Source organism: Mesorhizobium sp. WSM4823 (assembly GCF_055811195.1).
On the sequence record NZ_JBVVQL010000018.1, the window covers coordinates 1 to 57671 of the forward strand.

At 59.7% G+C, this 57671-nt stretch carries 42 protein-coding genes and 6 pseudogenes (1 of these 48 running past the window's edge); 23 read left to right on the forward strand and 25 right to left on the reverse strand.

Translation table 11 applies throughout. The features are described from left to right. On the forward strand, nucleotides 1-735 hold a 735-nt coding region (locus AC0L26_RS28575), incomplete at its 5' end, for a LysR substrate-binding domain-containing protein (protein WP_473635589.1). Nucleotides 736-1269: 534 nt separating this feature from the next. Then, a complete protein-coding gene (locus tag AC0L26_RS28580) occupies nucleotides 1270-1458 on the forward strand; it encodes a hypothetical protein (protein WP_473635591.1) in 189 nt (62 codons plus the stop codon). Nucleotides 1459-2438: 980 nt separating this feature from the next. Here the strand turns inward: AC0L26_RS28580 and nodU are convergent. Further along, complete coding sequence (gene nodU / locus AC0L26_RS28585) at nucleotides 2439-4124, reverse strand: nodulation protein NodU (RefSeq protein WP_473635592.1); 1686 nt, start codon at nucleotides 4122-4124, stop codon at nucleotides 2439-2441. A 538-nt stretch (nucleotides 4125-4662) separates the two neighbouring features. On the opposite strand from nodU, the gene AC0L26_RS28590 reads away from it, so the two are divergent. Further along, a complete protein-coding gene (locus AC0L26_RS28590; protein WP_473602971.1) occupies nucleotides 4663-4911 on the forward strand; it encodes a DUF982 domain-containing protein in 249 nt (82 codons plus the stop codon). A 265-nt stretch (nucleotides 4912-5176) separates the two neighbouring features. Here the strand turns inward: AC0L26_RS28590 and AC0L26_RS28595 are convergent, their stop codons facing one another. From AC0L26_RS28595 to AC0L26_RS28605, 3 genes and pseudogenes are all read right to left on the reverse strand, one after another. Continuing rightward, nucleotides 5177-6079: a dihydrodipicolinate synthase family protein gene (locus tag AC0L26_RS28595; RefSeq protein WP_473635593.1), complete on the reverse strand. Its 903-nt coding sequence runs from the start codon at nucleotides 6077-6079 to the stop codon at nucleotides 5177-5179. A gap of 39 nt (nucleotides 6080-6118) precedes the next feature. Further along, nucleotides 6119-7263, reverse strand: a pseudogene (locus AC0L26_RS28600) (trans-sulfuration enzyme family protein). Then, nucleotides 7190-7357 (reverse strand): hypothetical protein, encoded by a 168-nt coding sequence (locus AC0L26_RS28605; RefSeq protein ID WP_473635634.1) that lies wholly within the window; start codon nucleotides 7355-7357, stop codon nucleotides 7190-7192. The pseudogene AC0L26_RS28600 and the gene AC0L26_RS28605 overlap by 74 nt, the downstream one beginning before the upstream one ends. 68 nt (nucleotides 7358-7425) lie before the next feature. On the opposite strand from AC0L26_RS28605, the gene pdxR reads away from it, so the two are divergent. From pdxR to AC0L26_RS28625, 4 genes and pseudogenes are all read left to right on the forward strand, one after another. Continuing rightward, on the forward strand, nucleotides 7426-8964 hold the full coding sequence (gene pdxR / locus AC0L26_RS28610) for a MocR-like pyridoxine biosynthesis transcription factor PdxR (RefSeq protein WP_473635626.1): 1539 nt from the start codon (nucleotides 7426-7428) through the stop codon (nucleotides 8962-8964). A gap of 186 nt (nucleotides 8965-9150) precedes the next feature. Further along, a pseudogene (locus AC0L26_RS28615) lies at nucleotides 9151-9868 on the forward strand (B3/B4 domain-containing protein). 1419 nt (nucleotides 9869-11287) lie between these two features. Further along, nucleotides 11288-11688 (forward strand): annotated as a pseudogene (locus AC0L26_RS28620) (FMN-binding negative transcriptional regulator). A gap of 569 nt (nucleotides 11689-12257) precedes the next feature. Continuing rightward, nucleotides 12258-13100: a TIM barrel protein gene (locus AC0L26_RS28625; protein WP_473635627.1), complete on the forward strand. Its 843-nt coding sequence runs from the start codon at nucleotides 12258-12260 to the stop codon at nucleotides 13098-13100. Nucleotides 13101-13138: 38 nt separating this feature from the next. Here AC0L26_RS28625 and AC0L26_RS28630 read toward each other — a convergent pair whose 3' ends face one another. From AC0L26_RS28630 to AC0L26_RS28640, 3 genes are all read right to left on the reverse strand, one after another. Further along, entirely contained in the window at nucleotides 13139-13792 is a 654-nt protein-coding gene (locus AC0L26_RS28630; protein WP_473635594.1) for a transposase, read from the reverse strand. 853 nt (nucleotides 13793-14645) lie between these two features. After that, nucleotides 14646-15710, reverse strand: a complete 1065-nt coding sequence (locus AC0L26_RS28635; protein ID WP_473635628.1) for a LacI family DNA-binding transcriptional regulator — start codon at nucleotides 15708-15710, stop codon at nucleotides 14646-14648. A gap of 280 nt (nucleotides 15711-15990) precedes the next feature. Beyond that, nucleotides 15991-17286: a dicarboxylate/amino acid:cation symporter gene (locus AC0L26_RS28640; protein WP_473635629.1), complete on the reverse strand. Its 1296-nt coding sequence runs from the start codon at nucleotides 17284-17286 to the stop codon at nucleotides 15991-15993. A 789-nt stretch (nucleotides 17287-18075) separates the two neighbouring features. Here AC0L26_RS28640 and AC0L26_RS28645 point away from each other — a divergent pair. From AC0L26_RS28645 to AC0L26_RS28675, 7 genes and pseudogenes are all read left to right on the forward strand, one after another. After that, entirely contained in the window at nucleotides 18076-18360 is a 285-nt protein-coding gene (locus AC0L26_RS28645; RefSeq protein ID WP_473635595.1) for a hypothetical protein, read from the forward strand. A 73-nt stretch (nucleotides 18361-18433) separates the two neighbouring features. Further along, nucleotides 18434-20218 carry a nif-specific transcriptional activator NifA gene (gene nifA / locus AC0L26_RS28650; protein WP_473606659.1) on the forward strand — a complete coding sequence of 595 codons (1785 nt, stop codon included), beginning with the start codon at nucleotides 18434-18436 and terminating at the stop codon, nucleotides 20216-20218. Nucleotides 20219-20439: 221 nt separating this feature from the next. Next, on the forward strand, nucleotides 20440-21588 hold the full coding sequence (gene hisC / locus AC0L26_RS28655; protein WP_473606658.1) for a histidinol-phosphate transaminase: 1149 nt from the start codon (nucleotides 20440-20442) through the stop codon (nucleotides 21586-21588). Between the two features lie 87 nt (nucleotides 21589-21675). Continuing rightward, a complete protein-coding gene (locus AC0L26_RS28660; RefSeq protein ID WP_473635596.1) occupies nucleotides 21676-22704 on the forward strand; it encodes an LLM class flavin-dependent oxidoreductase in 1029 nt (342 codons plus the stop codon). 98 nt (nucleotides 22705-22802) lie between these two features. Next, nucleotides 22803-23024, forward strand: a pseudogene (locus tag AC0L26_RS28665) (DUF4172 domain-containing protein); the annotation flags it as partial. A 347-nt stretch (nucleotides 23025-23371) separates the two neighbouring features. Beyond that, nucleotides 23372-24409, forward strand: coding sequence for a type III secretion protein (locus AC0L26_RS28670; RefSeq protein WP_473635597.1), 1038 nt, complete (start codon nucleotides 23372-23374; stop codon nucleotides 24407-24409). 23 nt (nucleotides 24410-24432) lie between these two features. Further along, nucleotides 24433-25215 (forward strand): annotated as a pseudogene (locus tag AC0L26_RS28675) (ISNCY family transposase); the annotation flags it as partial. Nucleotides 25216-25370: 155 nt separating this feature from the next. Here the strand turns inward: AC0L26_RS28675 and AC0L26_RS28680 are convergent. The 15 genes from AC0L26_RS28680 to AC0L26_RS28750 form a co-directional block, all read right to left on the reverse strand. Continuing rightward, complete coding sequence (locus AC0L26_RS28680; RefSeq protein ID WP_473635598.1) at nucleotides 25371-27275, reverse strand: ABC transporter ATP-binding protein; 1905 nt, start codon at nucleotides 27273-27275, stop codon at nucleotides 25371-25373. Beyond that, nucleotides 27275-29137, reverse strand: a complete 1863-nt coding sequence (locus tag AC0L26_RS28685) for an ABC transporter ATP-binding protein (protein WP_473635599.1) — start codon at nucleotides 29135-29137, stop codon at nucleotides 27275-27277. The genes AC0L26_RS28680 and AC0L26_RS28685 overlap by 1 nt, the downstream gene beginning before the upstream one ends. Before the next feature lie 92 nt (nucleotides 29138-29229). Next, a complete protein-coding gene (locus tag AC0L26_RS28690; protein WP_473635600.1) occupies nucleotides 29230-30114 on the reverse strand; it encodes an SIR2 family NAD-dependent protein deacylase in 885 nt (294 codons plus the stop codon). A 37-nt stretch (nucleotides 30115-30151) separates the two neighbouring features. After that, nucleotides 30152-30364, reverse strand: coding sequence for a putative nitrogen fixation protein NifT (nifT, locus tag AC0L26_RS28695; RefSeq protein ID WP_473635601.1), 213 nt, complete (start codon nucleotides 30362-30364; stop codon nucleotides 30152-30154). After that, the gene (locus AC0L26_RS28700; protein ID WP_473635602.1) at nucleotides 30361-30663 is read right to left on the reverse strand and encodes a nitrogen fixation protein NifZ; all 303 of its coding nucleotides are present in this window, start codon (nucleotides 30661-30663) and stop codon (nucleotides 30361-30363) included. Before AC0L26_RS28700 ends, nifT begins: the two co-directional genes overlap by 4 nt. Before the next feature lie 88 nt (nucleotides 30664-30751). Then, the gene (locus AC0L26_RS28705) at nucleotides 30752-30946 is read right to left on the reverse strand and encodes a 4Fe-4S dicluster domain-containing protein (protein ID WP_027162783.1); all 195 of its coding nucleotides are present in this window, start codon (nucleotides 30944-30946) and stop codon (nucleotides 30752-30754) included. A 32-nt stretch (nucleotides 30947-30978) separates the two neighbouring features. Next, nucleotides 30979-32460, reverse strand: coding sequence for a nitrogenase cofactor biosynthesis protein NifB (gene nifB / locus AC0L26_RS28710; protein WP_473606509.1), 1482 nt, complete (start codon nucleotides 32458-32460; stop codon nucleotides 30979-30981). Nucleotides 32461-32958: 498 nt separating this feature from the next. Next, nucleotides 32959-34716 carry a nif-specific transcriptional activator NifA gene (nifA, locus tag AC0L26_RS28715; RefSeq protein WP_473635603.1) on the reverse strand — a complete coding sequence of 586 codons (1758 nt, stop codon included), beginning with the start codon at nucleotides 34714-34716 and terminating at the stop codon, nucleotides 32959-32961. A 169-nt stretch (nucleotides 34717-34885) separates the two neighbouring features. Further along, complete coding sequence (locus tag AC0L26_RS28720; protein ID WP_473635604.1) at nucleotides 34886-35185, reverse strand: ferredoxin family protein; 300 nt, start codon at nucleotides 35183-35185, stop codon at nucleotides 34886-34888. Between the two features lie 13 nt (nucleotides 35186-35198). Beyond that, nucleotides 35199-36506, reverse strand: coding sequence for an FAD-binding protein (locus AC0L26_RS28725; RefSeq protein ID WP_473635631.1), 1308 nt, complete (start codon nucleotides 36504-36506; stop codon nucleotides 35199-35201). An 11-nt stretch (nucleotides 36507-36517) separates the two neighbouring features. Beyond that, nucleotides 36518-37627: an electron transfer flavoprotein subunit alpha/FixB family protein gene (locus AC0L26_RS28730; protein WP_473606514.1), complete on the reverse strand. Its 1110-nt coding sequence runs from the start codon at nucleotides 37625-37627 to the stop codon at nucleotides 36518-36520. Nucleotides 37628-37645: 18 nt separating this feature from the next. Further along, nucleotides 37646-38494 carry an electron transfer flavoprotein subunit beta/FixA family protein gene (locus tag AC0L26_RS28735; protein WP_473564606.1) on the reverse strand — a complete coding sequence of 283 codons (849 nt, stop codon included), beginning with the start codon at nucleotides 38492-38494 and terminating at the stop codon, nucleotides 37646-37648. 157 nt (nucleotides 38495-38651) lie between these two features. Then, nucleotides 38652-39029, reverse strand: coding sequence for a nitrogenase stabilizing/protective protein NifW (gene nifW, locus AC0L26_RS28740; RefSeq protein WP_473602954.1), 378 nt, complete (start codon nucleotides 39027-39029; stop codon nucleotides 38652-38654). A 551-nt stretch (nucleotides 39030-39580) separates the two neighbouring features. Continuing rightward, a complete protein-coding gene (gene nifS / locus AC0L26_RS28745) occupies nucleotides 39581-40798 on the reverse strand; it encodes a cysteine desulfurase NifS (protein ID WP_473635605.1) in 1218 nt (405 codons plus the stop codon). Nucleotides 40799-40967: 169 nt separating this feature from the next. Then, nucleotides 40968-41288, reverse strand: a complete 321-nt coding sequence (locus tag AC0L26_RS28750; RefSeq protein WP_473564609.1) for an iron-sulfur cluster assembly accessory protein — start codon at nucleotides 41286-41288, stop codon at nucleotides 40968-40970. Between the two features lie 321 nt (nucleotides 41289-41609). On the opposite strand from AC0L26_RS28750, the gene AC0L26_RS28755 reads away from it, so the two are divergent. The 5 genes and pseudogenes from AC0L26_RS28755 (at nucleotide 41610) to AC0L26_RS28775 (ending at nucleotide 47484) form a co-directional block, all read left to right on the forward strand. Continuing rightward, nucleotides 41610-42671 (forward strand): hemin-degrading factor, encoded by a 1062-nt coding sequence (locus tag AC0L26_RS28755; protein WP_473635606.1) that lies wholly within the window; start codon nucleotides 41610-41612, stop codon nucleotides 42669-42671. 1610 nt (nucleotides 42672-44281) lie between these two features. Then, a complete protein-coding gene (locus AC0L26_RS28760; protein ID WP_473635607.1) occupies nucleotides 44282-45499 on the forward strand; it encodes a cytochrome P450 in 1218 nt (405 codons plus the stop codon). A 46-nt stretch (nucleotides 45500-45545) separates the two neighbouring features. Then, nucleotides 45546-45716, forward strand: a pseudogene (locus tag AC0L26_RS28765) (ferredoxin); the annotation flags it as partial. Nucleotides 45717-45842: 126 nt separating this feature from the next. Next, the gene (locus AC0L26_RS28770; protein WP_473635632.1) at nucleotides 45843-46412 is read left to right on the forward strand and encodes a nuclear transport factor 2 family protein; all 570 of its coding nucleotides are present in this window, start codon (nucleotides 45843-45845) and stop codon (nucleotides 46410-46412) included. Between the two features lie 430 nt (nucleotides 46413-46842). Continuing rightward, the gene (locus AC0L26_RS28775) at nucleotides 46843-47484 is read left to right on the forward strand and encodes a nitrogen fixation protein NifQ (RefSeq protein ID WP_473635608.1); all 642 of its coding nucleotides are present in this window, start codon (nucleotides 46843-46845) and stop codon (nucleotides 47482-47484) included. Here AC0L26_RS28775 and rpoN read toward each other — a convergent pair. Together rpoN and AC0L26_RS28785 are read right to left on the reverse strand one after the other, a co-directional pair. Next, entirely contained in the window at nucleotides 47463-48872 is a 1410-nt protein-coding gene (gene rpoN / locus AC0L26_RS28780; protein WP_473635609.1) for an RNA polymerase factor sigma-54, read from the reverse strand. The genes AC0L26_RS28775 and rpoN overlap by 22 nt on opposite strands. A 183-nt stretch (nucleotides 48873-49055) precedes the next feature. Beyond that, nucleotides 49056-49589, reverse strand: a complete 534-nt coding sequence (locus tag AC0L26_RS28785) for a redoxin family protein (RefSeq protein ID WP_473457759.1) — start codon at nucleotides 49587-49589, stop codon at nucleotides 49056-49058. An 855-nt stretch (nucleotides 49590-50444) separates the two neighbouring features. Between AC0L26_RS28785 and AC0L26_RS28790 the strand changes: the two genes are divergently transcribed. Next, nucleotides 50445-51788, forward strand: coding sequence for an AAA family ATPase (locus AC0L26_RS28790; protein ID WP_473635610.1), 1344 nt, complete (start codon nucleotides 50445-50447; stop codon nucleotides 51786-51788). 706 nt (nucleotides 51789-52494) lie between these two features. Beyond that, nucleotides 52495-53658 (forward strand): DUF418 domain-containing protein, encoded by a 1164-nt coding sequence (locus tag AC0L26_RS28795; RefSeq protein WP_473635611.1) that lies wholly within the window; start codon nucleotides 52495-52497, stop codon nucleotides 53656-53658. 983 nt (nucleotides 53659-54641) lie between these two features. Here AC0L26_RS28795 and AC0L26_RS28800 read toward each other — a convergent pair. Beyond that, nucleotides 54642-55859 carry an MFS transporter gene (locus AC0L26_RS28800; RefSeq protein WP_473635612.1) on the reverse strand — a complete coding sequence of 406 codons (1218 nt, stop codon included), beginning with the start codon at nucleotides 55857-55859 and terminating at the stop codon, nucleotides 54642-54644. Nucleotides 55860-56485: 626 nt separating this feature from the next. On the opposite strand from AC0L26_RS28800, the gene nifH reads away from it, so the two are divergent. Beyond that, complete coding sequence (nifH, locus tag AC0L26_RS28805) at nucleotides 56486-57379, forward strand: nitrogenase iron protein (protein ID WP_404926324.1); 894 nt, start codon at nucleotides 56486-56488, stop codon at nucleotides 57377-57379. 92 nt (nucleotides 57380-57471) lie between these two features. After that, on the forward strand, nucleotides 57472-57671 hold the 5' portion of the coding sequence (gene nifD / locus AC0L26_RS28810) for a nitrogenase molybdenum-iron protein alpha chain (RefSeq protein WP_473635613.1). 1303 nt of this gene lie beyond the right edge of the window; the window shows 200 of its 1503 coding nt (coding positions 1-200); it begins with the start codon at nucleotides 57472-57474; its stop codon lies off the right edge, out of view.

Here is a 57671-nt window from a genome sequence, read left to right on the forward strand (position 1 = left end):
CGCGAACGTGTTCTAACCCCACGTGCGGAAACACTCGCGCCCGCTGTTCGCGGCGCACTCTTGAAAATCCAGAGTTCGATTATTTCTTGGGATCCGTTTAATCCGGCTCAGTCCGATCGCCGTTTCAGGATCACCCTTTCTGATTTCGCCACACTCGTGTTTTTTGAAAAGGTCGTGGAGCGTGTTGCACGCGAAGCACCCGCCGTCAGCTTCGAATTGCTGCCGCTCGACGACGATCTCGATGAGCTTCTCCGGCGCGGTGACGTCGATTTTCTGATTCTTCCGGAATTGTTCATGTCGAGCGCGCATCCTAGAGCGGCGCTGTTCGACGAGACATTCGTGTGCGTAGGCTGCCCGACGAACAAGCAACTGCCACAGCAGCTTACATTCGAGAGGTACGTGTCGATGAAGCACATTGCGTACAGGGTTGGCCGTGCGCAGATGCCATCCATCGAGGAACGGTTTTTGCTTGAAAATGGTCTCAAGAGGCATGTCGAGATCATCGTGCCGGCTTTTAGCATGATCCCGCCCATGGTCTCAGGCACAGCCCGCATAGCGACCATGCCATTCCGGCTGGTTGAGCATTTCAAAAAGACCTTCCCTCTGCGGATCGTCGAACTTCCGCGGCCACTACCCACGTTCACCGAGGCCGTCCAATGGCCCACCCTTCACAACAGTAATCCGGCAAGCATCTGGATGCGGCAGATAATGTTGCAGGAGGCATCCCGCATGTGAAGCCGCGGGCGCTCCGGATCAACGGCACGCAATTCGATGATCTTGCATGACAGTGTGGTGCTGATTTTCCGGCGATGCTGAAGATGCAATCGCATCAGCCGCGCGGTGCGCCGCGTGCTGCACTGGCGTGCGTCAGGCGGTCTAAATTACCAAGCAGCCCAATGTCTTCCCGCTTTGGTAGGGCTGATCAACCCGCATCAGCGACGAACCGATGAGGCTCGCGAAAGGCATGACGGCAATGCCGCGCGACCGGGCACGGGTGGAAAACCATATTTGCGAGTATGCCGGATGTGGGATGCGTGCGCCGTTCGGCTTTGCCAAGCCAAAGGCAAGAGCCGCATCCGTTCTGCTTCGGGCATCGAGCGCACAGTGACCACTATTTGCCGGGGCAAGATGATCACTCCGCCAAAAACGTCAATTTGACTACTCGCATCGCTCGATCGATTGCCAGCAGGCTATGGAGCAGGATCTCTCAATACTTTCTTTACTGCGGCTAGTGCGACATTCCGGCAGGAGCAACGGAGGTCGGAAATTATGGCCCGCAAAGTCGAGTTCCAGGATGATGATGTGCTGGTCACGTCGCACAACCCGCTGAGAGGCACCTTGCTGCTGATCACGGATGACGATGATGAGGTCGAACTGCAACTCGACAAGGAAACCGCCAAGGCATTGCTGAGTGCGCTGGGAGCCTTTCTGATGGAAGGCGCGGTGGGTCCCCTATAGCCGCCCCTGCCAAACCCACAAGCGTGCGTTCCTATCGACCGCGGTCGTACGCCGCCCTTGCCTGTACTCGCCTCGGACTTGCCGGCAGGGCGACTCCGCTCCCCGATGTGTCGAGGTTTCAACGACCCGTGCGGTCCGCTTCTCCTCAAGCAGCGTCGGGAGGTGCCAAACTCTTCGACGTTTGCCTCGTCGTGGGAAACAACGCACCTTCCTTTTTCCCGGCGTCGGCCTCAGATGCTCTTCCGAACCATCGCTGAGGTCCGAGTCGTCGAACCGCACCCGAAGGATCCCGAGGGCCTTCGAAAATAGCCTTCGTCGATACGGATCCGCTTCGAGCGGATCCGGCCGACCGAGCTCGGGCTATCATATCGGTAAAGCGGTCTTCAAAAGTGTGCCGCCTTCCACAACGCCGATGCCGCCGCGCGGGTCGCGGAGCAAGTCTACTCAACCCATTCACAGCGCGACTTGGTGCTGGCCGATCTCAGCCGAAGGACGGCTACCTGGGGACCAGAAAGTGGGGGCCGAGGCCATCCATCCGGAGTGCCCGGCCATTGACGGTCTGTGCTGGGTTTCGCACCGGACCGTGCTCACAATTGTGCTCTTCGGCATCGGGTTGCTGCAATCGATCTCGCACGTGGACCCTGCAAGGAGCATGCTTGAGGATGTGGAACCGCTACTCTGACTTCCTGACCACTGACGAAGCTGTCGGGGTCAACGTGGTCGGCTACATGCCCGGCGCCGTGGCGGATTAGTTCGGCCGAGCAAAATGGCCGTGCAGGTCCTTGAATCCTCCAGCACATGGCTAAGCAAAAGCATGCTTGCCAGCTTAACTGCACAGTCTCTGCGCTCTGTCGGCCATCGGTCAGATTCGTTCTTCAGATCAAGGCAGCTTCAAGGACCCACACACCCGCACCATCCGGCTCCCTCAGCGATGCTGCCGGCGATTGCCGCGGTACCTCAGGTTCGTTACAGCCTGACGCTCAGCTCTCGAATTGACTTGCACCTGTCTTGGTCAACAGCAACCCATCGCACCAAACGTGGTCTACGCATCCCCACTCACAGGCGGCAGCCGCATCCGGAAAAAAACCACGTCCATTAAGATTTGCACTCGTGTTGCAGAGCAGCGAAATGCCCGTGAGCTTCTCATATTCTATCAGAAGTTCTGCAATTGGGTGTTCAGACGTTCTCGAAACTGTCTGTAGTCGCGCAGTCCCGTCGAGATGGACGACCGCCGGGATTTTCTCTTTCCACTCCGAACGGGTTCGGTGATCGAACAGCATGTAAGGATCCTGCGTGCCAGGGTCAAACATGTCAGGTGCACGATCCTCCAAGCATATTGGCGCTACCGGCCGAAAGTGCTCTCGAACTTTGATTTTGTTGAGATGGTCCTTCATTTCCGGCGAAGTTGCGGCCGCCAGGATGCTTCTGCCTCCCAAAGCACGTGGACCAAGCTCTGCGCGGCCTGCAAGGAACACAACAGGCTTGTTGTCGGCGAGCACACCGGCAAGTTCTTTCAGGCTGCAAGCAGCGGATTGCCAACCAGGTGGAACCTTGCCGTGGCTCACATTTGGCCCGCTGTAGACTGACCAGTCGAGATGCACGAAACCTTTGTCGGCGGCCAGCGCGCAGCAAGCGGCACCGATCGCCGATCCGCTGTCGTTTGGAAACGGAGGCACCCAGACTTCGTCGAACAAACCGCTCGCCCGGAGGGCGCTGTTCCATTTGATGTTCAGCCCGCATCCGCCGGCTATGCACAGGTTTCGGGTATTGGGAACCGAGTACGTACGCAGCGCGCTGGTCATCCCCCGGACGAGAAGACGCTCCACGAAGGCATGGAACGAAGCAAGTATGTCCTCGGGCGTTTCGGGGACTAACCGCGACGCGCTTGCATCGAAGAAGTTGTGCACAGCCGTGTGTAACGCGTCTTCGCTGTGGCTGTTTTCCCTGTAACCAACGGCAAGGTCCGTATCCCCGGCGAAATGGTCGTCGTAAAGCTCCTGAAACACCTTCACGATGTGTTCATGGACCACTCCGAGCGCGATATAGGCCATCAACTTGCCGGCGATACCGAGATCCCAGCCAGTCCGCAGTTCTCGCATGTAAGGACCAAAATGTTGGCCCGCAGCGGCATACGCATGGCCTATCATCGGAAACAGGCACCCAACAAATCGGACTCCACTTGGCTCGACGTAGTAAAGCCGCGGAAAGATGCAGCCGTCCCAAACCAGACAAAATGCTGGTTCCTCTAGTTTGGCGAATGAGCTGGTGCAGTATGCGGAAGCAACGTGCCCAAGAACATGCGGGTAGCTTTCATAAGAAAATGCCCCATTGTCGAGCATGAGACCGGAACCTTGATAGGCTGTCAGGGGATTTTCGGCGTCCCGCTCCACATAAGGCGCGCCATTGAGAGTGATAGGGGAGCCGTTACTCAGAACTTGAAATTCCGACTGGATTTCACCGTCCCATCCGTCAATAACGAACCGGTCGATATCGCTCGGAGCAAGCCCGTTTTCCGCCAAAACGGCGGCGACCGTCTCAAGCCGCTCGATATGCTGGTATCGCGGGTTATTGTCGAGCTTTTCCTGCTCGATGCAAAAGGCTAATCTGCCGTCTTCCACGACAGCGATTCCCCCGTCGTGCGTCAGCTTGATACCGCAAATGCGCATAGTAGATCCTAGTCAAAGTGAGAGTGACCGCGGGTTTTGACGTCGCGCTATGCGCGATGATGGGGGGGCGGTAAACTAGATTGTTTGGATGTGAGCATCCGCGCGGTGAATGATAAGATTTGCCGCGTGATCGAGAACAAGATGGCTGACATGCAATTGCGAGGCAGCACTGTGCGGCACAGTGAGAAGGGCTGTCCACCGCAAGCCGCTGGGCAAGGATGTGCACGGTCACACGTCACCGGCGCCACGGGAGGTGCCGCGCTCCCTCGGCACCGAGCGTGCGCGCGCTGAGCACGAAGGTGGTCGCTTAGAAGAGAGCCTTCCTCGATCAAGCCACTTTTTAATCTCTAGTCGAAAGTTTTTTCGACGGCGAGGGCAGCGCCCAAAGGAATATCCCGCCTGCAGCTAAGCGCGTGTCGGGCTAGCGCGGGGTCGGTAGAAAGGGCATTGTCTCGGCTCACAGATCAGTGGTACCGGGTCGGCTCGGTAAAGACGAGCTGGGCTCAATTGACGGATGATCGCCTTGGGGGGCGGAGAGATGACCGGCTTGCAAAGATTTGAGAGGGCGGTCGTTGTTCAGGTTGGCCGCCACAGTTCTGAGCGTATCGTATTCGATGTCAACCAGGCGGCCGCTATCCTGATCCGTGACCTTCATCGTCGGACCGAGAAACGGAAGGTAGCGATGGACGCTTGTCTGCAGGTATTGCGTGGTGAGGCCTATCCACCAGCTGCTCGAAGGGCTTTTGTGGCAGCCGCGCTTGAAGCAAAGATCCTGCGCAGCGATTGAATGCTGTTGGCGCATCAAGGCTTTGATGCTTCGTGTGGAAGTCGGAGAAATGTAGGGGGGCAGGCCCGGAACGCAGCCTTCCTCCCTCGCCGATACGACGTTCTGCCAATCGAACGCTAAGATTGGCGTCGAGACGTGTCGATCCATCGGTGATCAACACGCAGCGCATTGTTCCCGACCAGATGATGGAGAAGATCTCGGCTACTATAGGCCCATCGAAAGATCGGTGCGTACATTTTCTCCCGGCGATATGAAGTCGCGCGGCTTACGATCCGACACCTGATCCTAGACGGTCCAGGACGCCGGCGAGCTGGCACTTCGCGGCAGCGGAAAGTGGCTTGATCGGCCGTGGGGGCTCGGCGGAACAAATTTCGAGGAGCTCGGCGATTGCGTATACGACGCGAAGGCTCGAGAACGTCTTAAAAAGCTCCCACACCGGGGCCAGGGTGGCGTCGATCCGGTGTGCTTCAGCATGGTCGCCGTGCTGAGCGGCTCTGACCATCCTCAGGCACGGGTCGGGCAAGATGCCACCGAGGACGCTGTACCATGTATCGGCTCCGGCGATCAGGGCCTCGGTGGCGTTCCAGTCGCCGCTGTAGCCGATCGAGAATCCTTTCGGCACAATTTTTTTCTGGTGCGCAAGTTGGCCTTCGATGGCATCGCCCCGGTCGGCCGAGTTCTTAATAGCGAGGATCTCAGGCAGCTGTCCCAGACGCTCGATGAGCGCTGGCGTGAAGCGAAAATGCGTGTGTGCGGGATTGTCGTAGATCACGATCGGCAGGCCGCTGTCGCGCGCCACCGTCGAAAAATGCTCGAAAACTTCGTCCTCAGTGAGCGGGGTGTAGGAAACAGCCGCGAGCAACCCCGCGGCTGCGCCGAGGGCCTTCGCATCACTTGCACATTTTACCGCTTCATCGGTGCGCAAAGCGCCCACGCCGATCACGAGCGGGACTCGTCCACCCGTCTCGTCCAGCGCCTCGCAAAGCGCCCGGCGGCGTTCCTCGCGCGACAGATACATATAGGTGCCGGTGCTGCCGAGCAGGCCGATGGAATCCACCTTTGCTGCGCAAAGCCGCGCTATCAGCTTTCGAAGCGCCAGGACATCGACGCCGCCGTCGCTGTCGCTTGGCGTTATTGGGAAGGCCGAAAGGCCGCTCAGGAATCCCATGTTGAAGCTCCCGTTGTTACATTGGTGAAGCGTTGGGCATCAGACCCAGTCCAGCGCCTGCTCTAGATCCGCGATCAAATCGGCGGCGTCTTCGAGCCCTACCGACAGACGCATGAGATCGTCGCCGACTCCGTCAGGCAAATGCGCGTCCTTGCGAATTGACTCGCGCGAGCGGGTCAGGCTTGCTGGATGATAGATGAGACTGTCAGCGTCGCCGAGACTGACCGCCCTGATGATGAGCTTGAGCCGGTCCATCATACGGCGCGCGCCTTCGAACCCCGTCTGGAGGCCGAGTGCCAACATTGCCGAGCCTTTCGACATCTATCTGCGCGCGATCTCATGTTCGGGATGAGAGCCGAGAAACGGATAGCTAACCCAAGCCACAGTCGGGTGCGCCTCCAGCGCCCGGGCGACCGCAAGCCCAGAGGCACTGTGACGCTCCATACGCAACGTGAGTGTCTTCAACCCGCGCAAGATCAGGAACGCCGACATGGGCGAGAACGCTGCCCCGGTGAGATAGCGCAGGCCAGTTTCGCGCAGCAGGTGCAGTGTTTTTACGTCGCCAAGTATCACCCCGCCCAGAGCATCGCCATGGCCATTGATGTACTTGGTCAGCGAATGGATCACGATGTCGGCTCCAAGTTCCAGCGGACGCTGGAGGGCGGGCGAGGCGAAGGTGCTGTCGACGGCGACCTTCACGCCGCGAGAATGGGCGTGTTCGGCAATGGCGGCGATGTCGAGGATACGGCCCAGCGGGTTGATTGGCGTCTCGAAGAACACGAGCCGGGTCCTGTCAGTGATGGCGCCATTGAGATTGCTGGGATTAGACAGATCGACGGCAACGACCTTGATGCCAAACTGCGGCAGCCCCTGTTCCACCATGGCGAGCGTATTCGAATAGAGTGTCTTGTGGACAATGAGTTCGTCACCTTGCGAAGCAGCGAAAGGATCAGCGTACCGAAGGCGGCCATCCCCGAGGCGAGTACCAGCCCAGCTTCGGCTCCTTCGAGATTGGCGAGCCGCTTTTCGAGGATTTCGGTGGTCGGGTTGTATTCGCGTGCGTAGAGCCTTCCCCCAAGCGCTGCGGCGGCTTCGTTTGCCGCCACGCTTTCAAATCCAATAGGTCGATGTAAGAAACACCGGCGTCTGAACGGAATTGGAAAAGCCCGCCGGATCGAAGCCATGATGGATGGCCCGGGTGGCGAATGCGAGACCGACGTCGTTCCGAGACGGCGTTGATGTTGTCTCGGCTTCAAGCTGATCTTCGGCGCTGGTCATCGGCTTTAGCCCTCTTGATTTCGGCGACAATGCCTTCACACTAACCCAGGTGGAACGTCCAGTTGGCGATGAAAGAAATGGTCCAGCCTTCTCCTTCCGCGTCGACAGCTCGCTCGCAAGGTCTGGGCGCGCGCCAGATCTGCGAAGCTCTTCGCGAGCAGATCCTGGGTGGAATCTATGAAACGGGCAGCCAGCTGCCGTCGTCCCGCGGCCTAGCAAATGAACTCGGTGTGTCGCGGACCACGGTCACCGTGGCATATGACCAGCTGGTCGCCGAAGGTTTCATCGAGGTCATTCAAGGCGCAAGACCTCGCGTTGCATCTTCGCTCGTGCGGAGTAAAGAGACCAGCGCGGTGCGCAAACGGACTGGCCCGATCCATCTTTCCCGTTACGGGGAGCGACTGCGCGCCAGTCCACCACGGCGCGATTACCTCCCCAACCGCTTCAAGTTCGATTTCCGTTATGGCGACCTCGCCCCATCTGATTTCCCGGCGCTGACGTGGAAGCGTGCGATGAACGCGGCAATGTCACAAAGTCCCGGAAGGCTAGCCTATCACGATCCACGCGGCTCGCATCGCTTGCGCCAGGCGCTGCAGGGATATTTGTGGCGTGCCCGAACGCTTAGCTGCCAGGTCGAGCAGATCCTCGTCGTAAGCGGATCACAGCAGTGCCTCGACATGTGCGCGCGCCTGCTGCTCGATCCTTCCGACAGCTTCGTGATCGAGGATCCCTGCTATAGCATGGCGCGCCAAGTCTTTGCCAGCACAGGAGCCACGCCCGTCGCTGTCGCCGTCGATAGCGAGGGCATGAAGACCGAGCTGCTGCAGGAGATCCCAGCGCGGCTAGCCTACGTCACCCCGTCGCACCAATTCCCGCTCGGCGGCGTCTTGTCGATTTCGCGGCGGTATCAGCTCCTCGAATGGGCTCGGCGCAATGACGCCTATATTATCGAGGACGATTACGATGGCGAGTACCGGTACGACATTCGACCGGTGCCCCCGCTGCATAAGCTGGAAGACCGCAGTTCCGTAATCTATGTTGGCACGATCTCCAAGACACTGTCGCCGATGCTGCGCATCGGCTACCTGGTGGTTCCGGCCGAGTTGCAAGACGTCTTTGCGATGGCCAAGCAGCTTCTCGACAGGCATTCTCCGGTTGCGGAACAGGAGGCCCTGGCCTCACTTATTGAGAGCGGTGGTTATGAAAGCCACGTGCGCCGCGTCCGCCGTCTTAACGGGGGGCGGCGAGAGGCTCTGCTTGCTGTCCTTCGACGTGCGTTCGCAGACAGCATTGCCATCGAGGGGGCCGATGCAGGGCTGCATGTCGTCGTCTGGTTCAAGGATCTTTCTCGGTCGCTGGAGGAGGTCATGGTTGAAGAGGCGCGGCGGGTCGGGGTTGGCATCCATCCGATTTCATCGCTGTACATCCGAGATGAAGGCCGCGCTGATCGGATTGGATTGGTGATGGGCTATTCCGCCCTGACCATTCGGCAGATCGAGAATGGTGTTCGCCTCCTTGCTGGCGTTGTCCAACGGGTCAGAAGCTTTGCCGAAGATTCGGCAAGACGCTCAATGGCCGCCCTGACAGCGAGCGGGCCTGGCTCGTGACCTCAGAGTCGCGCCGGCATTGATCGCAGACTGGATCAGCAAGACTTGCCAGGACTGGCACTGTCGGCCAGTCCGGGTCCAGGACAGGAGTATGCCCCTGGGAACGGGGAAGGGAATTCTTGTGGAGCTCTCAATTCCGGTCGAAGCAAAGGCGCCCTCGCGACTGGCTTAAAGGAGAAAGCGTTGTTGGGTTTTGCGCTGATCGACGAAGAAATAGCAGAGATCGCACCTGACTTTCGCGCAATCAGCATTCTTGTTGATGCACAGGACAGTGCGAGGCGTCATGGCTCGGGACGTGTTGGGAGAGGCTTGCGATTTCGCCCGAGCGGGGGGACCCGCCTGGGGAGAAGCGCACTTGGCCAATTGGGCGCAGGCATACGTTCGGTTAGGCGCGAAACCAAACCGGACGCCGTGCTCGGCGCACGCGTTGAAAAAACGGGTGGAGAAGGATGGCCGAATCCCGTCAATAAATCCTATCGTTGACCTCTACAATGCCGTGAGCCTGCATTTTGCAATACCGATTGGCGGCGAAAATTTTGATGCATATGTCGGCAAACCGCGGCTGACGATTGCCCTAGGAACGGAGTCTTTCCACACTGTTTTGAAGGGGGAAGCGGTCGTCGAAAGCCCTTCCAAGGGGGAGGTCATCTGGCGCGACGATCTGGGAGCTACATGTCGCCGCTGGAATTGGCGGCAGGGCACGCGCACCCGGTTGGAGACGGTGGGCGGCCGGATGTGGTTTATCTTGGAAAGGTTGGCGGCGATGCCGGAAGAGGCGCTCGAGCAGGCGGCTGACATGCTGGTGAGCGCTCTGAGAGAGCTGGCACCAGGGTGTAAGGTCTACAAGCAGGAAATCGCGCCGCTAAAGCCTTTCGCCGCCAGTCTCGACAGGCGGGTCGGCTGAGGAACGTGCCCGCCCCGGTGTGATCGGTTCGCTTGCAACCAGTGTTAGTTCCTTTGCGGCTGGGTCTCCTGGGGCTGCGATGGGAGGTGACGCCTCTGGCCATTTCGTACTCAGCAGGTCAGCGGAAGGTGCACCGCATTCATGATTCGACCCTGCGCCATGGTAAAGATTGCTCGGGTTGATCAATCTCGACGTCAGACGCCAGTCCTGGCACTCCAAGCCGTCATAACATCTCGTGGCGAAAGCCGGATGGAACTCGGATCGAAGCGGTCTCGAGACATCTGCCATCCTTGGGCAGACTCGTGGCTCCGCCGAGGAGGGGATGCGGATGATGATTCATTCCGCTTGCCTTATCGGGGGGCAACCACGGCAGTTGTACCCGATCCGCCCTCGGGCCGCGGCTGCGTGCGCCAGTGCTCGATCGCCCCATGACCTTGAGCTGCCGAGGCTGAACTGGCCTGCATGCCATGCGCGACCTGATAGGCAGGCCGGGCAGCACGGAGCATATCGGCGATCTCAATCGAGTGGCCGCACGGGCGAGCTTTCCGCCTCCTTGAAAAGGCCAAGTTCTCGCGCGGACTGGCCTGCAGCACATCTACAGGTCGGGCTTGCGTAGAGGCCGTGTGTGTCGAGCTTGCTTCCCCCCAGAAGGACCTCGGTAATTCCGACGTCGGCGCCGGCCTCAAGGCCTGGCGAAGCTTTGATGCAGCGTGTGCCGGCCGGACCCCTTGACGGTGTTGGCGCAGTTGCAGTCTCGGCGACGACCCGATGGATGTGCAGGGTCGGGTAATCGCGTGCTGCGCCGGGAACAGCCAGCCGCGCAACGGCGCCCGAGCTTCCATCTGTAGCGCAGTCGGCCAAGCCGGCCGGCCGACAGCATGGCATCACGGCATCGTGCGCCGTGAGGTGCGCCATCTCCGGCGTAGATGTCTTCAACAGCACCCATCAGGGGGCGCCAGAGAGGCTGCCCCTGATTCTATCCTTATCGCCGGAAACTCGATCGGTAGCACTACGCCGGCGACGGCGGAGCCACTGACGGTTGAGTCAGACATGTCGGGGCGCAGAAGCCGTGGAGGGCCTCTCTGTTGGATCGCCAAATATTAGCCCGATGATCCGGCCCGCCATGCCACTTCACCAACTGGACGGCTTCAAATGCAACTAACTGGCTGTTTCCAGAGGGCCAGATTACAAGTATCTGATCTGTAACGCACACACGGAGTTCCCCCGATGTAGACCTCTCCGGCCTTCCGAGATGATGATGATATCGATTTCCTGCGAGCGAGCATCCGCGCAGCGCCGCTGTCGAACTTAGTCTTTGCCACGGCCCAATGCTCTTCGCCTCGTCACCGCCCTCTTGCTTGATGCGAGCGAGGGCGAGCACGCGTGATCTACGGGCACCTCGCGAAGGCTAATCCGCAGGTGCCGTGTTCCGCCGCTGGGCGACGGCTTGGCCATCTCATGGGGCCGGACACTTATGTGACGCCGGCATGGTATGCGGCCAAGCAGGAAGCGGGAAGGTCGTCCCGACTTGGAATTACATCGCCGTCCACGCCTATGATCGGGTCGAGTTCTTCGAGCGTTCGGGAAGAGTGCTGGACGTCGTGAATGGCCTGACTGACCACCACGAGGGCGAGCGCGCCTCGCCTTGGGCGGTGTCGGACGCCCGCCGGATTTTGCACAGGCGCAACTCTCGCGGAATCGTTGGCTTGCCCATGCCGATCACAAGGCTGGAGAGCAAGCGCAAACTGACTCGGAACCGGAACGCTGCCGATCGCGCTGGCGTGGCTGCGGGCCTAGCTGCCGAGCGAACGGGCATCTGACCGCGAGATCGCCGCTTCCAGAAACTTTGTCGAAATGAACCAATGATGCCAGAACTGACCCCATTCGCCCTGTACCTCGCCGCGGCCTCCGTGCTCGCCATCACGCCCGGTCCGCGGAGACTCTATACTATAGCCCGCAGTCACGCCGGCGGTCACGCCGACTGCGTTCAACACGCTGGCCGACATGTTGCCCTTGTTGCCAGCGGCATTCAGGGCCGCACGGCATCGCGTCCTGGATGGATCCAGAGCCTGAGGGAGGGGCGGAGAGGCGCGCTAGGATCGCGCTGGGCACCTCGCTACGAAGAAAGCAGCCTGCCACATCAGTTTGGCTCCGGATCGGTCCAGCATCCTTTCCGGGCGCCTACTCTGCGGAAACAACTGGATAGCCTCGAGCGATCTTCCGTCATTTCGCAGCAGATCAATGTTCTCAAGAGGCGCGGCAGTATCCGTTGCGTGAAAGTCGGCTCACAATGAATCACGATCGCGTGAATAAAGAGCGGGTCAGTTCGATTGGCTCGCCTCCCTATGCCGATCATTTCGGCCAAACGGCAGAGGCCAGTCAGCCGAGAATGGCGGCCGCCTTCATGAAGGAAAGCCACTCCGTGCGCCAGGCGCCACTTCGGTTTGCACTCGACTACATGGCGGCGCCCGGACTTGACGTCAGGACGTTCTTCGCGCTTGCCCGCGATCTCGGTCTGACCGACGTGCAAATCCGGAATAGTCCCTGCAGCAAGGCTGTTGTGCGCGGCAAGCCGCCGGCGGATGTCCGGTCTGCCGCTGCCGAAGCGGGCGTCACCATTATCTCAGTCAACGCCCTACAGCGGTTCAACGAATGGACTCCCGCCCGCAGGGCCGAGGCCAGCAAGCTCGCCGATTATGCGGCCGCTTGTGGCGCTCAGGCGCTCATGCTGGTGCCGGTCAACGACGGTTCGTGGTCCGCCAATGGCGGCCGCAATGGCAATCTGCGCGCCGCCTTGAAGGCGCTCAAGCCGATACTTCAGTCGCGGGGTCTGATCGGACTCATCGAACCGCTTGGCTTCCAGACCTCCTCGCTTCGGTCAAAGAACGAAGCGGCTAACGCTATTGCCTGGGTCGATGGCCAGTCCGTCTTTCGGCTTGTGCACGATACATTCCACCACACGCTCGCCGGCGAGACGTCTTTCTTCTGCGATCTGACCGGTCTCGTGCACCTTTCAGGCATAAACGATCCAACCTTCTGGGTTCACCCGGATCGCATCCTGGGAGGTTCTGACAATTGCAGCCAGATTGGGGCGCTACTTGATGGCGGCTATACGGGTCCCTTTTCTCTTGAGCTCGTCGAGGAAGTCCATGCGTTGAATGACTCTGCAGGCGCATTTGCCGCCAGCATTGATCTCATCCGAAACGGGCTACTGGCGCGAGTGCCGGTCTAAGGCTATGAGCTCTCGGAGGTCGGACAAGAATTTCAGGGTTATTGCAACCCCAGCTTCCTCTTCAGTTCCGCGTTTTCCTTGCGCAGGCGTTCCGCGAGCAGGCTCTTCAGTCGGTTGTTTTCTTCCTCAAGAGCGACCAGGTCCTTCAGATCGTCACCAACCGATGTAGGCAACGCAGCTTTCTTCCATTGATAGTAGGTCTGTTCCGAGATCCCGGCCTGCTTTACGGCGCCCTTGTGAGTGGCGCCACCACTGATAGACTTCTGGATCAGGGCGAGCATCTGGGCGCGCTCCTTTTCAGAGTAGATCTTACGTCCGGTCCGAACAGCCGCTGCTTCCTCCGCCTGAGACGCCGCATTGGGCACATTCTTCCGAGCAGGCTGCCTGGGCTCGGCCTTCGCTTTCGGCGACCGTTGGGCATTCTTCTTCTGAGGCCTCTCTACTTTGGCTGCCGGTTGCATAGCGGTTGCTATTGGTTCTGCGTCCAGGGAATTTGCCATGTGATACTCCGCTCGCGGTTTGTTAATGTGTTCAGCATCAATTGCAACAACACTTGAGTCAACAGGGCGACCATTTGGCAACTCCATCTCCTCGAGTTCCCTTGTTGTCTCGGCCATTGCTGCGGTAAGATCGACATCGCTCCAGATCGAACCACTCCGCTTTTGAGAGCTGCGCTTCTGTTTGATCTCCACCGTGAAAGCTCGGGGCTGCCGCCTCATAGGTCGTTCCTTGTTGAACACGAATTATGCAGTAAGACGACGAATGAAGGTCTGGCCGCCTCTTCTGTAGCCGAGCTATATGCATCCGACCGCCCGAGCAAGCCCTGCTGGCGACGCACACTCCGGAACAGAGCGGTTCCTATGAGCACCTGGGAGCAAGTAGGCAATGCCATGTCGGACGAGGAGGTGGTGGATTCCCGCAGCATGCAAAAGCTATCTCCCGTGTTTTCAAGGGCAGAGCGACGAGGGCTGACATCGGAACTGAAAGGAGCTGCTCAAGAGCTGTGATCCAATCTGCGTTGGCAGTGCAGGACGGCATACCTCCGAAGGCCGCTGCCACCGACGCTAGCCTGCTGATTAAAAACAGAGAACCGCCATCGGTTGCGCCGAGAAACGGACAGCTGTCGGAATTGGGGCGCGGGGAGAGTGGAGGACATGAGCCGTGTCGAGCTCGCAGGAGCGTCGTCCGGCAGCTGCGTGCATGACAGGCTTCAACGCGCCGCTCCTGTTCGGGACACCGCATAAAGCGAAAGAGCCATTTTGGTGGACCCGTTATGCTTCGTCCAGCAAACGATCGGCGCCTTGACGGACGCGAGCGGCGGAATGCATCCGAATGCAGCGTCCACAATTGACGGAGCTCCTTTGTAAGAGCTGCACGCTCAGCTTCATCTAACTTATTGAGTTGAAGAGATCCCCCAGCACGGCTTTGCCCTCGATCTGAATGAGCAGAGCGTACACTTCATTTGAAATACGCACACCGTCCCCAGCGCAGTGGACTGCGGCGTTTATGAAAGGAATGTCGGCCAGGGCGATAGTTCGCATCATTTCAGATGTTTTCCGGCAGGTAGATGTCAAACGGGAGAAATGTCTGCCCCGGGGCGTCCGCGGTGCTGGTCTTGATGGCGCGATCCATCAGCAACATCAGCTCCTGGCAAAGTCGGCGCAGCGGCGTCGCCACCGCCATCGTAATGATGTCGTCCGCGAGGGCCGCCCGCGACTCCGGCGTGATCTCATTCACGATCGCGACGAGATCCTGGCCTTTGCCCTCTTCCCGGAGCGCGGCGATAGCCCCCTCCATGCCACCGCCGGCCATGTAGAAGCCGACGAGCTCAGGTTCCCGGTGCACAAGATCCAGCAGCGCCTCGTAAGTGATCTGTCGCTTCTCAAGATTGACGAGCGTATCCAGCACCTCGAATGCCGGCTCATTCTCACGGAAATAGGAGCGAAATCCGCTTTCCCGCAGCTCATGACCCTGGAAACGGTGGCTGCCGACGAACACGGCCACCTTGCCGGACCGTTTAGCGACCTTGGAGAACATCCAGGCTGCCGTCCGACCCACGCTGCGATTGTTGAGACCTATGTAACCCTCGCGCACGCCTGCGGCGAAGTCAGAAAGCAGCGAAAAGACCGGGATGCCTTTCGCCTTGAGCTCCTCGACTGCTGCCGTGATCTTCGGGTGGTCTGGCGCCACCATGGCGATGGCGTGGCATCGGCTACCCAGATCCTTAAGCAGTGCCGTCAGATCCCCCGGCAAATGTGACGGCGCGAATTCGATGAGCGGAATGCCGTGGAAGCAGTGGGCCGAACTGACAGACGCCTCGACCTCTCGCGCGAACTCCCGATAGAAATGCTGGGCCGGTTTTCTCAAGATGAAGCCCAGCCGGTAGCGCGGCAGGTCCTGTCGCATGCGCTGTTTGATAAGTCCCGCATTATGATAGCCGATCGCGTGGGCCGCGTGGTGAACGCGCCGCACGGTCTCCTCCCGCACCGGAAGGCGAGCGTTCAGGACCCGATCGACCGTTGCCACGCTCACCCCGGCTTCGCGGGCGAGGTCGGCAATTGTAGGGCGCTTTGCCGTTGCTCCAATTTTGATCGGCTGGCTCTCCGTCATCAGGTGCATCCCGGCGATGAATTGCGGCGGCAACCTGAAGATTTCGGCATCCTCCCCGATCGACGGCCCATACAGTGAACAGCGCTCCATGCGCACCTGGGCGCTTCTCGGTCTACGGTCCGTTTTCTCAGGGCGTCCATGCTTCTTGTCCTCACCGCGTTTGGTGCTTCTGATCTGTGGCCCCGCGAAGCGCTGTGTAGACCAGCGAGCCGATTGTTGGTGCTGATGAGCCCGGCGAGTTGGCTGGTCGCGCTGCAGCTATCTTGCCGGGCGAGGGCGCTTAATCTCTCGGCCAACCCCTGAAGGCGGATTTCATGCGCGTTTCGTCCAGTTCGCCTTCCCAGCGTGCGACAACCAGCGAGGCCACCGCGTTGCCGACCACGTTCGTCAGCGCTCGGCATTCGGACATGAAGCGGTCCACGCCCAGGATCAGAGCCATCCCAGCAACGGGAACGCTTGGTATTACGGAAAGCGTAGCGGCCAAGGTGATGAAGCCGGCGCCTGTTATACCTGCGGCACCCTTCGAGGAAAGCATCGCGACGAGCAATAGCAGCATCTGGTCATAAACCGACAAGTGCGTGTTCGTCGCCTGGGCCAGGAAGAGGGCGGCGAGCGTCATGTAGATATTGGTGCCGTCCAGATTGAAGGAATATCCAGTGGGGATGACGAGACCCACGACGGAACGCTTGGCGCCGGCCTTCTCCATCTTCTCCATCAGCGAGGGCAGCGCGGCCTCCGAGGAGGACGTTGCCAGGACCAGCAGCAGCTCTTCCTTTATGTAGCGCACGAGAGAGAAAATCGAGAAGCCGTTATATCGGCAGACCGCGCCAAGAACCCCGAAGACGAAGAGGAAGGCGGTGAAATAGAACGTCGCGACCAGCACGGCGAGGTTGGCCACCGAACCGATGCCAAATTTGCCGATGGTGAAGGCCATGGCGCCGAAAGCGCCGACAGGCGCAGCCCGCATCAGGATGCCGACCAGCTTGAACACCGGCGCGAGAAGTGCCTGAAGCAACGAAAGCACAGGCTTGCCCTTCTCGCCGACCATCGCGAGAGCGACTCCGAACAGAACCGAGAAGAACAGGACCTGCAGGATGTCGCCGTCCGCGAAGGCACTAACGATCGTTGATGGAATAATGTTCATCAGGAAGCCGGTCACCGACTGGTCATGGACCTTGGCGGCATAGCCCTTCGCGGCCTGGGCATCGAGCAAGGCCGGATCGATGTTCATTCCGGCACCTGGCTGAACGACGTTTGCGACAATGAGACCGACAATCAATGCGAGACTCGAGAAGGTGAGGAAATAGATCATTGCCTTGCCGGCGACCCGGCCGACCTTCTTGAGGTCATTCATGCCGGCAATGCCGGTCGTCACGGTTAGAAAGATCACCGGCGCGATGATCATCTTGACGAGCTTGATGAAGGCATCGCCGAGCGGCTTTAGGCTCTCGCCGACGGCCGGGTAGACATACCCAACTGCGACACCCAGCGCGATGGCGGTAAGCACCTGAACATAGAGCTGCGCGTAGAAGGCCTTGCGGGGCGTTGGACCCGCGCTTCGGATTGGTGAAACCAACAGCTTTTCTCTCCCTGACCGAATCGGGCTGGGCCTCCTCCCTTCCCGCGCTTCTCCCATCGCCGCGCTCCGGTCACGCGCTGCTGGCATGTCGCCGCAAGTCTTGTGCCAAGTTGAGGCGCGCCCAAATACGCGCATTCCTCCGCTCGGTGAGGCAGCCTCAGTAAGGGCGGGTTGTGCGGGTTTTCGCACTTTTGCCGTCATCTCGGGCGAAATCCCGCCCTTGCGCCCAGCTTTGCACCCCTGGCTGTAAGCTTGGCAGCCACAAGTCGGTATCCCGGGATCCGCCGTGCCCGTTCGCATCTTGGTCGCACTTGCGACCCGGCCGGGCGCGGCAGTGGAGGACTCCCTACACGACCGGTTTCTAACTGCTCTTCCGCTGCAGCCACGACCACCCGACGGGTCGTTTATACGACCGAATAGTTCGCCGGACCTGGCGCGCATCGATGCGAGTCACAAGATGCTTCATAGCGCCAACACCTTTGCCGCTCGACGACACTTCTAGCCGTACTGTGTGCCCAAGCCGTCTCAATGCCGACAGCGTCCCGCAAGCTTCGACATCAGCAGGCTTCGCGCGCCGGGCATTGAAAGCCGAGGTAGCTTTGCTGTTCGACGTCCATCTGTCGGCAAGTCTCAGTTGATGGATTTCTATCATGTCCTCCTGCTTTCCTTTCATAAATGCAAGAAAAGCTCGGTTGACTAGCCATCCTCATTCCCGCTCTGTAGGGCAACGTGTGGTTGCGCTCCGGAGCCTGAGCCGCGCCTCCGTTCAGTAAGGATAGCCAAGCCATGCATCAAGCCTTGCCTCCGGCCTCTTTCGTGCTTGCCCCTGGTCAGGGCCTGACGGACGCCCAGAACCATGACCCAATCTTGATCCTATGCAAGGCAGTATGTCACCTGCGGAAATTTGGCGCACTGCCGCCGACACATCACGACTACCCGCATCAACGTCTCAAGCGTTCCGGCAAGCGGCTCCCAGGCGCGAGCAAGTTCGCCAATTATTTGGCGGCTCGTGTGGCGAAGACATTCTTGTTGCTGCCGGCCATCGGTGGCTTGGGTCCTGATGCCATCTGATGCGTCTGCGCCGGGGGACATCGCAGATCCAGGTGGCGCGGCGTTGCTGTCGCGGCCCAAGATCGAGGATGACATGTCAGATCAGAACAATGGTCGCCGAGCTGAAGACAGTGCTGAGGAGACTTCGTCAAGCTGCATATCACTCCAAGACTCCAAAAGGGACGACTGGGAACCCACCATTCTGCCGTCGCGCGCGAGCGCGCTTGCCGGCATCCACGAAATTTCGAAAGCACTCACCGCCTCCTCCGCGCTCGATGTCAGGCTGGCCAAGGTCGTAGATCTGCTGCGATCGTTTCTTCAGATGCGGCACGGCATCATCTCACTTGTCGACGCTGACGGCGAACTGGAAATCATCGCAGGCGCCGACCGGGCCGAGAGCTGCAGTGAGCGCTGCCGGACCTACCTGCCGCGGAATGCAATCGACCAGGTTTTGGCAACGGACAAGCCGCTGGCCACCGAGAACATCGCGGTTCATTCGGCTTTCACCGCCGCCGACAGGGACGTGCTCGGGGGTTGCGACGACATACCAGTATCCTTCATCGGCGTTCCCATTCGCGTCGATGCAAATGTCGTGGGCACGCTGACCATCGACCACGCACCGCGGCATAGTTCCAGAGTTTGGCTCGATTACGGCCTTTGTCTGCTCCCGCTAATCGCCAACTTGGTAGGGCAGACGGTGAAGTCGCATCGCTCTTTGGAGGGCGACCGCGAGCAACCGATGGCAAGGCAGGACTCCCTGCCAAAGCAGAAGCGCCTGGCCCCGCAGCGTAACACTCACGTGGAGGGGATGATTGGCAACAGTTTGGCCTTGCGCGGTTTGCTTGAGAAGGTCGCGCTCGTAGCCAAGGCCAAGATTGCGGTTCTGTTGCGAGGCGAGTCCGGTACCGGCAAGGAGCTGGTCGCCAAGGCTATCCACGAATTGTCCCCGCGCGCCAAGCGGCCCTTCATCAAGCTCAATTGCGCGGCGCTGCCCGAGACTGTGCTGGAATCCGAATTGTTCGGCCATGAGAAGGGTGCATTCACGAGCGCGTTCAACTCGCGCAAGGGGCGCTTTGAGCTCGCCGACAAGGGGACATTGTTCCTGGACGAGATCGGCGAGATTTCGGCCTCGTTCCAGGCAAAGCTGTTGCGCGTGCTGCAGGAGCAGGAGTTTGAGCGCGTTGGGGGCAACCAGACCATTAAAGTCGACGTCCGCATCATCGCCGCCACGAACAAGAACCTGGAAGAGGCAGTTGCCAGAAACGAGTTCCGTGCCGACCTCTACTACCGCATCAGTGTTGTTCCGTTGCTGGTGCCGGCGCTACGCGAAAGGCGCAGCGATATTCCGCTCCTTGCCGCTGAGTTTCTCAAGAATTTCAACCATGAGAATGGCCTTATGCTGACGTTCGATCCGAGCGCAATCGAAGTGCTGATAAACTGCGACTTTCCCGGCAACATTCGCGAACTGGAAAATTGCGTGTATCGGACCGCGGTTCTGGCGGCGGGGCCATCAATCGGGAAAGAGGACTTTGCATGCTGCCAGGGCAAATGCTTCGCCGAGGCGCTGCATAATTGCAAACTTGGCAAAGTCGCGCTGCAACCTTCGCCCATCGGGGCGCTGCCACTGGATCGGGCGGCACCGCCGGCTGCTGGGGTTAGCTCTGCCGCCGTCGCAGCCCCATCAGACACCCTAGGGCAGCCGCCGCTGAACGCAGCTGGGGTCGTCCACTCCGCAAGAATGGCCGATGCCGAACGTGTCATCCAGGCGATGGAGAGATGTGGCTGGGTTCAGGCAAAGGCGGCACGCCTGCTCGGACTGACGCCGCGCCAGATTGGCTACGTGTTGAGGAAATACGGCATCGAGATCAAGCGTCTTTGAACAAATCACCGAGCCGAGCATCTGGGACAATAAAGCATTCGTGCCTTGGCGCCTTGAGACGAGTGATGCGGTGCTCGTCCAATTCCGATCCGATCCCACAGGCCGCGCTGCCCCCACGGTAGTCCCCACGAGCGGTCCGACGGCGACGCTTTCGGTGGTCCAGCCCATGTCTCAATCCCAACTCGTGCCCGACACACGGAACCAGAAACGGAGAAAAATTAATGTCTGATGCAAAACTTCAAGCTGTGCTTTCTTCCCTTTCGCAAGTCGCGAGACAGTTGGATGTTCTGCTGTGCGACAAACCGGCGTCGGATCCTTGTTGCGTCAAGCTAAACACGAACGAGAACCCGTTTCCGTTGCCGGAAGCCATAATGCAAAGTGCGATGGCTGCTCTCGGACAGCAATATCTATATCCAGAAGACGACAACGCCAGCTTGAGGCAAGCAGCGTCGGAAGCCTACGGCGTCTCGAAGGATCAGGTGATCGCCGGAAACGGATCGTCTGAACTGCTCGGGCTTATCTACAGAGCTTTCCTGGTTCCAGGAGACAGAATGGCGATGTTGTCGCCGGGGTTTTCGTTCAACCGCAAACTTGCCCGTTTGCAGGGTGCCCAATTCACCGAAATCGGATGGGGCGCGGATCATTCCTTGCCCGTCGACGACTTGCTTTTGGGACCGGCAAAAGATGCCAAGTTCATTCTGCTGGCTAACCCAAACAATCCCACCGGAACGTTCGTTCCTGTGGCCGATGTCGAACGCCTGGTATCACAATCAGACCGCCTGATTGTGTTGGATGAGGCGTATGTCGATTTTGCACCGGACAATGGTCTGCATCTCCTCAATCGTTATCCAAACCTCCTGATCTTGAGAACATTCTCGAAAAGCTATGCCACCGCCGGCATTCGCGTCGGTTTCGGACTTGGCCACCCTGAAGTCATTGGCAGGCTGCGGGAGCTCCAGAACGTCTTCAACATGAACGTGATCGGCCAGGCTGTTGGCATCAGCGTGCTTGGGCACCGTGGCGCCTACGCCGAGAACCATAAGCACATCAAGCATGAAAGACAGCGAGTGACGGTGGCCCTGTCGAAACTCGGATTTTCCGTAATACCTTCTCACGCAAATTTCCTGCTAGCGCGTGTGCCAGCGGGGCAGGAAGGCTCATGGTGGCAAGCAGCCTTGGAAAGGCAAAAGATACTCGTTGCCTTCTTTGAGGATGCAGGGCTGGAAAATTACATCCGCGTCAGCATCGGTACAAAAGCCGAGATGGATGAATTTCTCGAGGTCGCCACAGAGATAGCTGCAACGGCGAAGGAAACGATCCCGTTGTGCCGGCCCTCGGCGGCCGCTGCTTCTGCCTTAGCCAGTCGGTAGTTCCCCGGCGATTTCAGCGCACCATTAATTTGAACTTGCTTGCACCATAGCGAGCCACGAACTGTTGCTAAGAGTTGGAGAAAATTCGTGAAGAATGCCTTCCCCGGCGGCCTAACCTTCGGCATATTCGACCATCTCGACGAGGACGGCTGCGAGATTGCGCGGCAATACGCCGATCGCCTGAGTTTGGCAGAGGCGTGCGACGAGCTTGGCTTCTACGCATATCATCTGGCAGAGCACCACTGCACTCCGCACGGGATGGGGCCATCGCCGAATCTGTTCTTATCCAGCGTCGTCCAACGCACCCGGCACCTTCGCGTCGGCCCGATGGTAATGCTCCTTGCCCTTTATCATCCGCTGCGTGCCTTCGAGGAGATCTGCATGCTCGATCAATTGAGTGGTGGCAGGGTCGAACTGGGTATAGGGCGCGGCTCTCTCCCGGTCGAACTGGGTTACTTCGGGATTGCTGCGGAGGCGGCGCCAGGTCACTATGCGGAAGCCAGCGAAATCCTCATCAAGGCGATGAAGGGCGACACGCTGTCCTATCGTGGCCGCCATTTTGAGTTGAATGACGTCCCTTTGACGCTGAGATCGCATCAGCGCCCCCATCCACCGACATGGATCGCCAATAATAGACCGGAGTCCGCCACCTGGGCCGCTGTCAGTGGCGCCAACATCGCGTGCTTGGGGCCGGCCTCTTCGGTTCGCAGAATTACGGATGCATTCCGAGCCTGCCTGGAGCGCAGTGCCGAGGCGGACGAGCGACATCCATTTCTTGGGATGCTCCGAATGGTCGTGATCGCGCGATCGGAAACGGATGCACATGCGCTCGCGGCACCCGCTTACGAACGATGGCTCAAGAGCTTCAGGTTCCTCTACGACCTTAATGCGCTCCAGACGCCCCCAAATCTGCCGCTGAGCTTGGATGCAGCAATCGAGAGCGAGTTGTGCGTGGTGGGGACGGCATCTTCCGCGCGACAAGCTCTTCTTGATCAGCTCGAAGAGGCCGGTGCTAATTATCTACTTTGCCAACTTGCATTTGGGAATCTGTCCTTAGACGCTTCGCTATACACCGCCAGGGCGATCCAATCTGAAATCATGGCTCAAGTTACCTGACGGAAATGCGCGTTCCGCGTTCGGAGTCGAATTTCTCGGCGCACCGGTCCCGCGCATGATGCCGACATAGTGCTTGGTGTGTGGGAGGGCGGGCACGCTTGTGGAGGCCGTGGACAGTTGGAGCGACCGGCTCGCCGATTAAGAAATCGCCCCGATTGGAACCGCTGGAAAGCGAATTCCTGCTGCGATCGGGTGAGTTCCTGGGTGTCTTTCCGCACGTCGATTCTAACGACCCCGACCAGATATGCATCGATCTTATCAGCGAAGAGGCCTTGAAGACCTCAGCAATCGAAGGCGAGTACCTCAACCGCGAGAGTCTCGCGATCAGAAACTCCACTACAGGTGAACAGCTATGGGAATTTGCATCTCCAAATCCTCCGGATCGACTCGACATGCCACAGACACGGAAGAGTCGCCGCGAGAATCAACGGCGTCGGGCATTGAGGGCAGCATATCAGCGCTGAGAGTCTCCCTCGGAACGCCTGCCGACAGGTTGCGACGGGGCGGAGATGCTCCGCTGGAGCCACATCAGATCCAGCAGGCCGCCTACCATATGGGAGCATGTGTCGTCGGTGACGAGGTCACCAGCCCGACAAGACTCGCGACAGCGGGGCAAACAGTTCACGACGTTCGCCTGCTGCTCAAGCATGGCCGGGGAAACGTTAAGGTGGACGACATTCCCTCTCAAGGCCACAACGGCATCGGATCGTCGGTTGCAATGATGGGAGCAGACCACAACATTAAGGTTGCCGTGGCCGTAGTCATGGGAGCCGCGTGCTGCAATCAGACCGCTCCCCTTTCCGCTATCGTCCACGCCCCACACATGGCGGCCGACGAGCGGAGTATTACCTCTAGTGCTTCCGTGTCAATGAAGGAGATAACCGACGAAGGTGATGAGATCCCAGTTAAGACGGGCCACATTTGGAACGAACTGCGGCGCGGAAGCCGCGACCCGAGGTCGACCGTGGTCATGGATGCCTGGGCCAACGGTCCCGCTGTTCGGTTGAAAGACAGCGCATGGAGCGGAGTGCCGGCCAGGGAAGGTCATTGGTCGATGGACAAAAGCACCGCCGAATTCCTGAAAAACCGTGTTGAGGGGTTGATTCCGTTCGTGCACCCGGACACAAATGAACAAACTGCCAACGATTTGCGCCGGAAGCAAAACGCACCCGTATCGTGGGAGAAATATGCAGAAGTACAGGTGATCTCACCCGAGTTCGCCGAAAGTGTACGCAACGCATTGTCCCGTATTCCTGAAGACCAACAAAGGGAAATCGCCTCACGGATGATTCAGGAAGCCTACGGAATGGATCCTTCCTTGTGCACGCACCAAGACGCAGTGGAATCAGTTCTGGTGGCCGCCAACCAACTGGACTCGCTGCCCCGGCCTCCTGTCGAGCCGCCGGAATTGGCGGCGTATCACCAGTTCGACGCAAATCAAGAGGCCCAAGCTCACGCAGTTCCCGGCATGCAAGATATCTTGCCGCACATGCCTCCGCCGCAGCATGCAGCAGAGGAACGGAATGCGAATCTGGACGGCCACATAGCAGGTCTTGAGGCTGAAGTCCGTGCGACAGGTACGCAAATCTCCTATGAACAGCTGCGGCGGGGTGGTCTAGTCGGACAGGCCATAAACCGCGACTTCAGTCACGCCCGAGACGACCTGATGGCTGCCTCGAGAAGCAGAGATCGCTCCGGCCGTTGAGGTCTGGGCCATGGTAAGCCAGCATATTCGATCTTTTCGCGACACACGAGATCGGCCACGAGCTGAAAGCGATGTCGTAATGGCTGGATAAACATCGTGATCTGCTCGGATTGGTGGCCCGAGACCTGGGTCGAGACGACGTCAAGGCCACCCGGACGGCAAGGTCTGCCCGCCAAGCCGTCTTGCGTTGCGCGTTGCTCAAGCAGTACCGCCAGCTGAGCTGCCAGGAGCTGGCGTTCCATCTCAAGGACTCCGCGTCGTTCGAGCCTTTGCCTGCCTGCCGCGGTCATGGAGCCCGCAGAAGTCGGTGCTGCAAAAGACGATCAGCGCGATCCGGTCCGAAACCTGGGAAGCGATCAATCGCGTGCTGATGACCAATGCCCGGCGGGCAAAGCCGGAAGACGGCGCTGTCGTGCGGCTGGACAGCACCGTGACTTCAGCACTCACGCACGAACCGAGCGACAGCAGCCTGCTGCGGGACGCAGTCCGGGTCATGGCGCGCCTGTTGAAGGACGCTCATACCTTGATCGGCAGCGCAGGTTTGGCATGGCGCGATCATTGCCGCGCGGCCAAGAAGCGTGCCCGCAAGATCCAGTTCACACGTGGTCGACCCAACCGCGTCGAACTCTACCGTGAGCTGATCGGGATCATCCGCGCCACACTGGCCTATCTGCAGCAGGCAGCGGCGCGGGTTGGCGGTGGCGACCACTCCGTTCGTCGAACTTTGGCAAGCTCAGGTTTGCCACTATCGGCCGCTGATCGAACGCATCATCACACAGAGCGAAAGGCGAGTGTTGGGCGGGAAACCGCGGGCGTCCTGTTGTAGTTGTGCCTGGATCGGTGATGGCCAATCATTCTTCACGATTGCTGCGTGTCACTCGAGATGTTTCCCGTCGGCTGGAGCCACATGCGGAGGGACGAGCGCGCGGGCTAGACGATCAGATACGGCTCGCAAGGAGCATCAGGTACGAGAGGCGGCTTGTCCGTTCGGATCGGCTCCCTCTTCGGGAATATCGTCAAATGACGAGTAGTTCAGGTTATAGAGTTTGGAATAGAGCCCGCCCATAGCCATCAGTTTTTCATGGTTGCCGGTCTCAATAACCCGGCCGTTCTGAAGCACGATGATACGATCGGCACCTCGGATTGTGGCGAGACGGTGAGCGATGACAAGCGCAGTCCGGCCTTCAAGGAGCTTTCTGAGGGCCTTCTGGATCAGCATTTCCGTGTAGCTGTCGATGCTGGCGGTGGCCTCGTCAAGAACGAGGATCTTGGCGTCGGCGACGAGAGCGCGGGCGAAACTGACTAGCTGGCGCTGGCCGAGAGAAAGATTGCCGCCGCGTTCGACGAGTTGAGTTTCATACCTGTCGGGAAGGCTCATGATGAAAGCGTGGGCTCCGACCACCTTGGCGGCCTCGATCACTTTGTCCCGCGTGGCTTCCGTCTTGTGGTAGCGGATGTTCTCGAAGATCGTGCCGGTGAACAGAAACGGCTCCTGCAGCACCATGGCGATCTGGTTGCCTAGCGATTCCTGTGTGAGATCGCGCACATCATGTCCACCGACCATCACTTGGCCTTGCTGAGCATCATAGAAGCGGTGAACGAGGGCCATCGCGCTCGATTTGCCAGAGCCGGTCGGCCCGACTAATGCGACCGTCTCGCCGGGATTGACCCGGAAGGAGACGTTTTTCAGCACCGGATGGTTGGGCTCGTAGCCGAACGTGACGTTCCTGAACTCGACCGAGCAGTCAGTTTCCGGCGAAAGGACCCTCGCATCCCGTTTGTCCTGGACTTCGACCTTGACGTCGAGCACATCGATCAGGCGCTTGCCGGAGGCCATTGCGCGCTGCATGACTGAATACTGCAGGGTAAGGGAGCGAATTGGATCAAAGAAGCGTTGAATATAGAATATGTAGGCCACCAATACGCCTACACCGATGCGGCCATTCATAATCATGGAGCCGCCGACCACAATGACGACGGCCATGGCGAGACCGGTGAGGCCATCGACGATCGGGACCATGACCTGTGCATACCTGGCAGCAGTCAGGTGAGTCCGGAGGTCGGCATGTGCCTTATCGTCATACAATACGAAGTTTACGCACTGGCGGTCCATGGACTGGACGGTGCGCACGCCCTGAATCGCTTCGGCCAATGCGCCGTTGACGACTGAATTGGTCTCTTGCGCAGCCATGAAGGCCTCGCGAGCACGCGGCAGCCACACGATGCGAATAATTAACAGGGCCGGCAAGACCGAGAGCGTCAGAAAGCCGAGGCTGAAGTTGACCGACAGCATTACAAAAATGATGCCGAGGAGAAGCGCGATGTCGCCTACGGAGTAGATCGAGTTTTCGAGAAATTCGTGGATAGAGTTGACGTCGCCCTGAAGGCGAGACATCAGGCGTCCTACCTCGGTCTTGTCCATGAAGGAGAGCGATACCTTCTGCAGATGGGCAAACATGGCGCGGCGAATGTCGAAAAGGACGCTCTCGGCCATTTTCCCTACCACGGTTTCCTGCGCGTAAGCGGCCCCGAAATTAACCAGAATGGCAAGCGCAAACGCGACGGCGGCCTTAAGCAGGGCGGAGGCATCAGCGCCCGCGGGAGTTATGGCGTGGTCGATGGCGTAGCGGATGATCAGCGGGATAAGAAGCTGCGTGCCAGTGAAAATCAACAATGTGGCAAGCGAGACGACTGCCATGGCTCGGTAGGGATGAACGAAGGCCCATATGCGGCGAATGATGTTCTTGTCAAAAGCTCGGCCAAAGATCTCCTCCTCGATGCGATGGGACCCGACGACCGCGCGCGGAGGACGTCTACCGCTATCATTCGGTTCGACTTCGAGTTCGTTGGCGTGCCGCTTGGGCATCAGGGCGCGCCTCCAAACGTGGTCGCAATGTCATCTCCAGGGCGCAACTGAAGATCATAAAGGGCCTTATAGCGTCCTCGCTTGGCCAAAAGCTCTTGATGGGTGCCGCGTTCCACGATCTCGCCGTTGTCGACAAACAGGATCCGGTCGGCGTGCTTGAGGGAACTCAGCCGGTGCGCGATGATGATCGTCACCCTATCTTTGGCGAAACGCCCTATCGCCACGCTGATGCGCTGCTCTGTGGCGGCGTCGATCGCGGCCGTTGAGTCGTCGAAAACGACGATCGATGGGCGCAACATCATCGTGCGAGCTATGGTGAGACGCTGACGCTGGCCACCAGAGAGAGATCCACCACGTTCGGCGACGACCGTCTTGTAGCCCGCGGGCAGGCCAAGGATGTAATTGTGCAACTGGGCGGATTCGCTAGCGCGTTCAATCCGCTGTTGCTTCGCCCAGGGGTCGCCATAAGCGATGTTGTTCTCGATCGTGGTGGTGAACAGGTATGCATCCTGCTGGACGACGGCGACCGCCTTGCGAAGCGTAGCTAGGGTCACCCTGCGGATGTCCTGCCCGTCGAGCATGATGGTGCCGCCAGTCACGTCATAAAAGCGAGGAATTAAGTGAGCGATGGTCGATTTTCCCGAACCCGGCGGACCCACGATCGCGATCGTCTCGCCCCTATGGGCGCTAAACGTGATGTTCTTCAGAATAACGCGGTTTCCGGCGCCGGGATATGCAAACGAGACATTGTCGAAGCGCAGGGTGCCTTCGCTGATCTCGAGCTGTCTTGCACCGGAAGCATCACTGATCGTGATGTCCTGGTCGAGCAGACCGAATACACGCGAACCGCAAGTGTAAGCGCGGGCGAAGCCGTTCACCATTAGCCCGATCTGGCGGACGGGCATTTGCAGTATGGTCATGAACGTCAGAAACATCGTCAGCGTTCCAGCGCTGATCTGGCCGGCGATGACCTTGTTGCAACCGATCCAAAGAACCAACCCCATGGCGAAAAAGAAGGCGAGGGTCATTGCCGAGGTATTGGTCACATAAACGTTAACCTGCTTGTGGGCGAGTTTGAGCGCATTTTTCGAGGCGCGGTCGAACTTTACCATTTCATAGGCTTGTGCCGAAAACGCCCGGACAACGCGGATGCCCGCGAGGTTTTCCTCCATAACGCGGCCTAAGACGGAAAGCCGCTCCTGCAGCTCGAGCCAGATAGCGCGTAGCTTAAGCTGTGTGACCGACGACCGCCAGGCCACGAAAGGCATGAAGCTCAGCGCGATGAGACCGAGCACCGGGTCGGTAGAAATCATCATGCCCGCGCCGATCCCAATCAGCATGATGAGCATAAGCAACCGAACCAGAGCGGTGGAAAAATACATCCGCACGCCGTCGAGATCGAGGATGCCGAGGGTGATCAGGTCGGCTGAATGCACCCGGTCGTGAAAGGAAAAGCTCAGGCGCTGGACCTTCTCATAACAAGCCAGTCGCAGTTCGTACGCGGCGTGGTGCCCGACGGCTTCGGAAAAATAGTTTTGCGCCATCGTGAAGAGGCCGCGCAGCAAACTCGCTGCGAGCAGCAGGAGAGCCAGAGTCCAGAGCGTTTGTTCTGCGGCCTCCCCCGTGAGATCACTCCCGATTGCCACCTGGGTCTGGTCGACAGCCCAGCCGAGAAGCCACGGAATTAGCAACTGCAGGATCACGGCTATGATCGTCGAACCGATAGCTAGCGCGACCTGCCACGGGTGCCTCAAATTGATGCGCGTAATGCGCAGTAGTATGTTCAAGCCCCCGCCCCACGCGGCCGCTTTCACATGCGCGGAAGATTTGAGAAGGGTCGCGCCAACAGCATCACTGCCCACAGAATGTCCCCGACTGAATTTTGTGCCTTCGGAAGCGAGCCGGTCGACTCACACCAAAGATTGCCTCCAAGGTGATCCTGGCCACCATCGGCTCAAGACGCTGAGCCGGCGAGTTGCGCCACGGCTTCGCTCGCTGGCATGTCGATCACCGTGATTCCGCTTGCCGCAAGGAAACGGGCCTCGTTTCTGGTCAGCGTTTCACCATCCATGATCGCGTAACGGGGGCCTTCCGAGCGCTTCATGATCTGCCTGGCGTAGATGCGCAGCATCTGATCATTGAAGCGGCAGCCGACGAAGAAAAACCCTCGGTGGACGCGTCGTTCCTTGACCACGTCAGGAATGGGCGTCTGGATATCGATTTCAGTCAGGGCTTCGACATAATCGGAATCGGCGATGAGGAAATTTCCGGCCGGCCTGATACTGCCGTGAGGCGCATAGAGAACCGTCTCTGTCGCTGCTCCGGCCTCGAGCTCCCTTCCAAACAAGTCATAGGTTCTGGTCCAGATGTCGCGAACTTCGTTCGCCCGCGTGACGCCTTGTATCTCGGCGACGTCGGTTCGCCCGGTCTCAGCCAGCGCCGTCCTCATGGCGCCTTCGTACCAGCTGTCGATGATGAGGGAGAGCGGGAGCTTTGCGAGCCATTTGTGCAGGAGCGTCGGGATCGTCGGCCCGGCGAATATATCTGTCATCCAGGCTTGAAGTGTGCGGCGATGCCGGCGCTGCTCGATGAATTGCGCGACTGACCACATGTTGGTGCGGATCTTCGAGGGGGCCGGCGCCCGCGTGTTGAGTGCGGCGGCGACGGCCTCCGGGGTACACGGTACAGCCGACTCCGCTGAGCTTAGCCGCAGCAGACCCGGACCGAGATATGGGATCACCTGATCCGAGACGAGCGCTTGTCTGGCCAACTCAAGCAGCTTTCGGGCGAAACTGTCCCGCACGACGACGAGGTGGCCCGAGGTCGGGATCGTGTTCATGCTCTTTTCCTCTTGATCCTCTCATCGACGGGCAGCATTACTCCCCGCCCGGAAGCTTCCTTGCCTCGACGGTGATTGGCAGACGCGTATGCGGCGGAAGATCGGGTAGAAGGAGCCGCCACCCGTTCCTGAGCGTTACGATCCCGCCCCAGAGGTCTTGGTTCTCGAACTTGATGATCGGCTCTTCGAGATCCTTTTTGGGAACATACGCCGACAACCCGGAATCGGTCCTGCGGATCATTACTTTCATCCGGCTGTTCCTTGTTTGGCGTTTTCTTCGGGTTTGTCGAGGCTCATCAATTCACGCGATCGCATGCCCACGACCGTCCCACGGTCGATCCATTCGACCGCGTAGATGAAGAACTGCTGGAGAAAAGTGCCGATGTCGCGCACATAACCCTCTTCGCCCTTGCGAACGAGATTTTCGCCGATCTCCCTGCCAGGATAGGTGCCGTCATTCCTAACGTGGCGAGTGGCACGGACCCGCTCTCCCGGCTGAAATTGGGGAGGTCTGCGGATTTCCACCTCCTGTTCGCGTGCGAGCCACATGGCGGATCCTTGGTTCTCTAGGGCTACTGTCATTGATGAGGCGCGCAGGCATTCCCGGGGGCAGCCACTTGTGTGGGTAACCGTGGACTCAGGCAGGAACGCAGGTCTTCGGCACAGGACACACCGAAGCACATTGCTGCGTTTCGAAAGCTCCCTCGCATTCGGTGCACTTCTGCAGCTCGACCACGTAGCTCTCGCCTTTGAACTTGATAGCGCCCGACGGGCATTCGAATTCGCAAGCGCCGCACTGTGTGCATTGGGATGCGATGATCTTGAAAGCCATTTTGACTCCTGATTCGAGTAGATGAGATGGGTTCAGGCCGTCGCCGCGCGTGCCTGGACGCCGAACTCGGCGGCGTAAACCGCGCCGATTGCCGTTTCGATGTAGTCATGGCCGTAAGCGTCGGTTGCTCGGATGCCGGCGGCCGCGAGCTGATCCTTGGGGCAGTCCCCGATTTTGACGCAAAGCACGACGTCCACGCCTTCCAGCGCAGCGATGACCCCGTCGAGAGTGGCCTTCTCGCCCCAACCCCCGAGGCAATACTGCTCAACCTTGCGGTGCCCGACAAAGTTGATCCCGCGCGTCGAGGCTTCATACATCTGGAATTCCTTCGCATGACCGAAGTGTTCGTTGACGCGGCCGCCGCCCTTGGTCGCCACCCCGATGAGAAGGGACTTTCCGGACATCGATGTCTTCACTACTCCGAGCGCTTCGGTTCTGGCCGCCAGGTGATCACGGCGCTCGTCCGCGACCAGCTCCCGGTAGGCTCCGCGTTTGCTGGCATCGTAGGTGAGCTCACCGGGGATGTGGGACATCGTGAATTCCTGGCCACGATCTTCACCCAGCAGGCCGACGGCATCTGCCCGGCACTGCCGGCAGTGCCGCATCAACTTGGCGCCGCCTTCGAGACGATCCTGAAGAGCCTTCATCTCTATTGCATTTGGGCCACGCTGTCCGGTCAACCCGTAGTGGGTACCGTGCGCCGGGTCCGAGATCAGAGGCATGACGTTATGGAGGAACGCGCCGCGCTGCTTGACCCACTTATTCACCTCAATCAGGTGCTGGTCATTCACTCCAGGGATCATCACCGAATTGATTTTGGTGAGGATGCCGCGTGCGCTGAGCATCTCCAACCCCAGCATCTGCCGCTCGTGCAGGATTCTGGCGCCTTCGACGCCGCAATAGCGGCGGTGACCGTAAAAGATCCAGGGATAGATTTTTGCACCGATTTCCGGATCGACCATGTTGATTGTGATCGTCACGTGATCGACATTCATGTCGGCAAGCTGGTCGACATGGTCCGGCAGCGCGAGCCCGTTCGTGGAGACGCAAAGCCTGAGGTCGGGGATTTCCCCGACGACGCGTTCGAACGTGGCCTTCGTCTTCTCCCAGTCGTAGCAGGCATCACCCGGTCCGGCGATGCCAAGCACCGAAAGCTGCGGCACTTCATTGGCGACCGCGATCACCTTGCGTACTGCCTGATCGGGCGTCAGCCTTTCCGAGACAACCCCGGGCCGGCTTTCGTTGGCGCAGTCATATTTGCGATTGCAGTAGTTGCACTGGACATTGCAGGCCGGGGCGACGGCGACGTGCATGCGCGCGAAATAGTGGTGCGCCTCTTCTGAAAAGCACGGGTGGTCCTTGATCTTGTCCCAGATGGTCGGATCTACATCGTCCGGCCCTGTCGACGCTCCGCAGGAGGAAGATGTGCAACCACCCGACTGGGCACTCACCAGCAACCGGTCGGAGACCCTCGCGCCGGTCAGGCTCTCAACTGAAATCGCCGGTGCGGCCATTGAGCGGCTCCATTACGGGTTAACGTCGCCGTTCGAAGCGCAAGAGCAATGCCAACTCAAAACGTGGCGCTAGCTCACGAATTGGGTTTCCGCGTCTGAGATCATGGAGTTGCTCCGACATAGCTTTGTCGGACTTCTAACAGGGGCACGCTCAGAAGGTGAGGAAGACGACTCCGGTCGGACAATCAGTTCAAGAAAGACAACATCCTTGTCGCAAAACCGGGCGGGAATTACGCCGAGGGCGATCACGCGCGCCGACCGCTCAGCCGGCTCTCGGCCACGCGCATTCGTCCGTGGTGAAGTTGCCACTGCTCGACTGAGTCTGCAGGGTTCCGATCCAGGAGGGTGTGGCTCTCCTTTCTGCGATCGGCAAGACGACGGAAAGGGCAGGTGATAAAGGGGGCGTGACCGCATCACACGCTCGCGCTACTTTGGCCTGGGCTCCGACACAGTTCGCGTAGCTGGCGCAGTGTTCTCGTTCTCCACGTCATGAGGATGCTAAAATTTCTTCACCTCGATACCGTGTCGGCGCAAAGCGTACCCGACCTGTCGCGGCGTGACGCCGAGGACACGAGCGGCCTTGGCCTGAACCCAGCCGACCTTCTCCATCGCATCGATCAGCCGGTCGCGTTCCGTCAGGCGCGGGCCTATTGCGGGGAGAGCGGGATCCTCCTTTGCAGGGTCGGCAGTATGGGGTCGCACGTTGTCCTGCGGGGCGCCGAAACGCCCGCCCGGCATCGGCAATCCGGCGGGCATCATATTGCTTCGAAAGCGCTGGTTGCCGGTATTGCCGCTGTGCGAATGATCAGCTCTTTTCCAAAGGAGCCAGGACAGGCATTGGTTATTGTTGCAGGCAAAATCCGATGGAGCGATTGTCCTTGAACGCGCTAGCGTAGCCGTCCTTTGTATGCAGTTCTCCAATTCGCGGACGTTACCGGGGAAGTAGCATTGCGAGATAAACTCGAGCGCCGGCGGCGCGAAGGCGAGTTCGAGATGGTTCGCCTTGTTGAATCGCTCGAGGAAGGCGTTCGCAAGCCGAGGAATATCCCCCGGTCGCTCTCTGAGCGGAGGCAGGATGATTGGCACCACATTGATGCGGTAATAAAGGTCGGCCCTGAAATCCCCGTTTACGACAGCCGATTCGAGATCCCTGTTGGTGGCGCATATAAGTCGCACGTCGACCTGCAGCGTCTTGCTACCACCGACACGCTCCAGTTCGCCTTCCTGCAAGACGCGTAACAGCTTGGCTTGGAAGGCAGGCGAAATCTCGCCGATTTCGTCGAGGAGCAGCGTTCCCCCATTTGCCAGTTCAAAACGGCCGGCGCGCTGGGAAATTGCCCCTGTGAAGGCACCTTTTTCATGTCCGAACAGCTCCGACTCCAGAACGCTTTCGGACAGTGCGGCGCAGTTCAACTTGACGAAAGACTTCGCTCGTCGGCGCGAGAGCCTGTGTATGGCTTGCGCGAAAAACTCCTTGCCGGTGCCGCTCTCGCCCCTCAGAAGCACGGTGGAATTCGTCCTTGCTACAATGGAGACTGTTTCGAGCACCTGCTTGAGTGCGGGGCTTTCCCCGATGATCCCATCAATTTTGACAGGCGCACGCGGGACCGCGTCGGTCCGGGCCTTATCGGACGAAGTCTCCGCTCCCCAGAGCTCATCGACGCGCCGCTCACGATCGCTGGTCAAGCCGCGATGGAGGCGAACGGTGCGGCCGACGAGGTCGGCCACCATCGTCAGGAAGCAGATGTCCTCATCGTAGCGGGACCCGCAGTCGTTGTCTCTTACGATCGACAACGTCCCAAGGATCCTGTCCTCGGCCTTAACCGGGACGCCGATAAAGGCCATCGGGAGGAAATTGACGCCAGGACGTGTCTGAAGGTCGCTCTGAAAAAACTCGGACGTGCTGAGGTCCGCGATGACGAGCCGCGTGCCGGTAGCGACAATTTGATTTATTGCGGCCTTTGGTATGACCGGGCGAGTGCCTGATGGGGCGCCGCTGCCGGCACTCGCGGCGATCTCCGGCTCACCTTCTGACTCCAGGACAAAGATGGCTCCATGACGCATTTGCACAAAGGACGGGAGAGTGTTCACGACGTTGGCCAGCGTAACCTCCAGCCGGGCGGGAGCCATCAGAGCCTTCGAGACCTCGTACATTCCCCTGAGCCAGTCATCCGCTTCGAACATCCCCTCACTGGCGGGTTTGCGGAAGGTGTCTCGACGTCTTTCGTTGACCCGATCCGGGGATATGTGAGCCATGGAAAGACCTCAGCGGTTGTGGTCAGCGGTGCTCCTCCCAAGCGCCTTTTCATCAGTTCAGGGCGTTCACCCGCTCCGCACTTCGGGCGCGATGGTGCCGACAAGATTGCGCTTTGTCGAACTTCGGGGTGCACAGCTGCACACCCACTGAAACGGGTGCCAAGGCCGATCATCCGAACTTGAAGAGGACGCCGAAGCCACCACGCGGATAGTTCCATTCGATCTCGCCGCTGGCCTCGCACAAAACGCGGCAGGTGCCGCACTCCATGCAGCCATCGGCGGTTATTTCGACCTGACCTTTGTCGTTCAGCTCATAGCATTTCGCGGGACAGACGTGGGTCAGCGCGAGCAGACTTGCGCTCGGTTGCTCGTGCGGTCGTACCTTTATATGCGGACGGCCGGGGTCTACCAGATAACGGTTCTGGTAAAGCTTGTCTTCGACACGTGATTTCGTCACCGGGTTCGTCATGTCGTCAGTGCCCTCACCGCCACGCCAACGCCAAGCGAACCGCATCGCTGATCAGCCCGCAGCGCGAGCGCGCCTTGATGAAGGCGGCCGTCGTCGCCTTTTCCTTCTCGATCTTTGGCGTGCCGTCGACACGCATGAAATTCTGCGCGGCTTGCGACATCAACCAAGGGTAGGTCGTGAAGAAATTGGAGGCGTTTGTGTGCAGTAAAGCGGGCATGTCTTTGTATTTCCGCAGGTCTTTGATCACGAAGGATTTGTCCAGTATTGCCTTGTATAGGGCGAGGTTTCGCTTGGTCATAGGATCGTTGCGTCTCTTGACCTGGATGATAGCCTCCGCCGCCATGCGGCCCGAGGTCATGGCAAGATTAGAGCCCTCGCGGTGAACGGCGTTGTTCAATTGCGCGGCATCGCCGACAACCACCCAACCGTCGCCAAAGAGCTGCGGAATAGCTTTGTAGCCACCTTCGGGAATGAGATGCGCGGCATATTCTTTCACCTCCGAACCGGCAATCAGCGGCCGGACCGAAGGATGGTTTTTGAATGCGTCGAGAAGGGCGTACGGGCTCTCCATCTTGGCGGCGAAATCCGAGACGAGGCAGCCGATGCCCAGTGAGATCGATTCCTTGTTGGTGTAGAGGAACCCGAGCCCGGCCATGCCGCGGGAGATCGTGCCGACTGCTTCAATCACACAGCCTTCACCCCCTTTGACGCCGAACCGCTGCTCAATGACCTCTTCGGGCAGGAAATGCATTTCCTTGACTGCGAGCGCAACGGATTGCGGCTTCAGCATCTTGCGCAGGCCGCCCCGTGTGCCAAGCAGTCCGCAGACACCCTCTGCAAGAACAACCACGTCCGCGTAAATCACTCCGCCAGCCCGATCCGTGCGGACGCCGATCACCTTGCCCTTACTATCGCGGACGAGGTCCGTCACCGTGGTCTCGCACAAAACGGTCGCACCGGCCTCCCGCACCCTGCGCGAAAACCATTTATCAAACTGGGCACGGATGATCGTATAGCGATTGGGCTTTACCTCGTTGAAGTCGTCCGAGCGATAGTGAATTCCGGTGTGGGAGGTGTCGTCCATAACCCATAACCGCTGTTCAACCAGATGCCGCTCGAGAGGTGCATCATCGCGGAAATCCGGAATGATCTTCTCCAACATGTTCGCATACATGATGGCACCCTGGACATTCTTAGAACCCGGATATTCACCTCGCTCCAACTGGAGCACATTCAAGCCGTCGCTTGCCAAAGTGTAGGCAGCTGCGTTCCCGGCCATTCCGGCGCCGATGACAATGGCGTCGAACTCTTCCTTGATCATCTGCATCTGCCTTAGCTCGCAAGCTTGTCGCGACTGTGCGGTGACAGCCGCCGGGTGAAGGCCTCGATCAAAGCCGGCAAGAAGCGCACCGCATCGGTGACGATCCCGAGGTGGGCGAAATCGAAAATCGGCGCGTTCGGGTCGGTGTTGATGGCCACGATAAGATCGGCTCCCTCAACTCCAACGCGGTGCTGGATGGCGCCGGAAATGCCGGCCGCTATGTAAAGCTTTGGCCGGATTGTCTTGCCTGTTTGGCCGATCTGCCGATCGGCCGACATCCAGCCCTTTTGAACCAGGGGCCTCGAACAGCCGAATTCGGCGCCTATCACGCGCGCGAGACTCTTTATAAGCTGCAGGTTCTCCGCTCCGCCGAGACCAAGCCCTCCCGCAACAACCACGTCCGCATAGGCGAGATTGGCGATGCCCGACTGGCTATCCGGAAGGAATCCCAGCACCTTGGTGACGATGTCGTCCTCGGCGAGCGACAGCTTGTGCGGGATGACACGCCCGATCGCTCTGTCGGTCCGCTGCGGCATGGGCATGACCCTCGGTCGCACCGTCGCCATCTGCGGCCTGTAGTTGAGCGTGTAGATCGTGCATAGCAAGGAACCGCCAAAAGTCGGGCGGGTCGCGGCGAGCGAACCGTCAGCATCCACGTCGAGTTCGGTGCAGTCGGCGGTTAGCCCTGTCAGCAAGGTGGTTGCGACGGACCCGGCGAGATCCCTGCCGAGCGTGGTTGCGCCCAGAAGCAGGATCTCGGGTTTGTAAGTATCAACCAGATCCGTCATCGCCTTGGTGAAAGGCTCATTGCGATAGGCGGCGAGCAGCGGCGCCTCAACGAGGTAGACGAGATCGGCGCCATAGGCGAAGGCCTCGGCGACTGCGTTGTGGGTGGCATCTCCCGGGGGTCCGAGCACAGCACCCGCGAGCTGGACGCCAAGTTCGTCCGCCAGCTTGCGGCCCTCGCCCAGCAGCTCGAAGGATACCGGGTGGACATGGCCGCGTTCGAGCTCGATGAAAACCCAGACGTGCCGATAGTCCCTGAAACGCTCGGGAAGCTCTTTCTTCATCCCGGCACGGCCGGGGGGCTGCCGAGGGGCGTCTGAGTTCGTGCTCGACATATGGTCTGCTCCTTGCCGTCACGCGCCCTCGAAGGCGAGTTCCGGTTCCAGCGCCGGCTGGCGGGTGAAGATTGCACCGATCAGTTCGTCGGCGACATCGCGCAGTGTCTTCTCCGCGGTCTCAATCTGCGCGGCCTTTTCCGACCGGGCGCTAGGGGCAAAAACGCGTTTGACGACCGTCGGCGAGCCACGCAAGCCGCATTTGGTGAGATCTTCAATGCCGGCCTCGGCCGCGCTCCATTTCACAATCTGGCTACGTGCGGCGCAAAGCGCGTCTTCGATCGAACCCCGGCGCATCTCGTTTGTGCCTTCCAGCATGGTGATGAGGCAAGGCAGCCTGCTCTTCAGCTTCTGGGTGCCGCCCTCGCAACGGCGCTCGACCGTGATCTCGCCTGCAGCAAGATCAATGGAGGCGATTTTCGCGACATAGGTGAGTTGAAGCAGATCGAGACGCTTGGCGATGCCGGGCCCGACTTGGGCGGTGTCGCCGTCGATCGTTTGTTTGCCCGTGAAGACCACGTCCGGCGTGCCGAACGTATCGCCGATCTTCGCGATTGCCTGGGAAAGAGCAAAGGAGGTGGCCAGCGTGTCGGAACCGGCAAAGTAGCGGTCGGTCAAAAGCACCGCGCGATCGGCGCCGTAGCCAAGCGCCTTGCGCAGGGAGTCCTCGGCCATAGGTGGACCCATAGTCAGCACGGTGACCTCCCCACCATAGGCGTCGCGTAGCCTGAGAGCTTCTTCCAGCGCGAACAGATCGTAAGGGTTGATGATGGTCGGCACGCCCTGGCGCATGATGGTGTTCGTCACCGGATGGACCCGTATCTGTGCCGAGTCCGGCACCTGCTTGATGCTGACGACGATATGCATTGGCGTTCTCTGCGTTATCCCGATGCGGGCTGGCGGTGCGCGTTCTTGTTTGCATCATTCGTGCCAGGCATTTGCGGGCGCCCGTGTCCATTGAAGCCCCCGGTTTCGACGTCCGAATTGTCGGCTTGTCGACATTGTCGCGTCGCAACTATGTGGCTTATTCGCCGAACCGCTTCAGGACCGTGTCGAACGGAACGAATGTGCGGCCTGGCGTGTGAGGTTTGTCCGGATCATGATCTTTGAGCACCTTGAAAACCCGGTGCGTGAGCGGCGAGGAAATCGCGAATTCCTCGTAGGCGCGTACCAGCATGGCGCGCATGCGCGCGGCAATCACCTGGTCGGGCAGACCGGAGAAATCTTCCTCGACAAGGTATTGGCCCACACGCTTGAGGATATGCAGCCGCGAGACATTGAGCACCTTCGGATCATACGTGACGCCAAGGACAGCGAAGAACTCCTCGGCGGATGAGAGGCCTTTCAGGCGCGTGAGTATGTTGGTGACGTCGATGGGACTGCTGTCAGCGGAACAATTCATTGCATTCTCCCTTGTCGGAAACGGTGGTTTGTTGCGTTCGTCGCACATTCGACATGCAGCCCCGAAAGCCGCGGTTGATGAACGAATGCCGCTCAGCCAGCGCCGCAATCGCCTCGTCGACACAACTGGGCTCCGTTGCCTGGCGCTCTGCCGCGACCGAGGTCTGGCGCGAGCACCAGGCAGAGGATAGGCCGCAGAGCTGCTGGCGGCCGCGCGCGACCATATGCTCGATGGGCTGTGGCGCTCCTCCCGCTTGGTGACGAGCTAGACATCCGATGGACGACAGATTGAGAGCGCAGACGCCGCTCTCGACCACGCACTGAGATCGTGTGAGGTCATCCGGCACCATGCCGTCAGCCGCACCGGGAAACTCCGTATGACCACGGCGCAAACTGCTTCGATCTCATCAGTTCCCATGCCCGCGTGCCCGATCTCGATCCCAGGCAAGCCGGCTGCCGCAAGCAGGCGGTCGCAAGCTTTCCGCCCTCGAGGCAACGCCGGGAGCCTGCTCGACCTCGCGCAGGGTGGCCTCCTCGAGAAGACCTGGCTGCTCACGAATGGACGCCAGTTCTTCTGCCGCTGAGACCTGGAACGCATTGGAGAGCATCGGCGCTGCGTCCATTCGACCCGGAACTGTGGGCGTGGCGCAGCGTCTCCACGACCGAAGGCAAGACCTCGAGCGCCCGGTCCACGTCTTCTTGTCCGTTGTCACGCGCGAAAGAGAAGCGGACCGCCGCATGTGGCATTTCCATCGCTCTCAGCACATGGCTTGGCTCCGCACAGCCTGATGTGCAGGCGGACCCCGAGGAGCAGACGATACCCTTGCGGTCCAGGAGATGCAGGATCCCATTGCCTTCAATACGTTCGAAGGCGATGTTTGCGGTGTTCGGCAAGCGCACTAGGGGATCGCCATTGACGAAGCTGTTTGGGACACGCTGGATAAGCCCGTTCTCCAGCCGGTCGCGGAGCCACTTTATCCGCTTGGTCTCGTCATCCATGAATTTCAAGGCAAGTTCGGCGGCCATGCCGAGCCCGATTATGCCGGGCGTGTTTTCGGTGCCCGCACGCCGGTCGCTCTCTTGGTGACCGCCCTTGATCATAGCGTGGAACGGCACGCCGCGCTTGACGAAAAGTGCGCCTATCCCTTTTGGCCCATGGAATTTATGGCCGGAGAGCGACAGCATGTCGATAGGGGCTGATTTCAGGTCGATCGGGAGCTTGCCGACGGCCTGCACGGCATCAGTGTGGAAAATGGCGCCGACCTCCTTGGCCAATTCGGCGAGCTTGATGACCGGGAAGATCGTACCAGTCTCGTTGTTGGCCCACATGATCGAGACGACCGCCACGTTTGGGGTAAGCGCGGCCCGGTAAGCATCGACGTTCAGCCGGCCATGGCGGTCCACCGGGATCCTGTGCACCTTAGCGCGGCCCGTCTCCTCAAGATGAGCGCACAGGGTCAGCACAGCAGGATGTTCCACAGCGGACGTCACGATCTCCGTTCGGTCCGGCATCACCTCGAGCGCCGAAAGAATGGCCGCATTGTCGCTTTCCGTTCCACCCGAGGTGAAGGTGATCTCATCGTCGAACTGCGCCCCGATCAGCCCCTGCAACTGACGCCTCGCCTTTGCCAAAGCAGCGCCGGCAAAGGCGCCAAAACGGTGCGCCGACGAAGGGTTGCCGAATTGATCGGTAAGGAACGGCAACATCGCATTAACGACCGCGGGATCGACCCGGGTCGTTGCGTTGTTGTCGAGATAGACAACTGTCATCGGTGGTCTCCAATCGAGCGGAATGCCGTCAAGCGCGGCCTGGTCGCATCGAGCCTGCGCCGTTGAGAGTGCGATCCAGAGCCTGCGCAAGTCTCCACAGATTGAACGCAGGCCCGGGACCAGGGCCACCGCCAAGCTCACCGAAGGCGCCCTCTCCCTTCTTCGACGATCAGCCGAATGACTTGCCGCAGGAGCACTTTTGTCGCGCGTTAGGATTGTCGAAAACAAAGCCGGAGGATTCGAGACCCGTGACGAAGTCGACGGCCATGCCGGCGACATGCGATTGGGAGTCGGCGTCAACAAACACCTTGATCCCATCTGTCTCGACAATGGCGTCGCCCTCGCGCGAGACGCTCTCCAGGCCCAATGAATATTTGAAGCCGGAGCAGCCGCCGGCCTCAACCATGATACGAAAGCCGTCTGCGGGCTCGCTAGCGGCGGACAGAGCGGTCTTGACGGCGGCAACCGCCTTGTCGGTGAGCGTGATCATGGCTCGTTTCTCCTCGATGCGGACGAATTGCGGATTACCGTGCATGGACCGTGCCAATGGAAAAAGCCGTTTTCGAACAGCGTGACATCCTCAACACGCCCAGGATTCCGCTTTCGGAATTGCCGCGTATACGTCGAGCATCGACGCGTATTGTCGGATTTGTCGGTTTCGCCACACCTGCATGGACCCGAGTTCCTCGTCGAACTGCATGCAAGCGAGGTTTCCGGGATGATTCCAGGAATTGGTACGCCTTTTGAGACTCCTCGTGGCGAGGGCTAAGGCTCCCAACACCGACAATATGCGCAACGCAGGGGTTAAAACATGCACCAGCGCGGGGAACTTTCGCCGGAGGCAATCCGGCGTGCACGCGAAGACTGTCCCACCATCCGCGGCCGCGATCTCGCCGCCAAACTGGGCATTTCGGAAGCGGAGCTCTACGCGGCACATTGCGGTTTTGGCGCGCTGCGCATCGAGCCGCGCGTCAATGATGTGCTTACCGGTCTCGAGGCCGTCGGCGAGGTGATGGCGCTGACCCGCAATGACAGTGCCATGCATGAGAAGATAGGCGTCTACGACAAGGTGTTCACTGGCAACCATCGCGCCATGGTGCTCGGCAATGACATTGATTTGCGCATCTTCCCCAAGGTGTGGACGCATGCCTTTGCCGTGGAGACACGCGAAGCCGAGGACATCCGCCGCGGGCTGCTGTTCTTCGACGCGGCAGGCGAGGCAGTGCACAAGGTATATCTGAGACCGTCCTCAAATCTCCATGCCTATCGAAAACTGGTAGACGAGCTCCAATCCTCCAACCAGGAGCAGATCCTCTCGGTTGAAACGAGGTCGGCCGAAAACGACGCAAAGAGTCCGGACCAAGCCGCTACGGTCGATGACCTACGCGAGCACTGGAGTCAGCTGACCGACGTGCACCAATTCTACGGCATGCTGAAGGCGCTCAACCTCAGCCGCCGCCAGGCGGTGCGCATGGTCGGCGAGGACTACGCCTGGCTGCTCGACCATGCTGCGCTGGGCTCTATGTTCCATCGTGCGGCCGAAGACGAGATGCCCATCCTGTGCTTCGTCGGCAATCGTGGCTGCATCCAGATCCATTCCGGCCCAATCAAGACGATCAAGCAGATCGGACCCTGGATCAATGTGCTCGACAAGACCTTCCGCCTGCATCTCAGGACCCACCACATCCGCGAGGTTTGGGTCGTGCGCAAGCCGACCCGGGATGGCCACCTCACGTCACTTGAAGCCTATGGCGCTGACGGCAAGATGATCATCCAGTTCTTCGGGATGCGCGAGGAAGGCGCACCCGAGCGCGACGACTGGCGGTTACTGGCCGAGAACCTCCCGCGCATTCCCCGTTCGACCGCTGCCTGAGGCAACACCGATGCGTCTTGATTTCCGTTCTCGCGCGGTGTGCGGGCCGCTACTTTGAACTTTTCCGACCATCGCTGTGCCGCGAACGCAAACCAGGGCACAGCTGCGATTTGGGGGCCGCCGCGGATCGCCTCCAGGCACAGGCTCCATTCCCACGAGCGTATCCGCGTTTGGCGAGAATGGCCGCCATCGCTGCCGTTGCGGTGAGCCCCAACCCGAACCCCGCGGTAAAGCTGCTCAATGCAGGCACAACGCGTCCGCTGGCCGCCGGCGGGTGTGTGTCAGTCAATTTTTCGGGTGCCCGCCATCTACGGCAGCGGCGGCAGGAATTGGTCCAGGTGAAGTCGATTGGCGGCTGAATCAAATTTCCAGAGCACGGCCTCCACAAAGGCATCCTCGAATTTTCCATCAGCAGCAGGGGGCCTCGGCGTCTGATGCTGAGCTCGAAAAGCTAGCGTCCCGATGCTGATGCGCGGCCCGACATAGGTCTTCTTCCGCCTCTGGCCAAGGAAAATTGGGGCTTGGGCCGGCCCGAGTGCCACACACGGGGTGTTACACATGGTACTTGCTATGAGCGTCTGGGTCGTTCGCATTCCCCCCCGGTTAGATGCGCGTTCGCATCGATATGGAGGGCATGTTCGGAATCGGTGCGCGTTACAGCTGGTGGATGAATTTCAGCGCCAATGCCGTTGAATTGGGTAAACTGTTTTTGTCAGAGACTGGATATCGGAGCTTGCGGGCGCATTTCACGCGGAACTCGTGCCTGACGAGTTCGCGATGGAGATCATCGGCTCCGGCGGGTAGTTGGTTCCTCTTCCAAACTGCGCCCCTCCGCCTAGTATTTCACTGCTGTACGTATTTTCAGCAAATGCTGAAAGCCGGCCTCACAATGAAATTCTGTAGACGGCATTCACCAAATATGGGCTTGTTGGCACACCATGCGTTTGACAAAGATCCCGTCAAAAGCTAGGCGCAATTTCCCTCGAAATCCAGAAAATTAATGCCGGCTTCGGTGCAGATGTCCCGCGTCTGCGGCGTTAGCAACGGGGTGATAAAAATCAGAACGGCTTGCTTTTCTAGCCGCGCGGCTGACCGCTGTAGCTGGGAAATAGCGTCGCGAGCCTGACGGGCTGCCCTATTGATTTGACCTCAGCCAGCAATGTGCGTTTCAGGTCGGTCCTCGAGCCTCCCTCGGATTGGTCTCAGCAATCCGAGTTATCGAGAAAGTGTCGACGACGACGCAAAGCCGCTCGCTCGCTACGGCGCTTGTGGAGGGCGCGCGGCGAGCGGCTTTTCTGCCGCCGAGCTGCGTCCGGAGTGGCAGGTAACCTCGATCGATACTCGGCCTCGGTCCACTAGGCTCCCCGTTCGATCTGCATGCGCCATCCTGTCGTGTCTGGACCGGACAAGAATGTCTGATGCCCGCCAAATGGCAGCCCCATACGGACCGCCGCAACGCAGAATGAGCGGGGTGCCGATGGTGCGCTTGCTCGGCACGCAACTTGCTCGATTTTGTCATCGGAGGCATGTCGGCGGTGCATTGTGCCCAGCGGTGGCGAACAGCCTTGCGATCTCAACCGAGCGTAAACGCCTGAACTCAGGAGAACCAAATGGCGACCCAACCGGTTCCAGATCATGTCCCGCCGGAAATGGTAGGCGACTTCAGCCTCTTTTCGTCGCCAGGCATGGCTCCGGCGCCCAACGGCGACCCGCACGCAGCAATCGCTTGCGTGCATGCCGGACCGCGAATCTTTTATTCGCCCTGGAACACGCGTACCGGGGAGGGTGCTTGGGTCATCACTCGCGCCGCAGATCAGCGCCGGGTGCTGCAGGAGACCGAAAACTTTTCCAGTCATCGCAACGTCTTCGCATCCGCATTGGGCGAAGACTGGCCGACGATCCCGCTCGAACTCGATCCCCCTTCCCATGCAGTCTTTCGCTCATTGCTCAATCCGCTCTTTTCGCCGAAGCGTGTAACGGAACTGGAGCCCGCCATCCGCGAGCGAGCGATAGCGCTTATCACGAGGATCGCCTCGTCGGGCACAAGCTGCGATGTCATGAAGGATTTCGCCTTTCCTTTCGCGGTCAGCATCTTCCTTCGCTTCATCGGACTGCCGGAGCACCGTCTTGAGACGTTTGTTGCCTGGGCGAGAGATCTGCTCCACGGCGATGATGTGAGAAGGCCGGCGGCGGCTCGGACGATTGTAGCGTTCATAGACGAGCTGGCGGCGATGCGCCGCAAAAAGCCCGTTGACGATTTCATGAGCTTCATTGTGCAGGCGCAGGTCGAGGGCCGCGGGCTGACAGACCAGGAGGTCCGTGGCATTGGCGTGCTGGTTTTGGTGGCCGGGCTCGACACGGTCGCTACAGCCATAGGCTTTGACTTGGCCTATCTCGCGCGAAACCTGGAAGATCAGGAATTGCTCCGAAAAGAACCGGACCGGATCGTGCGCGCAGCCGAAGAACTGCTGCGCGCCTTTCCGACCGTCCATCTGATCCGCGTGGCACGAAGAGATATCGACTTCGAAGGCGCGCCGATCCGCAAGGGGGACTTTGTTTCCTGCGCCACAATGATTGCAAATCGTGACCCGGCGGAATTCGAAGACCCCAACACCGTCGATCTGACGCGAGAAGGCATCCGCCACGCCGCCTTTGGCTATGGTCCCCACCGTTGCCTTGGCTCACATCTTGCCCGCCGCGAAATTGTCATTGGCCTGGAGGAATGGCTGGCGCGCCTGCCGCCCTTTCGGATCAAGGAGGGAACAGCACCCATCACCCATGGCGGCCAACTGTTCGGGATTGAAAATCTGATCCTGGAGTGGGGCTAAACCTAGCCCGGCCTGAAGCCCGGGGGCACAGACGTTGGAGGTCGCCTTGCGCATCATCGTTCACCAAGCCAGATGTCAGGGTCATGCGCAATGCTGGGCGCGAGCCCCGGCAGTCTTCAAGCTGGACGAGGCAGGTTACATCCTGCCCGGTGACATAGAGGTTGCGAACGGGGAGCAAATGCTTGCGTCGGATGGGGTGCGATCCTGCCCCGAACTTGCGCTGGAAATCGACGATCCCCCCGCTGCGCGAATCGTTTCGAAGGCCACTCTCAAACCGAAGACAGAGGTCCCGGAACAGGTCAGAACCGCCGAATCTGCGACAGACCCGTCGGGCCAAGCAAGAATCATCGAACTGCTCGACCGCGAGGCGATCCGCGACTGCCTCTTTCGGTATTGCCGCGGGACAGACCGCGCCGATGAGGCGGTGCTGCGCAGCGCGTACTGGCCCGACGCGCATGACAGCCACGGGGCGTATCGCGGCTCGGCCGAGGGCTTCATTCGGTATGCGCTCGATGTCTTCAAGACCGGACCGCGCAACATCCATCAGATCACGAACATCCTGATCGAATTCATCAACGCGGCGGAGGCCACGGTCGAGAGCTATTTCACCGCGCTGCAACGCGGACCGGACAAAGACGGAGAAGTGCGTCAGATCTTTTTGTGCGGGCGCTACTGCGATCTGTTTCAAAAGCGGGAAGGGGAGTGGCGAATTGCCGAACGGACCGTTGTCTATGACTGGCTGGAGGAGCAGATCCCAACCTTGGTCCTGGAGGCAGAACGCTTCGGCACGCGACAGCCGATTGGAGCACCCTATCCGGACGATCCGGTCTATGCACTGGGCAAGCGTCGCATTGCTTCTCATGACGATGCCTTCACTACCACGCAACCGCATCAGTATGACTACGGACTGTGAAACTTCCAACGCCACCTCGACAACTCCAAGGGAAAGATGGGCCGGCAGGGAACCGCGCCACGCCGCGACCGTGCTCTGCTCTCCACCACCAGCGTACCAAGAAGGCCGGTCTGCGTCGCTTGCTGGAGCTTGGCAGAACCGCTCATCATCCTGAACCCGGGTCAGATCGTGTTACAGACCCGGTTGGGAAATTTCGACCAGGGACAATGCTGCCAGACCGAGCTGGGGAGACCGGATCATCCCCCATCAACAACGCTATGGGTCATGGTCTAGCGCGGTGACTTCGAAGGCCAGCTCGAGGCTTGGTCATGCGGTCGACCCGCGGCCGCTGTACTGGAGTCGAGCACGCGCCGGCGCGTTCCCGTAGTCGGACCCAGTGTTGGTCAAGGCTGGCCGCTGCATCGCGAAAACAAACCAGGAGAACGGGACCATGTCCGCCCATAAAGACGCATGTATCGGCGCCGGCCAATGCCCCGCCATCGAGCCGGAGAGGGGGTTCGACGAGCATGTTCTTGCCTGCGTTCTCTCGTGTGCGCTCAAAGAGGTCGAGGCTGGCGAAGCGACTGCGACGGAGTCGACAGGCCTGTCCCTCGCCGAGCTGCGCCAGGTCCTGCCCCGGGGTTTGTCCGCAACCGCACTGGCAGCCTTATCCTTGGAAGATGTCAGCGATCCTGAGCCGGGCATGGAGGAAGAACTTCTGCGCGACCTGCTGCTGGCGCATGCCCGGCCGAGCGAGCCGGCGAGCGCGCGCTTCGCCAAGATCGTTGCCCGGCGTGCCATGCACGATGACCATCTGTGGCAGGATCTTGGTCTTCTCAATCGGGCCGAGCTCAACCGCCTGCTTGCCACGCATTTTCCGATGCTCGCGGCCGGCAACACACGAAACATGAAATGGAAGAAGTACTTTTACCGCAAACTCTGTGAGGCCGAAGGGTTCTCGCTATGTCCAGCGCCCAATTGCCGGGAATGCCGCGATTTCGACAGTTGCTTCGGCCCGGAGGAGCACGAACGCGGAGAACGCATTACGTTTGATCTAGGGGCCACTCTTGATCACGAGGCCTTGAGGCCTTGATCGCCGTCGCGCCACAAGCGCTTTTCCCGGCGCCGCTGTATAGAGGAGGGGATGTTCATCGCCTCGCGATATTTGGCAACCGTGCGGCGAGCGAGATCTATGCCGCATTCCTTGAGCCGGTCAGCGATGTCGTCGTCAGAGAGCATGTTATCAAGCGATTCTTCGGCGACCATCGCTCTGATCCGATGGCGAACAGCTTCAGCGGAGTGCGCGTCACCGCCTTCGCAGGAGGCGATCGCGACAGTGAAGAAATATTTGAGCTCGAACACACCGCGTGGGGTAACCATGTACTTGTTCGACGTGACCCGGCTGACAGTCGACTCGTGCATGTTGATCGCCTCAGCGACCGTCCTGAGATTGAGCGGCCGCAGGTGGGCGACGCCATATTCCAGAAAAGCATCCTGCTGGCGCACGATTTCCGTGGCGACCTTAAGGATCGTCTTGGCGCGCTGATCGAGGCTGCGGATCAACCAGTTCGCGTTTTGCAAGCATTCATTGAGAAATGTCATGTCCTTCGATTTTTTGGCGGCTCGGCAGGAAACCTCCGCGACATAGCTTTGGTTGATCAGCACCTTGGGCAGCGTGTTCGGATCGAGTTCGATCTGCCATCCGCCTCCGGGCGAGCGCAGCACCCATACGTCCGGTATGACGCACTCCGGCGTTCCAGACTGGAATGTGTTTCCAGGCTTGGGGTCAAGCGCGCGGATTTCCTGCAGCATGTCGAGAAGATCTTCTTCATCGACGCCGCAGCGCTGCTTCAATGCCTGAAAATCGCGTCGCGCAAGCAGCTCAAGGTTGGCAACCAAAACCGCCATCGCCGGGTCGAAGCGGTTTTTCTCGCGCAACTGTATCTCGAGACATTCGCTGAGCGATCGCGCGAAGATCCCCGGAGGATCGAGGCGCTGCAAGACGCCCAGCACCCGTTCCACTTGAGCCAGCCCGACGTTTAGGGTCTCAGCCAGGTCGGAAGGACTTACCCGAAGATAGCCAGTGTCATCCAGATGACCGGCGAGCTGATGAGCTATCAGCCGCTCATGCGGTGTGAAGGCGGTGAGGGAGATCTGACGAGCGACATGGTCGTGCAACGTTTCGGCTAGGGCGACAAACTCCTCGTAGGCAGGCCGTTCGCCCGGCGTGGCGTTTGTCGCGCTCGGCTGGGACTTCCCTTGCCTGGGCAGGTCCGGCGATCCTGCCCAAGTCGGTCCTTCAGCCTCGCCGGACAGCCCTTCGTCTTTTGGCGCATGCTCCAGCAGCGGATTTTTCTCGAGCTCCTGGTCCACGAACTGATGCAGTTCGGCATGCGTCAGTTGCAGCAGACGAATCGACTCGATGAGCTGAGGCGATGCTGCAAGAGACTGTTTCTGAAGAAGGCTGAAGGACGATTTCATAATCGGTTCGGTGTTTCTGTCAAAGAAGCTCTTGGCCGTGGCTAATTGGATCCCTCACAGGTCGACGCTGCAAAGCCGCGTCACCGTTTGAACGACCTCACGGGCCGCGGGCTTCAGAGCCTCGCCCTTTGCGTCCCATAGCGTCGCCCAAAAAGCAGTTGCGCATGGTCGATCTGCACCAGGTCACGCCGCGTCCTTCAACGATTGAAGGACGTTCTGCGGGGATGAGACGCCATAGGGGTCGGTCTCGCAGTTATCGGAGAAACCTTCCTCCTCGAACCACTGCTCCACCACGCCATTGTTGAGCAGAGCCGCGTAGCGCCAGGAGCGCATTCCGAAGCCCAGATTGTCCTTGGCAACCAGCATGCCCATTTTGCGCGTGAACTCGCCAGACCCATCCGGGATCAGCTCGACCTTCTGCAGCCCCAGGGACTTTCCCCATGCATTCATGACAAAGGCATCGTTGACCGAGAGGCAGTAGACCGCGTCGACCCCTTGTTTCTTGAAATCCTCGTAGAGATCTTCGAAATTGGGCAGCTGGTAGGTCGAGCATGTCGGGGTGAAAGCGCCAGGGAGCGAGAACAGGATCACACGCTTGCCGGCAAAGTAGTCGTCGGATGTTTTTTCTTCCCAACGATATGGATTTGGCCCCTGGACCGAATCATCGCGAACACGCGTGAGAAACGTGACGAAGGGGACCTTCTTCTGACCGGTCATCAACTTGCTCCTTTTGAAGAAACTGGCGCACTGGATTTTACTGAGGCTGGCGGATTGCCGCGCTGGGGTGCTGCCGAGGTGCGAGACGATGCCTACGCGGCTTCCCACTCTTTCCCCCGTCGGATGTATGGGGAACGGCTCGGCTCCAGATGCTCGGATCTCCAAACCGGGCGATGCCCAATGCTTAGCGAGGACAACCGCCGCCGTCTTTGTCGATCGTTTAGAGCTTGGCGTGCCAGCCATGGTTCGGTATCGGCTTTCATCGTGTTCAATGGGTTCCGAGCACGAGCAGCAAGAGGCATGCCATTTGCAACGAAGCTGCTTCTGCACCAAAGTTTCGAGGTCAGGTGTGTAGCGCTTGAGCTTCCGCAGGCTGGCAAACGATGCACCATAGACCGCAAGCACATGCGCACGGCGCGGCCGCGGGCATCACCGCAGCGAAGGGGCACGGTGTGCGCGTAGCCGTGTTCGCAGAGGCATGACTGACGCGAACGCAGGCCTGTGGCAGCAGTTCATGGCGGCCTTTCTTCGGAATTGCCATGGTCCAGCGTCGATGAAGATCGAATTCGGCTCGGTCACGGTCATTGCGCGGTTTGCTTTCCAACGCCGGAGGCGTCCATCGAAACCTTCTTGTGTCGGAAACTGGACCAGAATTGTCGCAAGGCCGACCCAAACGTCAGGAACAAGTGCCGCTGATTAGCGCGAACCGGCAGAACGCAACGGAGTGCCACGGGCACGCAATTTGCTTCAATGATCTTGTCGGTGGGACGGGCGCGAATGCGAGGAGAGCCTAGCCGGCTCTAACGGCGCTCGATGCAGAGCTTCCGCTCACCTCAACTCGCAAAGGATTCTGCTGTGACCGATATCGATTGCTATGTCTGGCAAGCACTAATTCGCCATTTCAAAACCGATGATTTGACAGGTCTCGCCAGCTCGCGCCGAAAATTTGCTGCCCATTTGCTGCCGGACGTTCAAACTGTCATTGAAGAGCAGATTGCGCCCTTGTCTCCCAGGCTCATCGGCGTCCACCAGCGGCACCAGTCCGATGCCATGAAGCTGTCCGACATGGTCATTCGCGAGGGTGGAACCGTCATTGCGGTGACACCCTTGCAATATCAGGACATGGATATCGGCGAAGACGTGCCCTACGCGGCACTGCACAATGGCCTGTGGCTATTCCTTATCAGCGAAGAGCCTGTAGCGATCCTCCTGTCGCAGTTTTTTGACCGCTGGGGCGGCCGAACGGTTCAAGTGGAAATCGCTTATCTGCCTGGCGAGCATGCATCTGCCTTCTCGCGCGGATTTCTTAGCAAAATCCAGGCGGCAGGCGAAAGCTCGCAATACTACCGCAGCAAGGTTCTCTCTTTTGAATACGATGCACGCAACTGGGGGATGCGGGGAGCGATGCGGGTTCATCGCCTGCCTGCCGTACCCCGGGACGACGTGGTGCTTTCGGAAGCAACTATGGCGCGTCTTGATGCCAACATCTTCGACCATGATCGACACCGAGAGGGGTTGAAGCGCCTCGGCCAGCACGCGCAAAAGGGTATTCTGCTTCATGGTCCCCCTGGTACAGGCAAGACGCACGTCATCCGTTATGTTTCTGCCAACCTGCCCGGACGCACTACTATTCTGGTTACGGCTGAGCAGACAGCGGCGATTGGGTTCTACATAGCGTTGGCCCGCACGCTTCAGCCGAGCATCGTCGTACTGGAGGACGTCGACTTGGTGGGTCGGTCGCGAGAAAACGTATCTAGCCCGAACGCTGAACGACTGCTCAACCGTCTGTTGAACGAAATGGATGGTCTTGGCTCAAATGCAGATATCCTCTTCCTCCTTACGACGAATCGGCCGGACGACATTGAGGACGCGCTCGCCTCGCGCCCAGGCCGGGTGGACGAAGCAATTGAGATCCCGCTTCCCGACGCCGGCTGCCGCGAGCGGCTGATCACGCTGTATGGTCGTGCGCTCGTCTTCCAAGACGGAGCGCTTGCGGATGTCGTCGCACGGTCGGAAAACAGCAGCGCGGCCTATATCAAGGAAATGGTCCGCCGTCTGGCTCAACGGAGCCTGGCACGGGATGGCGGGGATGTCGTCTCGCGCGAGGATGTGGAGATGGTCTTCGGCGACACCGAAACTTTGTCGAGCCGTCTCAAGAGGCGGCTTGTCGGCCTCGGCGAGAAAACCTCAACGGGGTAAAGAGCAGAAGATGAGAGTGGCTGCTGCAGCTGGTGTTCTGCTGCGCTGGTTTTTAATGCTGAGCTCTTGCACGGCGCGGAAGATGCCGCATAAGTCCGGCCTCTTCGGGCGGTCATGCCCCTGCCAGGCCACCTGAGCGATCGTGCCTTGCCAAGCAAGACGCTTCCATCTCGCCGCAGTCCATTCCGACTCAGGTGGATCGCCCCGGTGAGCCGTCGGCCTCAATTCCCGCCGGGTGAGCTTGCCACCGGTCTTTCCGAGGCGCAAGCGCTTCCGTCCGCCGCTCTGCGGGGCCCAGGAGGCCCTGAAACCCGATCGTTTGGGCCTTCATTCTGTTTGGGCGGATCTAGAAGGTGATCTGGCAGGGGGGCTTTGCGCTGCCGGTTTACCACCGGGCTGAAGCTGGCCGCGATCACTGGGCCCGCGCGGCATGCTGGTCGGATAATCCGCTGTCGCTGCGCCTCTCGCAGCCTGTTCAGTGAGCCCCCGGGCCGGCCATCCGTCCAACACGTCGGCTCCGCGACACAGGTGTCGGAATTGTCAGGTCCGCGCCACAGTCTCGGGGGCCTAAGTCTTTGATTGCCGCAGGCTATAGCTCGATCTGTCGGATTTGGCACGAGCTTTGCGCCCTGGGGCGAGACCCCGGCAGCAGCCGACGGCCCTCCTATCGTCCCGCGATGGACGCAACCAACGAAGGAATTCCACTATGGCAATACCGCACCGCATCTTCGGGAGCGGGTCACGAGACGGGTGGGCTGCAGCTCGGCTGGTCGGCATCGACCTTGCTCGCGGTTTGGCAGTCTTCGGCATGTATGCCGTCCATGTGGGTCCCCTAAACGGCGAAGGAGTGGTCGGGAGTGTGATGGACTTCGCCTTTGGGCGCTCGTCCGTCCTGTTTGCCGTAATAACCGGGTTTTCGCTCATCCTGATTACCGGCCGCAACCCGCGGAAATCGACGCTAGCCGGTAGACAGGCCATTGCCAAGGTTGCAATCCGCGCCCTTATCCTGCTCGCCCTTGGCGAAATCCTCACCTATGTCAACGCGCCTGTCGCGGTCATTCTGGCATACTACGGCGTCTGCTTCCTGTTGGTCCTGCCGCTATATCGGCTCAGCGCACAGCGGCTCGGGTTGCTCGCGGCGGTGACAGCATTGGTTCTCCCGCAGGTGCGTTTCCTCCTTCTCAAAATGCTTGGCTCCGGGAGCTCAGACCCCGAGGTGTTCACCCTCCTGGTCAGCGGCACTTATCCCGCCTTGACCTGGGTTCCTTTGCTGATCGCCGGCATGGCCATTGCGCGCTTTGACCTTCGCACGCGCGCAATGCATTTGCGCCTTGGTGTAGCCGGCGTCGCGCTGGCCGTGTTGGGCTTCGGAGGATCCTGGCTTGCGCTGCATTTGATGCCTGGCGTAAGCGCAGAGCTGGCAAATTTGCAAGAACTTGACGTGAGTCCTCACCACTGGTGGATGCTGGATGTGGACGAGCTCACAGCGAGTTGGCTATGGATTGCCTCGCCTCATAGCGAGACGACGTTTTGGATTTTTGGCAGCGCCGGTTGCGCAATGATCATCGTGGCGGCTTGCTCGCTTGCTATGGATGCGCTCCCGTTCGTGCGAAAGCTGGTCTCGCCAATAATCGCGGTCGGTTCGATGCCTCTGACGGCCTATCTTCTGCACATTCTGGGAATATTTATGCTTGGAAGAGCTCACTCGCTGTCCGCGTTGTTTGGCTTCATCGTGGTTGTAAGCGCTTTCGCGGTGCTTTGGCTGCGCTTATTCCCGCGAGGACCGATGGAAGCGCTGATGGGTTGGATCGCAGATCGAGCGACGCGACGTCCGCTGAGCACCACGTCGCCCCGACTTTCGGATCGATAGTGACGCTCGCCAAAAAAAGCGAACCTGACCGACGACATAGCTGGTACCTAGAAAATCGCCCGCTCCGTACCATCTGGGGGCAATCGCCAAGCCTTGCAACCATCGCCTTGCGCGCGGCTTTGAGGATAGAAATCCAAGCCTTCTGGCGGCATTGTCCGTGATGTGTTTGACCATCGCCGCAGAAGGTCCTTAGTTTCGGACTGAACGAAGCGCTGTCGATCTCCACGATCGGAGGTTGCGAAACCAGCAAAACGCCGTTCCGGCGCTGAAGCGAAGTCGCATTGCGATGAGGCGGCGGCATGCGCAGGTGCTTGCCAAAGCTGTCGCTGTCGGTCGACCATACCCCCTGGCGTGGCAGAGCTCGCTGATGGGCTACCGATCCCGTACATCGCATTCGCTTGCCGTCGACAGCAAGCTGGTCAGGTCGCTCTCAAAGAGAGGATTAACGAGTTGACAGTGAGTTGACGCTTGGTAAATTCCTTTGGCGAGCGACATTCTGCGTGCGCCTTCTCTTTGGCCGGCATTCGCGCAGCCTATCGTGTGGGTTGGAATTGAGATTAGGGCCATGCAGGTGTGCTGCCGGGAATGCTGTTCTCTCAGCGGCGGTTTCGTAGGATGGTGGCGCGCACAAGTCGACCTACGGTCGGCCCGGCGTTTCGCGCGGAGTTCCAAATCGAGACCTGGAGGGTGGGCACCTCAAGAACGGCGCCCGGTCGCCCCCGCTGCCAAGCGCGACCGCGCTCGCCCGGGCTGCGTAACCTGACCAACTCCGCCCGGGCGAACGCTGATGCACTGCCCGGAGCCGCGAACGGCTAGGGCCGGCGAGGCGCCCGGTACTGGTCAAAGCCCCCTCGGCAGTAGCCCGCGATCCATGTGGCCTAGGCGAGACCAGGCCTGACCGACAAAGTGTGGGGCAGGATCGCGCCGCGTGGCTGGTGCGGCTGCATCGCAAGCGCTGAGCTGTGGGCCCGCCCCGTCAGAGGTTAGGTTGCGCGTTTCGGCCCGAATAGGAGCACTGTGAGGGCGGCAAGGAAAGTGGCAACCGCGCTGTAGGCGAACACACTGGCGACACCCGCATTATTCACAAGCAGTCCGCCGAAGATCGCGCCGGCCGCGATGGCAATTTGGAACGTTGAGGTCATCAGCACACCGGCGCTTTCGGCCTGTTCGGGAACGGCGCGCAGCACCATCCAAGTCTGTACTCCCACCGGGACCGCACCGAAGCCAAAACTCCATACAGCAACCGCAATGGCCGAGGTGAAGGCCGATGCTCCAGGCATCAGCAACGAGACAGCGGCTATCGCCATGAGCAGCGGCGGCAGCGCCGCGACCGCCTTGAGGCTGTGTTTGGCCAGGAACGCGCCGGCTAAATTCCCGAAGAATCCGCATACCCCCGAAACGAGCAACAGCAGCGAGATCGTCTCGATATGGAGCGCGGGAATCATCTCGAGATAAGCCCGGACATAGGTGAAGCTGGCGAAGTGCCCAGAAGCCACCAGCAGCACCACCAAAAGCGCGACCTTGATGGTTGGCTTCTTGACCACATGCAGCAGGCCGCGGATTCCAGCCATTTCAACCGGCGGCAACGTCGGAAGGGTTACGAGTTGCACCAGCAATGTAGCGGCATTGACGGCTGCGGCGATCATGAAGGTGGCTCGCCATCCCCAGATGTCGCCGACATAGGCGCCGATTGGAGGCGCGCAAACGATAGCGACCGACACGCCGGTGAGGATGATTGATAGTGCGCGCGGCAGGAGGTGATTTGGAACCAGTCGCATCGCCAGCGATGCCGAAATCGACCAGAAGCCTCCAAGCGCAATGCCGAGCACCACGCGTGCCGCCAGGAAAGCCGGCAGCGACCACGCGACCCCTGCCAGAAGGTTGGACAGGATCTGAAGCAGCATCATCGCCCACAGGACGACTCTGCGGTCGAGGCGCTTTGTTATGAAGGCGATCAGCGGCGCGGAAATCGCTGCGGCAATCGCAGTCGCTGTCATCGTCTGTCCAGCCGCACCCTCTGTGATATGCAGATCATGCGCGAGCGGCGTCAGCACGCTGGCAGGCAAAAGCTCTGCCGCCACCAGCCCGAAGGTGCCCAGGCCAAGCGATATGACCGCGCCCCATCCAGGACGAGATCGTCGATCCGGCTTTTCTGGGCCGTGCAGAAAAGTCTCCATGAAGCCTGTCGCAGATTGGGTCATGAATAAGCTCGCCAGCTTGGGTGCAACTGCAACATGGGTTGGCTGCATTGACCGGCATTCAGGAGCACGTTGTTGCCGGCCCCGCACGCAGGGAATGTTCATCGCTGCCCGACCTGTTGTGACAGCGCCGCGTGCAATATCAGTGCCGGGTTCTTCGAGCCGGAGGAGGATGTGATCGTCGGAGTCGTAGCATCACGCATGTTCCATGCCGACTTCGCGGGTCAGTCTCGAACAGCCATGCGCAACCAGCTACCGAGCACGCATGTCTGATATCCCGCGGTGGGAGGCCCGCAAGCCGGCCGCTTTGCTCCGCCTGCAGGCATGCCAAAACTTCGGCTCTAGCTCGAAGGCCCAAGTTCTCCCGCTGTCCGATTCGGAGCTGACGCCTTGTGTCGGGCAATGTCGGGTCCGCTACAGGGCTTGTTCCGACAATCACTTCTCTGGCAGCAAAAAGTTGTTGGTGCTCAGGCTAACTCGCGGGCAACAACGAAAAATCCCTATTTGTTCTGGCCCAGTCTACTTGGCACGAGTTTTGAGACCCTTTCGGTGTGAGGCGGCAAGAGCTGCCCATCGGCATTCATATTGCGGCCAGCCGCGACGGATGGAACGAAGGAAGGAAATCTATAATGTCAGGTCTGCGTCAGATCGCCTTTTACGGAAAGGGCGGCATCGGCAAGTCCACCACCTCCCAAAACACGCTCGCCGCCCTGGTCGACCTCGGCCAGAGAATCCTCATCGTCGGCTGCGACCCCAAAGCCGACTCCACCCGCCTGATCCTGAACTCGAAGGCTCAGGATACTGTCCTGCATCTGGCGGCACAGGAAGGTTCGGTGGAAGATCTCGAGCTGCAGGACGTGCTCAAGATTGGCTACAGAGGCATCAAATGCGTGGAGTCTGGCGGCCCGGAGCCGGGTGTTGGCTGCGCCGGCCGAGGCGTCATCACATCGATCAACTTCCTCGAGGAAAACGGCGCCTATGATGATGTCGACTATGTCTCCTATGACGTGCTTGGCGACGTGGTTTGCGGCGGTTTCGCGATGCCGATCCGCGAGGGCAAGGCGCAGGAGATCTACATCGTTATGTCCGGGGAGATGATGGCGCTCTATGCCGCCAACAACATCGCCAAGGGGATCCTGAAATATGCCCATTCGGGCGGGGTGCGGCTCGGAGGCCTGATCTGCAACGAACGGCAAACCGACCGTGAGCTTGATCTCGCTGAAGCCCTGGCTTCCAGGCTCAATTCCAAGCTCATCCATTTCGTGCCGCGCGACAACATCGTCCAGCACGCCGAGCTCAGGAAGATGTCAGTTATCCAGTACGCGCCGGATTCCAAGCAGGCCGGAGAGTACCGCGCGCTGGCCGAGAAAATCCATGCCAATTCTGGCCAGGGCACCATCCCGACCCCGATCACCATGGAGGAGCTCGAGGACATGCTGCTCGACTTCGGCATCATGAAAACCGACGAGCAGATGCTTGCCGAGCTGCAGGCCAAGGAAGCGGCCAAGACGGCCGCCCAGTAACGACCGATATTGGTCGCCTCTCGAGTTGGGGCGCCTGGCCAAGAACGGCGCCTCATCGGTGAGGCGTCATCAGACACCTTGAAAGGGGTCCCATGAGCCTGGAATACGAGAATGATGGTGCTCTCCATGCGAAGCTTATCGAGGAGGTGCTATCGCAATATCCCGACAAAGCGGCGAAGCGCCGCAAAAAACATCTGAGCATCGCGAAGAGCGGGGATGGGGCTGGCGGGGAAAGTGAGATCCTTTCCGAATGCGACGTCAAATCGAACATCAAGTCCATCCCTGGGGTGAT

What these genes read in the sequence shown, in the direction of transcription:
- AC0L26_RS28785 (WP_473457759.1), bottom strand. Translation starts at nt 49,589, where the DNA reads ATGACCGGTCAGAAGAAGGTCCCCTTCGTCACGTTTCTCACGCGTGTT.
- AC0L26_RS28700 (WP_473635602.1), bottom strand. Translation starts at nt 30,663, where the DNA reads ATGTGGCTCGCACGCGAACAGGAGGTGGAAATCCGCAGACCTCCCCAA.
- hisC (WP_473606658.1), top strand. Translation starts at nt 20,440, where the DNA reads ATGTCTGATGCAAAACTTCAAGCTGTGCTTTCTTCCCTTTCGCAAGTC.
- AC0L26_RS28590 (WP_473602971.1), top strand. Translation starts at nt 4,663, where the DNA reads ATGACCGGCTTGCAAAGATTTGAGAGGGCGGTCGTTGTTCAGGTTGGC.
- AC0L26_RS28735 (WP_473564606.1), bottom strand. Translation starts at nt 38,494, where the DNA reads ATGCATATCGTCGTCAGCATCAAGCAGGTGCCGGACTCGGCACAGATA.
- AC0L26_RS28680 (WP_473635598.1), bottom strand. Translation starts at nt 27,275, where the DNA reads ATGCCCAAGCGGCACGCCAACGAACTCGAAGTCGAACCGAATGATAGC.
- nifS (WP_473635605.1), bottom strand. Translation starts at nt 40,798, where the DNA reads ATGACAGTTGTCTATCTCGACAACAACGCAACGACCCGGGTCGATCCC.
- nifB (WP_473606509.1), bottom strand. Translation starts at nt 32,460, where the DNA reads ATGGCCGCACCGGCGATTTCAGTTGAGAGCCTGACCGGCGCGAGGGTC.
- AC0L26_RS28690 (WP_473635600.1), bottom strand. Translation starts at nt 30,114, where the DNA reads ATGAACACGATCCCGACCTCGGGCCACCTCGTCGTCGTGCGGGACAGT.
- nifA (WP_473635603.1), bottom strand. Translation starts at nt 34,716, where the DNA reads ATGGCTCACATATCCCCGGATCGGGTCAACGAAAGACGTCGAGACACC.
- AC0L26_RS28580 (WP_473635591.1), top strand. Translation starts at nt 1,270, where the DNA reads ATGGCCCGCAAAGTCGAGTTCCAGGATGATGATGTGCTGGTCACGTCG.
- AC0L26_RS28775 (WP_473635608.1), top strand. Translation starts at nt 46,843, where the DNA reads ATGTCCGCCCATAAAGACGCATGTATCGGCGCCGGCCAATGCCCCGCC.
- AC0L26_RS28750 (WP_473564609.1), bottom strand. Translation starts at nt 41,288, where the DNA reads ATGATCACGCTCACCGACAAGGCGGTTGCCGCCGTCAAGACCGCTCTG.
- nodU (WP_473635592.1), bottom strand. Translation starts at nt 4,124, where the DNA reads ATGCGCATTTGCGGTATCAAGCTGACGCACGACGGGGGAATCGCTGTC.
- nifW (WP_473602954.1), bottom strand. Translation starts at nt 39,029, where the DNA reads ATGAATTGTTCCGCTGACAGCAGTCCCATCGACGTCACCAACATACTC.
- AC0L26_RS28625 (WP_473635627.1), top strand. Translation starts at nt 12,258, where the DNA reads ATGGCGGCCGCCTTCATGAAGGAAAGCCACTCCGTGCGCCAGGCGCCA.
- AC0L26_RS28730 (WP_473606514.1), bottom strand. Translation starts at nt 37,627, where the DNA reads ATGTCGAGCACGAACTCAGACGCCCCTCGGCAGCCCCCCGGCCGTGCC.
- AC0L26_RS28725 (WP_473635631.1), bottom strand. Translation starts at nt 36,506, where the DNA reads ATGATCAAGGAAGAGTTCGACGCCATTGTCATCGGCGCCGGAATGGCC.
- AC0L26_RS28760 (WP_473635607.1), top strand. Translation starts at nt 44,282, where the DNA reads ATGGCGACCCAACCGGTTCCAGATCATGTCCCGCCGGAAATGGTAGGC.
- AC0L26_RS28800 (WP_473635612.1), bottom strand. Translation starts at nt 55,859, where the DNA reads ATGACCCAATCTGCGACAGGCTTCATGGAGACTTTTCTGCACGGCCCA.
- AC0L26_RS28635 (WP_473635628.1), bottom strand. Translation starts at nt 15,710, where the DNA reads ATGACGGAGAGCCAGCCGATCAAAATTGGAGCAACGGCAAAGCGCCCT.
- rpoN (WP_473635609.1), bottom strand. Translation starts at nt 48,872, where the DNA reads ATGAAATCGTCCTTCAGCCTTCTTCAGAAACAGTCTCTTGCAGCATCG.
- AC0L26_RS28595 (WP_473635593.1), bottom strand. Translation starts at nt 6,079, where the DNA reads ATGGGATTCCTGAGCGGCCTTTCGGCCTTCCCAATAACGCCAAGCGAC.
- AC0L26_RS28645 (WP_473635595.1), top strand. Translation starts at nt 18,076, where the DNA reads ATGCATCAAGCCTTGCCTCCGGCCTCTTTCGTGCTTGCCCCTGGTCAG.
- nifH (WP_404926324.1), top strand. Translation starts at nt 56,486, where the DNA reads ATGTCAGGTCTGCGTCAGATCGCCTTTTACGGAAAGGGCGGCATCGGC.
- nifT (WP_473635601.1), bottom strand. Translation starts at nt 30,364, where the DNA reads ATGAAAGTAATGATCCGCAGGACCGATTCCGGGTTGTCGGCGTATGTT.
- nifA (WP_473606659.1), top strand. Translation starts at nt 18,434, where the DNA reads ATGTCAGATCAGAACAATGGTCGCCGAGCTGAAGACAGTGCTGAGGAG.
- AC0L26_RS28755 (WP_473635606.1), top strand. Translation starts at nt 41,610, where the DNA reads ATGCACCAGCGCGGGGAACTTTCGCCGGAGGCAATCCGGCGTGCACGC.
- AC0L26_RS28795 (WP_473635611.1), top strand. Translation starts at nt 52,495, where the DNA reads ATGGCAATACCGCACCGCATCTTCGGGAGCGGGTCACGAGACGGGTGG.
- pdxR (WP_473635626.1), top strand. Translation starts at nt 7,426, where the DNA reads ATGAAAGAAATGGTCCAGCCTTCTCCTTCCGCGTCGACAGCTCGCTCG.
- AC0L26_RS28605 (WP_473635634.1), bottom strand. Translation starts at nt 7,357, where the DNA reads ATGACCAGCGCCGAAGATCAGCTTGAAGCCGAGACAACATCAACGCCG.
- AC0L26_RS28705 (WP_027162783.1), bottom strand. Translation starts at nt 30,946, where the DNA reads ATGGCTTTCAAGATCATCGCATCCCAATGCACACAGTGCGGCGCTTGC.
- AC0L26_RS28720 (WP_473635604.1), bottom strand. Translation starts at nt 35,185, where the DNA reads ATGACGAACCCGGTGACGAAATCACGTGTCGAAGACAAGCTTTACCAG.